Raw genomic sequence first — 57671 nt, 5'->3', positions numbered from 1 at the left:
CGCCGTGCCAGGCGCCGTCGACGCGTGGCTCCTGCTGCTGCGCGACCACGGCACGTGGACCGTGGCGGACGCCCTCGCCCCCGCCATCGGGTACGCCCGCGACGGCCACCCGGTGCTGGCCGCGGTGTGCCGCACGGTCGAGGGCGTCGCGGAGCTGTTCCGCACGTCCTGGCCCACGTCCGCGGAACGCTGGCTGCCGGGCGGGCGCGCGCCGGAGCCCGGCGAGCTCGTCACCAACCCCGAGCTGGCCGCGGTCCTCGAGCGCCTCGTGGCCGCGGAGACCGACGCCGCCGACCGCGGCGCCGACCGGGCCGGCGCGGTCGACGCTGCACGCGCCACGTGGAAGGCCGTCGTCGGCGAGGCGGTCGAGGAGTTCGTGCGCACGCCGCACCGGCACGCCGACGGCCGCGACCACGCGGGCGTGCTCACCGCGGCGGACGTCGCCGGGTTCGAGGCGTCGTTCGAGGACGCCGTGACGGTCGACTTCCGCGGGTACACGGTGGCCAAGACCGGCGCCTGGGGGCAGGGCCCCGCGCTGCTGGAGGCGCTGCGCATCCTCGACGGCTTCGACGACGCGCGCCTCGACCCGTCGACCGAGCTCGGCGCGCACACCGTGCTCGAGGCGCTGAAGCTCGCGCTCGCCGACCGCGACACCTGGTTCGGCGACCTGGACGCCGCCGAGGGCGACGCCGTGCCGCTCGACGTCCTGCTGTCCGCCGAGTACGCGGCCGCCCGCCGCGCGCTGATCGGCGACCGCGCGTCCCACGAGGTGCGTCCCGGCTCCGTGCCCGGCCGTGGCACCCCGGCGGCGCCGCCCCTGCGCACGTCGTACGCCACGGACGTCCCCGCGGCCGCCCTGCCCGGGGCCCCGGCCGGCGGCCCCGCCGCCGGCGTCGGCGAGCCGACCGTCGTGGTCGGGGCGACCGCGCCCCTGAACGGCGACGGCCTCGAGACCGATGCCACGGGCGCGACCCGCGGCGACACCTGCCACCTCGACGTCGTGGACCGATGGGGCAACATGATCAGCGCGACGCCGTCGGGCGGCTGGCTGCAGTCCTCCCCCGCGGTGCCGGGACTCGGGTTCGCCCTGGGCACCCGGCTCCAGATGACGTGGCTGGACGAGGCGTCGCCGTCCGCCCTGACGCCCGGCCGCCGGCCGCGCACCACCCTCACCCCGACGCTCGTGCTGCGCGACGGGTCGCCCGTGCTCGCGTGCGGGTCGCCGGGCGGCGACCAGCAGGACCAGTGGCAGCTCGCGTTCCTGCTGCGCGTCCTGGTGGGCGGGTACACGCCCCAGGAGGCGATCGACGCCCCCGCCCTGCACACGACGTCCGCGCCCGGCTCGTTCTGGCCGCGCACCTGGACGCCCGGCGGCGCCGTCGTCGAGGACAGGCTCGGCGCCACCGTCCTCGCCGGGCTGGTCGAGCGCGGCCACGAGCTCACGCTCGCCGGCGACTGGGCGCTCGGGCGGCTCAGCGCCGTCACGCGCGACCCCGCCACCGGCGTGCTCGGCGCGGCCGCCAACCCCCGCGGGGCGCAGGGCTACGCGGCAGGCCGCTGACCCGGGACAGGGACGAGGGCGCGGTCCGTGCAGCACGGACCGCGCCCTCGCCTGCGGACGGCGTCAGACGCCGTCGACCCACTGGATGTAGTCCTCATACCCTGACGAGTCGGTCAGGCGCCACGTGCCACCGCTGACCGCTCCGGACGGGACGAGGGCATAGGCCGTGAACGACGTGCAACCGCCGTTGTACAGCTCCGACGTCCCCCAGATGTCGTCGTCGAAGAACTCGTCGCCCTCGTCGTAGACGACGCCGTTGCTGCCCACGTACTCGATGCCGAGGTCGAGCCACGGCAGCGCGCTGCCGTCCCCGTAGTAGCAGACGGCCATCGGCGCCTGCACGAGCTTCGACGAGCCCGCCCATGTCGTCGAAGCGCTCGAACCGATGATCGCGGACCAGTCCAGCGTCGAGAACGCCACGTTCGGCCTGTACGGGTCGCTGCGCGTGGAGTCGACCCAGAGCCACGCCGACTTGCTCGTGGCCGTGCCGGCGACGTTCTTCACGACGGCCCGGACGCGCGACCCGTCGCGGAAGGATCGGGTCGAGAGCTTCAGGGTCGCCGAGGTCTTCCCCGACAGGTCGGTCCACTTCTTGCCGTCCGACGACGTCTGCCACTGGTACCTCAGACGGCCGCCGGTGGCCTTGACCGTGAACGTCGCGGTCTTCCCTGACGTCACCCACTGCTGCGCCGGGTTCCCGGTCACCCGGGGCTTGCTGACGCCCACGGGCCAGGCCACCTTGGCGGTGGCGGCGCTGGTCCGGGACGACGTCGCGTAGCCCCGGCGGACGCCGGAGACGGTCACGGTGATCGTCTTGCCGTGCTGGGCGGACGTGAGCGTGAACGACGACCTGGTGGCGCCCTTGATGGCGGTGCCGTCGGCCTTCCACTGGTATTTCCACGACGTCGGCGCGGGGCTCCAGGTGCCCTTGCTGCTCACCTTGAGCGTGGAGCCGACCCGGACGGTCCCGGAGACCTGGGGCGCGGAGGTCCTGGAGTAGACGCGCAGCACGCTCGCGCCGGAGCTCGTCACCGTGCGCGTGGCGTAGCCGCTGCGGCTGCCCGTGACGCTGACGGTGAGCGTCCTGCCGGCGTACCTCGACGGGATCGTGTACGTGGAGCGCGTGGCGCCCGGGATGGTCCGGCCGCTGATCTTCCACTGGTAGCGGTAGGTCGTCGCCCCGGGCTTCCACGTCCCGCGCGACACGGAGACGGTGCTGCCCACCTTGACGGTGCCCTTGATGGTCGGCCTCGGCGCCGACAGCACCCCCGGCGCGACCTTCATGCCGGCGCTCGTCCTCGTCACGGTGGTGTACCCGGACTTCTTGCCGGTCACCCTGACGGTGAGGGTCCTGCCCTTCAGCGAGGACGACGGCGTGTACGTCGACGCCGTCGCGCCCGAGATCCTCGTGCCGGACGCGTACCACTGGTAGCTCAGCGTGGTCTTCGAGGTCCAGGTGCCCGGCTTGGCCGTGACCTTCGAGCCCACCCGCACGGTGCCGCTGATCGTCGGGGTCCCCGTGGACAGGCCGGCCGCGACGACGGCGGCCGTCCGCTCCGACGTCAGCGTCCGGGACGCGTAGCCGTCCGCGGCGCCCGACACCGTGACCGCGATCGTCCTGCCCAGGTCGGCGGCGGTCAGGGTGTAGGTCGGCGTCGTGGCCCCGCTGACGGGGTCGTGCCCACGCCACCACTGGTACGTGAGGGTGGCCGCCGGCTCCCAGGCCCCGGCGTCCGCCGTGAGGGTCTGCCCGAACGCCGCCGTCCCGCTGATCGTCGGGGCCCGGGCCACGAGCTCGCCCTCGGCCACCGCGCCGTCTGCCGCGACCACGACCGAGGCCGACGCCGCGCCGTCGACGGCGCCCTCGGGGGCGGTGCCGGTCACCTCGACGCTGACCGGGTCGCCGACCGTCGCCGGCGCGAGCGTCAGCGTGGGCTCCACGCCCTGTGCGACCAGGTCGTCACCGGCGAACCAGCGGTAGGTGAACGCGAGCTCGACGCCGGCCGGCGCCCACAGGTCCGGCCGCGGGTCGATCGCGACGTCCTCGCCGACCTGCAGCGTGCCGTCGACGACGAGCTGGTCCGCCGCCGGGGCGACGACGTCCGTCAGGGCCGCCGGTGCGTCGGTGGCCTCCGTCGCGACGACGGCCGCCGAGGCCTGCGGTGCGACCAGGAGCGGCGCGACGATCAGCGACAGGGCCGTGACGAGCGCCGACGCGCGACCGCGACGTCGACGCGGCGCCGGGTGGAGACGTTCCACGGATCCTCCGAGGATCGGCGGCCGAGGCAACGGCCGCGAGACGAAGCACGGCCGTCGTGGCCACGACCGCTCGGGGCCGGTCGCCTCGTCGCGCGGGCGCGGTCCGGCGGTGCTGCACGCCAGTATGGGGACCCGCGGGGGCGCCGATCGCGTATCGGCCCAGGTCAGCGCATTTTTCACCCGGCCCCACCGGGTGAATCCCCCGGGCAACGGCCGAGGGCGGCCCGCAGCAGGCTGCGGGCCGCCCTCGGCTCCCTTCGTGTTCCGTCGTGATCCGTCGTGATCGATCAGCCGAGCGTCACGGCGTCGAGCGCGTCGACCATCCCGTCGCCGAAGAACGAGTTCTCCTGCGGCGTCCCGACGCACGCCGGCCCGACGGCCGTCGTCCCGCAGGGACGGTCGTCCGCCTGGTCGCGCACGGCCTGCTCGAGCTGGGCCGGCGTCCAGCCCGGGTGCGCGGACTTCATGAGCGCGAGCACGCCCGCGACGTGCGGCGACGCCATGGACGTGCCGCTCTTGGTGTCCCACGTGCCGTTCAGCTCGGTCGAGACGATGGCGCTGCCCGGCGCCGCGACGTCGATCTTGCCGAGGCCGCGGTTGGAGAAGGAGCTCAGCGCCCCCGTGCTGGTCACCGACGAGACCGTCACGACGCCGTCCGCCTCGGTGGGGATGTCCTCGCAGCCCGAGTTGATCGTGCGGGCCACGGGGGTGGAGTCGTTGGGGCTCGCGGTGTCGCGGGTGTTGTTCGCCAGGTCGGTGGACGAGTTGCCGGCCGCCGCGGCGTGCACGGCGCCCCGGTCGGTGGAGAAGTCGATCGCGCGGCGCACGGCCTCCTTCGCCGCCGCCTGGTCGGGCTGGTCGTCGCACCAGAACTCGAACGGGTCGATGTAGTAGGAGTTGTTGGTGACGTCCACGCCGTGCAGGCCCGCCCAGACGAAGCCGCAGACGGCGTACTCGGGGTAGATGAAGCCGTCGTCGTTGACGACCTTCACCGACGCCATCTTCACGCCCGGCGCGACGCCCACGATCCCGAGCCCGTTGTCGGCCGCCGCGATCGTCCCGGCCACGTGCGTGCCGTGGTCGGACGTCGTGGGCAGCCAGCCGGTGGCCGACGTGTCCGGGCGTCCCGCCGCCGTGCAGTTCACCGACGCCGCCGTGTCGACCTGCGTCGCGAGGTCGGGGTGCGTGACGTCGATGCCGGAGTCGAGGACACCCACCAGCACGTCCGGCGAGCCCGGGTTGATCTCGATCGCCTGGTCGGCCTTGATCATCGCCATGTCCCACTGGGTGGCCTCGCCCGGGTCCGGGACCGCCGTCGTGCCGGTGCCGTCCTCCGCGCCCGCGCCGGGCTTCTTGGTGACCTTCGACTTCCAGGGCCCGCCCTTGGCCCCCGGCACCTCGTCGGCGACGGCGGGCGTGCCCTCGCTCACCGGGACGGTACGGGTGACCCCGACGGACTCGACGGCGTGCCCGCGCGCGAGACGGACGACGTCGGCGCGGAAGCCCGCTCGCGCCGCGTGCGCGACCACGACGCCGATCTCCGGCCACGACTGGACGACGACGCCGCCCGCCGCCTCGACGGCCCGCTCCGCGAGACGCGTCTGGCCGGGGTTCGCGTGCTTGGCGTTGACGACGTAGGAGAAGGTCTGGCCGTCGGGGGTGGCCACCGGGACCGGGGTGGACGGCGGTTCGGCCGCGGTGCCGGCGGCGACGGCGGCGCTGCCGGCGCCCGCGATCAGGAGGGCCGTGGCGGCGCCGACGGCGACCAGACGCGCGCGATGGGTGGTGCGCAGGCTCATGGTGTCCCCTTCGAGAGGTGCGGTCGCCTCGTTGCGACCGTCACCAGGTGACGTTAGAGCGCCCGGGCCCGTGGAGCCCGCCGAACGTGCCCCGGGTCGGCGTCGCGGGAGTTTCCTGACCTCCGGGTAACGCCCGGATGAACACTTTCCGATCATCAGGAGACAACGTTCAATTCGGGCCTTTGACGGCCTCCGGTGGCCCTAATCTCGAATCTCGTGACCAGCCGGGCACGCGCCTGGTGGTCATGCTCCCGCCGTGGACGTTCACGGCACCGCTGTCGTTCTTCTTGAGGAGGTCGTCGCATGACGGACGTTGTCGTGGTGGGCTCGGGGTTCTTCGGCCTGACCGTCGCCGAGAGGCTCGCCGAGCAGTACGGCGCGAACGTTCTCGTCATCGACAGGCGCCACCACGTCGGGGGCAACGCGTACAGCGCGCCGGAGCCCGAGACCGGTATCGAGGTCCACCAGTACGGCGCGCACCTTTTCCACACCTCGAACGAACGGGTGTGGGAGTACGTGAACCGCTTTACGGCGTTCACCAGCTACGTGCACCGCGTGTACACCACGCACCGGGGCGAGGTGTTCCCGATGCCGATCAACCTGGGCACGATCAACCAGTTCTTCCGGTCGGCGCACGGCCCGGACGCGGCCCGGGAGCTCATCGCCGAGCAGGCGGGCGAGCTCTCCGGCAAGGACCCCGAGAACCTCGACGAGCAGGGCGTGTCGCTCATCGGCCGGCCCCTCTACGAGGCGTTCATCCGCGACTACACGGCCAAGCAGTGGCAGACCGACCCCACGGACCTCCCCGCGTCGATCATCAAGCGGCTCCCCGTGCGCTACACGTACGACAACCGCTACTTCAACGACACGTACGAGGGACTGCCGGTGGACGGCTACACCGCCTGGCTCGAGCGGCTGGCCGACCACCCGCGCATCGAGGTCCGGCTCGAGACCGACTTCTTCGACGAGGGGCAGCCGGTCAACAGGACCGCGACCGTCGGACAGCTGCCCGTCGTCTACACCGGCCCCGTCGACCGCTACTTCGAGTTCTCCGAGGGCGAGCTGTCGTGGCGCACCCTGGACTTCGAGCAGGAGGTGCTGCCCGTCGGCGACTTCCAGGGCGCCCCGGTCATGAACTACGCCGACCTGGACGTGCCGTACACGCGCATCCTCGAGTTCCGCCATTTCCACCCCGAACGTGACTATCAGCGCGAGAAGACCGTGATCGTGCGGGAATACTCCCGCTTCGCCGAACGCGGGGACGAGCCGTACTACCCGGTCAACACCTGGGCCGACCGCGATCGGCTGCAGTTGTACCGCAAGCTCATGGAAGGTGAGAAGGACGTGTTCTTCGGCGGTCGGCTGGGTACTTACCAATATCTCGACATGCACATGGCGATCGGTTCCGCCCTCTCCATGGTCGACAACAAGCTCGGCGCGGTGTTCGGGGGTGCGGCATGACTCTCGTGGAAGAGCTCGAGGCGGCCGCGGAGGCCGCGGTGTCACGCCGCGTCGTGCACCAGGTGGTGCTGCCGCCGGACGCCGATCCGGACACGCTCCCGCTGTACGTGGACTTCACGATGGCGCGTGCGGCCGAGGAGGCGCACCCGGACGTCGCCCCCGCCGAGGCAGGAGCCGAGGTCCAGGGTCGCCGGTCGCTGCGTCTCGACCACGGCCGCGAGGCGTCGTTCGGCACGTACTTCGGCGCGTTCCCCGCCGGGTACTGGCGGCGCTGGACCGACGTCGCCGAGGTGCGGCTCAGCATCCGGCTCTCGGGCGCCGCGAGCGTCGCGGTGTACAAGTCGAACGCGCGGGGGAACCCGCAGCGGGTGCGACTGATCCACAGCGTGGACGGCGTCGTCGACGTCGACCTGACGCTCGCGTCCTTCGGCGACGGCGGCTGGTACTGGTTCGACCTGTACGCCTCCGACGGCGCCGTGACCCTCGAGTCCGCGGAATGGAGCGTCGACGGGGCGCACGCGCGCAAGCACGGCACGGCCTCCATCGCGATCACCACGTTCAACCGCCCCGACTACTGCGTCGCGCAGCTGCACGCGCTCGGCGCGGACGACGTCCTCAAGGACGTGGTCGACCGGATCTACGTGGTCGACCAGGGGACGAGGCTCGTCCAGGACCAGCCCGACTTCGCCGAGGCCGCGGCCCGGCTCGGCGGACGCCTGTCGCTCGTGCGGCAGGGCAATCTGGGGGGCTCGGGCGGGTTCTCGCGCGGCATGGCGGAGACGCTGCAGGCCGGCGAGTCCGACTACGTGCTGCTGCTCGACGACGACGTCGTCTCGGAGCCCGAGGGCATCGCCCGCGCGGTCGCCTTCGGCGACTTCGCCCGGACGCCCACGATCGTCGGCGGTCACATGTTCTCGATGTACGAGAAGTCGTGCCTGCACACCTTCGGCGAGCGGGTCAACCGCTACACGTTCTGGTGGGGCAAGATCGAGAACACCTTCGACCGTCACGACTTCTCGCTGCACCCCCTGCGCACGACGCCGTGGCTGCACCAGCGTGTGGACGTCGACTACAACGGCTGGTGGATGTCGCTGATCCCGGTCGAGGCCCTGCGAACGGTGGGCCTGTCGCTGCCCGTGTTCATCAAGTGGGACGACGCCGAGTACAGCCTGCGCGCCACCGACAAGGGCATCCCGACGGTCTCCCTGCCCGGGGCGGCGGTGTGGCACGTGCCGTGGGTCGACAAGGACGACGCGATCGACTGGCAGGCCTACTACCACCAGCGCAACCGGTGGCTCGCGGCCATGCTGCACTCGCCGTACCGCGGCGGTGGCGAGCTGCCGCGGGCGAGCTTCGTCGGCGACGTCAAGCACCTGCTGCAGCTGCAGTACTCGGCCGTCGAGCTGCGCCTGCGGGCCCTGGAGGACCTGCTCCGCGGTCCCGAGCACCTGCACGCGACGATCGGCTCCACGCTGCCCGAGGTGCGGGCGCTGCGGGCGCAGTTCCCCGATGCCGTGGTGGAGAAGGACCCGGGCGCCTTCCCGCTCACCAGGCGCCACCGCCCCTCCCGCAGGGGCAGGGTGCCGTCGGCTCCCGCGGGGAGGCCGGTCGCGGTCGCCTCGGCACTGACCGGCATGGCCAAGCAGCTGCGCTCGGTGCGCCCGGAGGCGCTCGACGTGCCCGAGGAGAGGGTCTCGACCTCCGCCGCCCGGTGGTGGCGCCTGTCGCACCTCGACTCCGCGGTCGTCACGTCGGCCGACGGCACCGGCGCCTCGATGTACGTCCGTGACCCGAAGAAGTTCCGCGCCTACCTGGTCCGCAGCCTGCGGCTGCACCGGCAGCTGCGCAGCCAGTGGGCGCCGCTGAGCCGGCGGTACCGGCAGGCCATGCCGTCGTTCACCTCGGTCGACGAGTGGCGCGCGACGTTCGACACCCACGGTGTCGACGAGAACGAGTGAAGACACGATGCCGGCACCACGCGGGCGTCACGAGCAGGCAGGGACACAGCGCATGACGGATCCGGCGAAGACGTACGACGTCGCCATCCTCGGATGGTGGTACGGCAAGAACTACGGTTCGATCCTGACCTACTACGGGCTGAACCGTGCCGTCGAGAATCTCGGCCGCTCGGTCCTCATGGTCCACGAGCCGCTCGGCTACAACGGCTACCGGGTGCACTGGCCCACGGACATCGTCTCCATGGAGTTCGCCCGGCGCGTCGGCTACGAGCACACCGACCAGGAGCACTACTCCGCGCTGCCGCGCCTGAACGACGTCGCCCGCACCTTCGTCGTCGGCAGCGACCAGCTGTGGAACCCGCTGATCGGGCGGGTGAACGACGACCTCTTCCTGGACTTCGTCGCGCCGGAGAACCACCGGGTGGCGTACGGCACGTCGTTCGGCAACCGCGGGACCGACAAGTTCAAGGTGCCGTTCGTCGCGAAGCACGCCGCGAACCTGCAGCAGTTCACCGCGATCTCGGTGCGCGAGGAGTACGCGATCGACACCGCGCGGGACGTCTTCGGCGCGAAGGCGGCGCTCGTCGTCGACCCCGTGTTCCTGCTGCCGAAGGAGCACTACGACGGCCTCGCCGACAGGGCGACGGTGGCTCCCGAGGGCGAGTACCTCGCGGTCTTCTACCTCGACCCCAACCCGGAGAAGGTGTCCGTCGCCCGGGCGATCGCCGACAAGCTGGGCTTCGACAAGATCCTGGTGATCCCCAACCCCGACGAGGGGCGCGAGAAGGTGACGTCCCTGTTCGCGGACGAGCCGCGGGTCGAGGTCCTGGCCGAGGACGCCCCGGAGAACTTCCTGCGCGCCTACCGCGACGCCGGCTATGTCGTCACCGACAGCTACCACGGCTCGGCCTTCGCGGCGATCTTCGAGAAGCCCTTCTCGTCGATCTACAACACCAAGCGGGGCGCCGACCGGTTCAAGAACCTCATGGCGGCGATGGGATTCGACGACCAGCGTCGCGTCCTGGAGACCGACACCGCCGCGACGATCGCCGAGAACGAGTACGTCACCCGGGAGATCGACTTCACGAAGGCCCGCGAGTACATCGGGTCCGGCCGGGCCTCGTCGCTGGACTGGCTGAGCACCGCGCTGGACCCCGAGACCGGGGGCTCCGCCGCAATCCGCCCCTTCCAGCGGTTCGCCCTCGACAAGCCCGCGTTCGCGGCCAACAGCAAGGCCTGGCGCGTCTCGCACCGGGCGCGCGGCACTCGGCTGAAGATCGCTCGGGACGGCGCGGCGGTCGGCCATCATGCCTGGACCGCCCTGCCGGAGCCGCTGACGCCGGGATCGGCGTACCAGCTGACGATCGACTGGACCCCTCGGACCGACGCGCCGGCCGTCAACCTCCACCTCCGCAACCCCGAGACCGGGCAGTTCCGCGCCGTCGGCAAGGTGAACGTCGAGCAGGGCTCGGGCACGGCGCGCCGAGACGCGGTCACGTTCACCGTCTCCGACCCGGGCTTCTCCGAGATCATGCTGGGCGGGCTGCACTTCACCGGCCGCAACGCGGGCGCGGAGGTGCGCGGTATCGAGGTGGTCGAGGTGCCCGCAGCGGTCGCCTCCGCGTCACGACGCACGTCCTCGGGCAGGCCGCCGGCCAAGGGGTTCGCGGGGCAGGCCAGGGCGCTGGCGCTGGCGGACTACGAACGCCAGGTGCGTTCGTACGATCGCGCCCGTTCGGCCGACAGGATTTCCGGCGCCCGGGCGCGGATGATCTTCCACGCGCACGCGATCGAGAAGGGTCTGAGCCGGAGCAACTTCCGCGCGGGCTTCGGCAAGATCGCCGTCCCGGGGCTCGCCAAGGAGATGAACTCCTGGCTGGCGTCCGGGTTCAGCATCGACGATCCCTACCTGCAGAGCTCCGCGGCCGTGATGAAGACCTACTTCGGGCGGCACGCGGAGCTGAAGACCGACGTCTCGGCCTTCCGCCAGCTCTTCTCCGGCGCGGCGCAGGACCTCATCGACGCGACGCGGCACCAGGAGGGCGGCGTGCTGCCCGCCGAGCAGACCCGCGAGATCCGCCTCGAGGCGGACGACCGGCGCGGCTTCCTCGACGTCGTCTACGGGCGGCGCAGCGTGCGCGAGTTCACCGACGAGCCCGTCGCCGACGGGGACGTCACCCGGGCCGTGCAGATCGCGATGCAGTCGCCCTCGGTGTGCAACCGCCAGGCCGCCCGCGTGCACCAGTTCCAGGACCCGGACGTCATCAGGTCGGTGCTGGACATCCAAGGGGGGTTCAACGGCTACGAGATGCCGCCCCGCCTGCTGCTGGTCACGGCGGACCTCGACGCCTTCCTCTTCGCCCCGGAGCGCAACCAGCCGTTCGTCGACGGCGGGTTGTTCATGATGTCGCTGCTCCTCGGCCTGACCGAGGTGGGCCTCGGCTCCTGCTCGCTCAACACCGCGATGGGGAGCGCGAAGGACGCCGCGATCCGCAAGATCATCGACGTCCCCGACAACGAGGTGTTCATCTCGTTCGTCGCGGTCGGCCACTACGACCAGCAGGTTCTGGTGCCGCGGTCGAAGCGGACCCACGTCCAGGACGTCCTCGTCCGGCACACCGACAGCTGAGCGGCCGCCCGCGTCGTGGCGCCGACCGGGCGAGGGGTGCCGGGATTGCCTCCCGTCGGCAGCCTGTGGCATAACTCCGCCATGCCCTCCCCTCGTGCTGCTGTGGCCCGCGCGTTCGCCGGCCTGCCCCCGGTCGCGCGCCGCGACGCCGAGATCCGCCGCCTCTCCGGCGTGGTACGGAAGCGTGCGCGAGCGCTCCGCAAGCAGCGCGAGCGCGTCGCCGACCTCCAGGCGGAGGTCGCCGGCCTGCGGGCTCAGGTCCGGCGTGAGCGCGAGAAGGCGGTGGCCCACGACACGACGTCGCGGGAGCGTCTCGCCGCGCTGAGGTCGGCGAAGCGCCGGATCTCGCGCGGCGCCGAGCCGACGTTCAGCGCGCTGCTGGCGCAGCAGCGGTCGCTGTACGGTCGGCTCCGGGACACCGGTGGCCACGCCCACCACCCGATGGCACGCACCGAGTACAAGCTGCACAACGTCGCGTTCGCCCGGAGCCACGGGGTCCCGACCGCCCCGGTCTTCCAGGCGTGGGGCACCATCGACGAGATCGACCTCGGCTCCCTTCCGGACGAGTTCGTCCTGAAGGCGGACGGTGGTGCCAGCGCGCGCGGCGTCTTCCCGATCCGCCGCACGGGAGGCTCCCTCGTCAGGATCGACACCGGCGAACGGGTCTCGTGCGACGACATCAAGGACCGGCTGCGCGCCTTCGGCGACCGCATTCGCGGACCGTACTTCGCCGAGGCGCTCCTGCCGTCCTCCGGCGGGTCGCCCGTCCCCGACGACATCAAGGTCTACACGTTCTACGGGCAGCCCGCGCAGGTCCTGCTCATGCGTCCTGCCGGTCCCCGCCGTCGTGACGCCGGACGCCGCTACCTCGACCCGGTCACCGGCGCCGACCTCGGTGAGGTCCTCCCCGGGGTGACGTACCGACCGGACATCCCCGTCCCCGACCGCCTGCCGGAGATCCTCGCGGCGGCACGGCACCTCTCCCTGGCCACCGGGGCGGACTTCGGCCGGTTCGACTTCTACGACACTCCCGACGGCATCCGCTTCGGCGAGATCACGCCGGCCCCGGGCGACCCGCAGCAGTACCACCTCGACCACGACCTCGCACTGGGGTCCGCGTGGCTCGACGCCCGCGTGCGGGTCCTCCAGGACGAGGCGGCCGGTCGGCCGCGCGGGCTCGTCTGGGGAGCGCATCCCTCCGCGTGGCTCTACCCCGCGGGCTCGGAGCCCGACGGCATGGAGAGCTGGCCGCGCACCGTCCCGGGCTGCGACCGGTGGTGCGTGCCGTCGTCGCCACGGGCGGTCGCGAGCCCGGTCTGAGGGGCTCCCCTCACGAGGAGGGCTTGGCCCGCAGGGCGGCCCGCAGGCCGTCGGTGACCTCGGGGGCGAGCGTGCGCGCGAACGTCGCGGTGAGGTGCCCGTGGTCGAAGTACGCGACGACGCCGCCGACCACGGGGTGGCAGACCTCGTCGTCGCACATGAGGTCGGTGACCTCGCGGACCGTGACCAGCCCGGAGCCGTCGGCGCGCCCTGCCGCGGCGAGGGGGTCCGGCTCGAGCGCCTGCGACGGCGGCGCCCCGCAGTCGTCCCAGGAGACGGGCCCGGTGGCGAGGCAGTCGGGGACGCTGTCCGGCATCGCGGGGGTGTCCCGCAGCACGAGCACCGGGATGCCGGCGTCGGTGAACGTGGCCAGCGTCGCGGCGTAGGCGTCCTGGGCGGCGTCCGCCTGCTCGCCCTCCGGGACGTCCGCCAGGAGCTGGTTGGTCCGCGCCGACATGACCACCAGGTCGTAGCCGCCCGAGACGACGGAGTCGACCGCCCACCGCGTCGTGTCGAGGCAGCCCTGCGCGTCCGCGGCGGCGTCGTACTCCAGGAGCTGCTCGACCGGGTAGCACGACGACTGCAGGTACGTGTCGACCTGCCAGTCCCCCGCGTCCTCCCCCGCCTCCAGGGCGGGGGCCCAGTGGCCCGCGTGCGAGTTGCCGAGCAGCGCGACCCGCACGGGGGCGTCGTCGAAGCCGTACGTGCAGCTGTGGCGGGTCGTGAACGGCGGGTCGTTCCAGCAGCCGTCGGCATAGACGGCCGGCTTGTCCTGCGCGGCCGCCTCCGGCGGCGTGAGCAGGCCCCGGACGTCGCAGGACGGGTCGCGCACGGCGCCCGCCCCCGCGCACGCACCGGCGTCCGCGACCCGCGCCGGGGCGGAGGCGACCGCCTCACGGGTGCGCTCGTCGGCGGCCGACGCCGCCGAGACGCCCCAGACCGCGGAGACGCCGACGCACACCGCGAGCAGCCCGAACGTCGCGGCGCGCCGACGCACCAGCACCGGCTGACGGCGCAGCGGGTCCTCGACCCACCGCTTGGTCAGGGCGGCCAGCACGAGCGACGCCACGACGACGGCCACCAGCTCGACACCGCCCAGCGCGCGGCCGAGCGCGTAGGGCACGACGACGATCAGCGGCCAGTGCCACAGGTACACGCTGTACGAGACGTCGCCCAGCCACTGCACCGGACGCAGCGCGAGCAGGCCGCCGGGCCCGCCGCGGGCGCCGTCGGCCGCCGCCGCGATCACGAGGGCCGTGCCCACCGTCGGCAGGGCGGCCGCGACGCCGGGGAACGGCGTCGTCCCGTCGAAGAGGACCACCGCCGCCACGACGGCGGCCAGCCCTGTCCACGCGGTCGCCGCCCGGACCGGTGCCGACCACCGCCACGGCCGCACGGTCACCGCCGCCGCGACGAGCCCGCCCAGCGCGAGCTCCCACAGCCGAGTCGTCGTGACGAAGTACGCCGCGGCCGGGTCGGTCGCCGTCAGGTGCACCGACCAGGCGAGCGACACGACGACGACCAGCCCGACGACCGCCGTCGGCAGCCACGCCGCGAGCCCCCCGCCGCGCCGGCGCAGGCGTACCGCGAGCCACGCCGTCAGCCCCACCAGGACCGGCCACAGCACGTAGAACTGCTCCTCCACGGACAGCGACCAGTAGTGCTGCACCGGGGACGCCAGCTCCTCGGCGGCCAGGTAGTCCGTCGCCGACCGCGCCAGCGCCCAGTTCTCCACGTACAGCGCCGCGGCCGCGACCTCCCGCGCCACGCGGGCGTGCACCGTCGAGGGCAGCCACAGCAGCGTCGCCGCCAGCGTGGCCACCAGCACCACGGTCGCCGCGGGGATGAGGCGGCGCACCCGCCGCGCCCAGAACTCCAGCAGGTCACCCACCCCGCGCACCGGGCGGCGCAGCAGGTGCGACGTGATGAGGAAGCCCGAGATGACGAAGAAGACGTCCACCCCCACGTAGCCGCCCGTCACCGTGCCCGGCAACAGGTGGTAGACCAGCACCGCGCTCACCGCCAGCGCGCGCAGCCCCTGCACGTCGGTGCGGACCTCGGTGCGCGTCGACGTGCCCGCCGTCGAGCCGGCGGGAACGGGCGGGGACAGGGTGGTCACGCAGCGCTCCAGGGTCGGGTCGGTCCCGACGTGGCAGCTCGAGACGTGGCGGCTCGACGGGCCGGCGCACGGTCTCGCGGGGACCGCCTCGGAGGATAGCCCGACGACCGGTGACAGGCGCGGTCGGGCCCGTCCGCGGGCGCGGCGGGGCCGGGCCTTCACGACACGTCCCGGACGTCTCCACGCCACGTCCCGTCCATGGTCTCGCCGACCACGAGCAGTTCGTCCGCTTGGCGATGTTTCCGGGCGGACCGGGCCGGACGGGTGGTACACGGCGCCCCCTCGAAGGCGGGTATCCTCTCCTTCGACCTTCAGCCGTTCAGACGGCGTTCACCGGAGCTCCGCTCTGCGGTCCCCCGGCTGACCCACACATCGCCGTGGCCTGGTCCCGTTCGAGGATGCTTCCTCCCGGGCTCGACCACAGATCGAAAGGACCTGGGCCCCATGCCTCTCGACCTTGCCGTGATCGGCCTTGGTTATGTCGGACTGCCGTTGGCGCGCGAGGCCGTGCGCGCCGGCCTGCAGGTGCGTGGTTTCGATGTGACGACGCCGGTCGTGGATGCCCTCAACGAGGGTCGTTCCCACGTGGACGACATCTCGGACGCGGACGTGGCCTCGATGGTCGAGGCGGGTTTCCGTGCGACTGCCGACGTGGAGGACATCCGTGGTGCGGCCGCCGTGGTGATCTGCGTGCCGACGCCGCTGGGCCAGGACGGTGGGCCCGACCTGGGTGCGGTGATCGCGGCGACCCGCACGGTGGCGGGTGTGCTCGAGCCGGGCATGGTCGTGGTGCTGGAGTCGACGACGTACCCGGGCACCACCGAGGAGGTCCTCAAGCCGATCCTCGAGGAGGGTGGCCTGCGGTGCGGTGAGGACTTCCACCTGGCGTTCTCGCCCGAGCGGATCGACCCGGGCAACCCGACGTACGGGATGAAGAACACGCCGAAGGTCGTGGGCGGGCTCACCCCGGAGGCGACCGAGCGTGCTGCGGCGTTGTACTCGCGGTTCGTGGACACGGTCGTGGTCGCCAAGGGCGCGCGCGAGGCCGAGACGGCGAAGCTGCTGGAGAACACCTACCGGCACATCAACATCGCGCTGGTGAACGAGATGGCGCGGTTCTGCCACGAGCTGGGCATCGACCTGTGGGACGTGATCCGGCTGGCCAAGACCAAGCCGTTCGGGTTCCAGGCGTTCTACCCGGGTCCCGGGGTGGGCGGGCACTGCATCCCGATCGACCCGAACTACCTGAGCCACAACGTGCGCTCGCGTCTGGGCTACCCGTTCCGGTTCGTCGAGCTGGCGCAGGAGATCAACGCGACCATGCCGTCCTACGTGGTGCGGCGTGCGCAGGACATCCTCAACGAGGACGCGAAGGCGATGCGTGGCTCGCGGGTGCTGGTGCTGGGCGTGACGTACAAGCCGGACATCGCCGACCAGCGTGAGTCGCCCGCGGTCGCGGTCGCCCGGGCGCTGGTGGCCCAGGGCGCGGAGCTGGTGTTCCACGACCCGCACGTGGCCCGGTGGCACGTCAACGGTGAGGTCCTGGACCGGGTCGAGGACCTCGACACGGCGATCCTCGAGGCCGACCTGGTCATCCTGGTGCAGAACCACAGCGCCTACGATGTCGATGTACTGGCAGAGAAGTCGGTGCGCTTCTTCGACACGAAGGGCGCGACGACGCACCCCGACGCCATCCGGCTCTGACCGGCGAGGGCCGGTCCGGACCGGCGCCGCACACCTGACGTCGAAGGAGCTCCATGCGCCCCCGAAGCCTCGCGGCCCTCTCGGCGATCGCCGTGGCAGCCGTGGTGGGCGTCGTCGCCGCCCTCCTGGGCAGCCTCGACGTCGCCCTGGCGGTCCTCGTCGTGCTGGCCGGCGGGGTCGCGGTGCTCGGTGTGCTGACCTACCGACGGGCCGGCGCGGCGGCCGCTCGCGCGCACGCCGCCGACCGCGTGCTTCGGGAGCTCCTCGACGACCTGGCGCGCCAGCACCAGGCCACGTCGACGGCGACCGAGCAGATCCGTCGGCAGGTCGCCCGCACCGACAGGTCGGTCGCGCGGTGGCAGTCCGACCTCGAGGCGACGGTGCACGCCGGTGTCGCGCCACCGCTGGACAAGGTCTCGGCCAGGCTCGACGGCCTGGACTCCGACCTCCGGCACCTGCGGAGACGCGTCGAGACCGTCCGGAACCTCGTCAACGCCGCGCGGCCCGGGCCCCTGCTCACCCAGATGCAGGCGCTCGGGCAGCTCCGGGCCAAGTTCGACGTCTCCGGTCCCCTGCCGGACGTCGGGGGGTGGGCCCTCGATCCCACCGCGCTCCTCTGGCTCGTCGACGAGATCGAGCGTCGGCGTCCGGAGCACGTCGTCGAGTGCGGGAGCGGCACCTCCACCTTCTGGATCGCCATGGCCCTGCGCCAGAACGGCCGAGGGCGGGTCACCGCGCTCGACCACCTGGACGAGTTCGCCGGGCGGACCCGATCCACCCTGGAGCGGCACGGCCTGTCCGAGGTGGCCGAGGTCCGTCATGCACCGCTGGTCACGACGCCGACCCCTCGCGGCGAGTTCCCGTGGTACGACGTCGACCCCGCGACCCTCGGGCCGATCGACCTGCTCGTCGTCGACGGGCCGCCCGAGGCGACCGGTCCGCTCGCCCGGTACCCCGCGCTCCCCGTCCTGCACGGGGCGCTGCTCCCCGACTCTCACGTCCTGGTCGACGACGTGCACCGCGAGGACGAGAGGCAGGCGATCGAGCACTGGCTCGACGAGCTGCCGCGCCTCCGCCGCGCCGGCTACAAGAACGATGTCTCCGAGGTGCTGACCTATGAGTAACCTCGACTGCCCGCCCGTCCCCTGCACGAAAGCCTCCGTATGACCGTCGACTCGCGCGCCGTCCCGGACGTCGCGGCCTCCGCCGCGACCTCCGCTGCTCCGCGCGCCACGCGCTTCCGCCCCGACGTGGAAGGACTCCGCGCGATCGCGATCGGCAGCGTGCTGCTCTATCACGCCGGGATCGTCTTCATCCCCGGCGGCTTCATCGGCGTGGACGTCTTCTTCGTCATCTCCGGGTTCCTCATCACCGGCCAGCTCGTGCGCGAGCTGGAGCGGAGCGGGCGCGTGTCCATGATCCGCTTCTACGCCCGTCGAGCACGACGCCTCCTGCCGGCCGCCGCGCTCGTCCTGGCCGTCACCGCCGCCCTGGTGTTCTTCGTGGGCAGCATCGTCGACCGTCGGGTCTTCGGCGGCGACATCGTCGCCGCGGCCGCCTACGTGGAGAACTGGCGCCTCGCCGGTCGCGCCGTCGACTACCTGGCGGAGGGTGTCAGCGTCTCGCCGGTGCAGCACTTCTGGTCGCTGTCCGTCGAAGAGCAGTTCTACATCGTCTGGCCGCTGCTGCTCGTCGTCGTCGCCTTCCTGGCGCGACGGTTCCACTGGCCCGCGCGGATCGTGATGGCCGCCGGCCTGTGCCTGATCGTGGTCCCGTCGTTCGTCTGGTCGATCGTGATGTCCACCGCGAGCCCGGCGAACGCGTTCTTCGTGACCACGACCCGACTGTGGGAGCTCGGGATCGGCGGCCTCGTGGCCGTCGGCGTCGCGATCTGGCCCCGCGTGCCGCGCGTGGTCGCGCTGATCCTCGGCTGGGGCGGCATCGCCGCCATCCTCGCCGGTGCGCTGCTCCTCGACGAGACCGCCGTCTGGCCGGGCTCCCTGGCCCTCGTCCCGGTCCTCGGCACCGCGGCCGTGATCATCGCGGGGGCGAGCAGCTCGGCCCCCGGGTTCCTCGGCAACAAGCTCATGGTGTGGCTCGGCGGGCTCTCGTACTCGCTGTACCTGTGGCACTGGCCGCTGCTCATCGCCGCGACCTGGGTGTGGGGCGAGCTCGGCCAGAAGCGCGGGCTGCTCATCGTGGTGCTCGCCGTCATCCCCGCGTGGCTGTCGTACAAGCTCGTCGAGAACCCCATGCGGCGGATCGCCCAGGAGCGCTGGTCCCCCCGGATGACGCTCTCCGTGGGTCTCAACCTCACCGCCCTCACCGTGATCGCCGGGCTCCTCCTCACGAGCAGCACCCCCTCGAGCGCCCCCGCGAACGCCAGCGTCGAGGGCAAGGGCGCGCAGAGCCTCGAGATGAAGGACGGCGAGGCCACGGGGATCCCCAACCCCGACTCGGTCGAGAGCTTCACCCCGCTCCCCCAGGACGCCGCGGCCGACAAGCCGGACGCGTACGACCGCGGCTGCCAGGTGGACCAGAAGGTGGCGGTGCCGAAGCCCTGCGCCTACGGCGACCGGGAGGGCGACACGCACCTCATGCTCCTCGGCGACTCCAAGGCCCTCCAGTGGATCGACGCGCTCGACCCGATCGCCAAGGACCACGGGTGGAAGCTCGACGTCGCCACCAAGAGCGCCTGCGGCTTCTCGAGCGCGCAGATCAACGACGGGCAGGGCGACCCCTACGTGAGCTGCACGCAGTACAACGAGGCGCTGCTCCAGATGGTGCTCGACGAGAAGCCCGACGCCATCATGGTCTCGCAGACCACGAGCTACTCCTACGACAGCTCGGGCGAGCGGACGCAGGAGGCGATGGTCGACTCGCTCGAGTCCACCTGGAAGACGATCGAGGACGCCGGGATCGACGTGATCGCCATCGCGGACAACCCCGATCCGGTCGACCTCCCCGCGGGCGACGGCGAGGTCTACAAGTGCGTCGCCGAGTACATGGACTCCCTGTCCAGCTGTGCCTTCTCCAAGGAGGCCGGGCTCGACAAGAGCGGCACCCCGGCGATGCTCGCGGCGGCCGACCTCCTGCCGTCGGTCGACGTCGTCAGCATGAACGACCTGGTCTGCACCGACGTCTGCCCTCCGGTGATCGGTGACGTCCTCGCCTACCGCCAGGGTTCGCACCTCTCCCGCACGTACGTGAAGTCCGCGACCCCGATCCTGGACAGCCGCCTGACCCCCGTGATCGAGGAGGCCCGCGCGTCGTGAGCGCCACGGCGTTCGTCACCCACCCCGACGTCGCGCTCGCCGCCGCGCGGCACGCCGAGGGCCTCGGCGGCACAGGTGGTCGGGTCACGTCCTTGGCGCTCGACATGCAGGCCGTCACCGCACGCGAGATCGTCGCGCGGATGATCGCCCCGGACGCCGACTACGCCACGGTCGTCGCGGCGGCCCTCGAGCCCTCGTCGTCCGACCTCCTCGACGCGAGGACCACGCGGACCGCAGAGCTGCTCTGCTCGCTCGCCCGGATGGTCGGGCACCAGCAGGGGGCCGAGGACGACGTGCCGCACGCGCTCGCGCTCTTCGCCGCCGCGCGGCGGTGCGCCCCCGTCGGCCGCTGGTCCGTCCCCGACCGCCGTGCGTTCGCCCAGCTCCTGTGGGCCCACGGCGACCGCGACCGCCTCCGGCGCGACGCCGCCCTGCTGAGGTCGCTCGAGCCCGGGACGCGAGCGTTCCTCAAGCTCGACCTCGAGGGGATGGACCACGGCGTCGGGTCGGACTCGTGGCTCGACACCCTCAACGCGTGCCTGCGGACCTACGGGGTCGCCCCCGTGGGACTGGCGCCACGGGGCGCCACCCCCTTCGACCGCCTGCAGCCCGGAACGACCCGGACCGCGGGCCCTGGCCCGCTGATCACCGTGGTGATGCCGGCCTACCGGCCCGGACCGGAGTCCGTCACGGCGGTGCGGTCCGTCGTGCAGCAGACGTGGCAGGACTGGGAGCTGCTCGTCGTCGACGACGCCTCCGGAGACGAGTTCGAGGACGTCTTCGCGCAGCTCGAGGGTCTCGACCCGCGGGTGCGGGTGCTGCGTCAACCCGTCAACAGGGGCACCTACGCGGCACGCAACCGCGCGCTGGAGGAGGCGCGCGGGGACTTCGTCACCTTCCAGGACACCGACGACTGGTCGCATCCCGAACGGCTCGAGCGGCAGGTCCGCCCCCTTCTCGAGGACCCGACCCTCGTGCGGACGCTCAGCCTCTCGCTGCGGTGCGGCGACGACCTCGTCTTCCAGCACCTGGGCAACAGCCCGGTCCACGCCAACGCGTCGTCCCACCTGTTCCGCCGGTCGGTCCTCGACACGGTCGGCCGTTTCGACTGGGTCCGCAAGAGTGCCGACACCGAGTTCGACCGGCGGCTGGAGGCCGTGTTCCCCGGCCGCCGGCTGGAGCTGCGCGAGCCGCTGGCCGTCGTGCGCCTCCAGGCGGACTCGCTCTCCCGCAACGACGTCCGGCCCGGCTGGATGCATCCGTCCCGCATGGAGTACCGCGCCGCGATGATCCACTGGCACCGGCAGATCGAGGCCGGTGCCAGCCCTCGGATCCCCGCTGACGTGACGCAGCGCCCGTTGACCGCCCCTCGACCGTTCCTGCGCGACATCGGGCTCCCCGAGCAGCCGATCGACGTCGCCTTCGTCGCCGACTGGACGATGGACGGCGCCACCCAGCGGTCCGCGGTCGCCGAGATGGAGGCGCTCGCGCGCACCGGGCTGCGTGTCGGTCTCCTCCACGTGCGCAGCGCGTTCAGCGACGCGCCGCGCCGAGCCCCGCTGTCCCTGACCGTGCGCGGTGCGCTCGCCGACCGCACGCTCACGTTCGCGTCGCTCGAGGAGTCCGACCACATCCCCACGATCGTCGTGCGTCAGCCCGACGTGCTCGAGTTCCCCACGTCTCGCCCCGTGTCGCTGACCACGGACCGTGTCGTGATCGTCTCGGACGCGGGAGGCGGCGCCCGCGAGGGCTCCGGCGTGCGCTGGGTCGCCGAGGACTGCGACCGGAACGCCGAGGCGCTGTTCCAGGTCGCCCCGGAGTGGATCACCCCGGACGACCTCCCGCGCGTCCTCGACGTGCCGTCGGGACCCGGTAGGCAGCCACGGCGCTTCCGGAGCGACCGGCCCGTCGTCGGCTGGGTCTTCGGCGGCGAGGAGCCGACGACGACCGACGGGGCCGAGCGTCTGCGGCGTGTCTTCCCGGTCGACGGCTCGGTCGACGTCCGGCTCGTCGGCTGTCGCCGCGTCCTGGACGGCGCCCTCGGCGGGATCCCCACCGACTGGCTCGTCTACGAGACGGGCGAGGTCGCCGCCCGCCAGTTCCTGCACCAGCTCGACGTCGTCGTCGCCTTCCCCCGGTCGGCGACGACCGGAGCGGTGCGCACGGTGGAGGAGGCGCTGGCCGAAGGGTGCGTGGCCGTCGTCGCGCCGGAGCTCGCGCCGTTCTTCGGCGACGCCGTGCTGACCTGCGCACCGGACGAGGTGGCCGGCCTCGTCGGTCGGCTGCGGGCGGACGAGGCCGCCTTCCGCGACCGGTCACGGCGCGGATGGCAGTGGGCGCACGACCGGTTCGACGGTTCCGGGCAGCGGTTCGTCGAGGCCCTGGGCGCCGCGGCCCCCTCCTCCGGCCTGACCGCCCCCTCGTAGGTCAGCGGACGCCGTCGTGCCCTCGCTCGGCGGCCTCCAGGCGGGCGGCGCCGACGTCGGCGACGATGCGCCGCGCCATCGCGTCGGCGTGCTCGGCGTGCGCGGCAGCGGCCCGGTCGCTCTTCTTCTGCCCCGCCAGGACGAGGTCGGCCTTGGCCGTCAGCCCGTCGGTGCCCTCGTCGATCCGGGTGGCCAGGGTGCGGCCGACACTGTGCACCAGCCCCGCCAGGAGGACGACGGCCACGCCGAGCGCGGCACCGCCCACCTCCGTGCTGGAGATCGCGAAACCGACGGCGGCGACCACCCCGGCGAGCGCGGTGAGGGACGTGAGGACGTTCGTCCTCGAGAGCTGGGGCACGATTGCTCCTCGAACTCGGTCGACAGGGACTTCTGATGGTGGTGCTGAGCGGACACGGGGGCCACGCACCCGACGGGGGCGCGGCCCCTCGTGGTCATCGCGGCCGCGCGGGGATGCGTTCCTCGATCGCCGCCACGGTCCGCGCGCAGTTCCGCTGGTCCCGTACCGGGAACGCCGCGTCGATGCGCTTCTGGTAGAAGGGGTCGGGCCGGCAGTCGCGCTCGAGCAGGTCCTGCACGGCGTCGAGCGTCTCGTCGAGGGTGTGCACGACCGGGCCGAACCCGTCCCGCTCGTAGTCGAACCACGTCGGCGACGAATGCTTGCTCTCGAACTCGTCCTCGTCGAAGCGCGCGTACACGATCGGAGTCCCCAGGTACGCCACGTCGAACTGCACCGAGGAATAGTCCGTGACGAACGCGTCGCACCCTCGGATCAGGTCCTGGAACGAGACGGCGTTCGTGTCGGCGATCTCGATGCGGTCTCCCGCCACGGTCGCCCCCTCGAACCGGGACGCCATGTTGTAGTGGGGCAGGAAGGTCAGCCTGTAGTCGTACCTCTCGAGCATCTCGTGCAGGCGCCGGCTCTCCAGGAGACCCGACATGAACCGCTGGTAGGTCGACCCCTCGTAGGGGACCTCGCCGTCCTGCGACCCCTTGAGCGCGGTCGTCGCGAGATAGTTCCGCCAGGTCGGCATGAAGAGAATGGTCCGGCTGGGCGGGGTCGGCGTCAGGGCGTCGTACCGAGGCATCCCGGCCTCGACGAGCTGCCGGTCGTACCCCGACGCGACACGCAACGCCTCGGTCTCCCGTGGCGTCACCGTCAGGCAGATGTCGTAACCCGTCGTGCCACGCTTCACGGCGTAGGGGCTGAGGTGGACGCCGTGCTTGAGATACACGCGCAGCGCCCCGACCCGCCAGACGATGTGCCGCGTGTAGTCCCGTACGTCCCACCCGTCCGGCACCAGGTAGCCGATCATGTAGGCGTTGGCCAGGACGGTGGCGTGCAGCAGGAGCAGCTGATGCCGCCACGACGAGTGGGCGACGACGTGTCCGTACGGGGCCACCCGGTCGTACTGGGGACTCGAACGATCGATGACGTAGTAGGCCCGGCGCCGAGGATCCGACTCACGGATGTGCCGGAACAGGTGGATGCCGTTGTCCTGCGCGGTGTCCTTCCGCTCGCCGATCAACCAGATCTCGCGACCGGCGAAGAACGGTCGGGTCACGAGCCTGAGCAGGCGGAGCAGCCGCATCCGACGGGCTCCGGGCCCCCTGGCGATGAATCCCGCGTCCTTCTTGAGCAGCGTGCCGGCCCACCGCAGGCGCGCCCCGAGCCCCGCGCCCTCCTGGGTGGTGAGGAAGGCCGCGGTTCCGTCGCCGACCGTGTGCAGGAGGTACCTGACGGTGGTCTGCCGCGACCTTCCGGCGGTCTCGTCCGCCTCGACATGCATCCCGACCGTCCGCGCGCTGATCAGCGCGCCCACCCGCGGCCGCAGGTTGCGGCGCAGCCGCAGCTCCGGCACCTCGGTGTCGAGCTCGAGGACGAAGCGCCGGTGCCCGCTCCCCGTGCCGACGAGCGGGAGGCGGGTCCCCAGGCCCGCCCACTGGGCCTCGCCGCGGTTGCCGACCCGCGGGGTCAGCGGCACCGGGCCCGAACGGGCGACGTCGCCCGACGGGCCGGTCAGCGCGAGGCGATACCGCCACGGCGGCTCGGACATCTCCGGGACGAACGCGACGGAGAGGAATGCCAGGATCTCGATGTCCCCGCCTGCCGGGTCCACCGCCTCGAGCCACGGTGTCGCTGCGGACAGCGCGAGGCGCCCCAGGAAGTCGGCGAGCAGCGACCCTCGCTCCACGTCGTGCTCGGCGAGCATCCGGTGGACGTAGCGGGCCACGCTCAGCTTCGTCCCGTGATCCGTCCAGAGCAGGAGGGGCATCGGGCTGGTGAGCGGGAGCTTGTCCAGCCGTTTGACCTCGTGCCACAGGTGTCGGGTCCACTCGTCGAGCCTGGCGGGCCGCAGAAGGGTCGCGATGGTGCCGTAGCGGGCGCCGGAGGCCAGCAACCAGTCGCACGCGGCGTCGTTCCGGTCCTTGCTCAGGTTCGACGCCGCCTCCACCCCGGAGACCTTGTGGCGAGCGAGCACCGCCCCGACGTCCATGCCGGGGTCGTGCACGACCGCGATCGGGGCGCGGCGGAAGCGGGGCAGCTTCCGGAGCTGGGCCAGTGCAGGCCCGAGGCTCCCTGCCCGGCCCTCGCCGACGACGAAGACGATGGCGAGGTCCGGCCGCGGCGCATCCACGTCGCTCACATGCACGTCGTTCACCAGCCGCTCACTAGGATTCGTGGTCCGGAGAAGGGGAGGTCCGGCCCTTTTCTACCAGAGCCGGAGGGCGTCGGGGCGTCCTCCGGTCCGGATCGTCTCACGACGCTCCCCCGTTCCCCGGGGCCTTCCGGTCGGACCGTCGCCGGTCCGTCCACCGCCACCACAGGACCCTGGGGCCGCCCGCCGTGCGCACGGACTCGGCCGCCCGCTCGCAGTTGTGGCGGTCGTGGTATCGAACCGACCGCTGCGCGCGGGCCCAGTGCTCCTCCGGCATCGTGAAACCGTCGGCAGCCCTCGTCTCGACCTCCTCGACCAGCCGGTCGACGTCGGTGACGATCGTCCCCGGGAGGTCCGCGTCCAGGTCGAGGAACGACCCCTGGTCCCCGAAGAACCGCGCCTGGTCGAACTGGAAGTAGAGGACCGGTCGCCGCTGCAGCGCGAAGTCGAAGGCCACGGACGAGTAGTCGGTGACGAGGCCGGCGTGCTCCCGCAGGAGCGTCTGCACGTCGACCTCCCCCTGCTGGAGCACGCGGACCCCCTCCACGTCGAACAGGTCGACGTAGTGCCGCATGTTCGGGTGGAGGATGAACGTCACGCGGAGGCCGTCGCGCATCGCCCGCGCGAGGCGCGGGTGGCCGAGGAACTCCTGCCACCGCGCGCGGTACTCGCTGTCCAGGAACCGGTCGCGGTTGCCCAGCCACTCTCGCCAGGTCGGGATGACGAGCAGGCCCTCCGGGACCCGGTCGAGCGGTGCGAGCAGGTGGTCGAACCGCGGCAGCCCCGTCACCCGCACCTGCGCGGGCCGGTACCCGAACGCGTCGACGGCGACGCGTCGCTCCCGGTCCGAGCTGACGTGGAACCGGTCGGTGGCGAAGCCCGGGGCGAAGCGCCCGTAGTTGGCCGTCATGTTCTTCGTGCCGGAGATCCCGTGGCGCAGGAAGACGCGCACGGCCCGCACCCGGGCGACGACGGCCGGGTGCCGCGACGGCAGGAGGTACTCGGCGTGGTGCGTCCCGGCGATCCGCGAGGCCAGGAACGCCACGCGGACGTGCTCGCGCGAGCCGTGGAGCACGACGTTGCCGAGGCCGTCGAGCCTGGCACGGTCGGGCGCGTCCTCGGCGACGACGTAGTAGGCGCGTCGCCGCGGCTCGTGCTCCCGGAGCCACCGGAAGAGGTGGTAGCCGTTGTCCTGCGCCTTGTACGGCAGCTCCCCGATGAGCCAGATCCCGAGGAACGGGCGGACCAGCGGAAGGATCCAGGCGAGGCGGGTCCATCGCCGCAGGTACGCGTCGGCCTCCGGCGACGTGCGCTCGACCCGCACGGACACGTTGGACCCGCGGAAGGTCTCGTAGGGAAGCAGCTGCGTGACGACGCCCCCGACGAGGGCTCGGCCTGGCCGGAGCACGACCGGGTGCCCCCTGGTCCCGATGCGGCGGGCCTGGACACGGCCCTCCGGGTCCTCGACCTCGACGCTGAGGTCCAGCGTCTCGTCCCGCGCGTCGAGACGGGTCACGAGCGCGGACACCGGCAGCGCGAGGGCCCCACGGTGGACGAACCGCCCTCGGTCACGACGGGACTCGTCGGGCATCTCCTCGAGGGGCACGTCGAAGTCGTACCGTCGTCCCGTCTCGCGGGACGCCGCCACCAGCCGGGCGGCACGGGCACCACGATCGGCGCCGCGGACCCGCAGCCGCAGGGCCACGCCGTCGGCGCCCAGGCGCAGCCCGTCCACGTCGATGAGGAACTTGCGCGCCGGGGCGCCTCCCAGGAGCACGCTGAGGTTGCCGTTCTGTGTCACCGCCAGGCGGTCGTCGGCCGCGCCGGCTCCGGACGACCGCGCGACGTCGACCCGCGTCGTCGACCGGAAGTTGCCGAGCCGGACGGGGGCGGTCGCCTCGGCGGCGCCCCGGCGCGAGGCCGCGCCACCCGCGGTCGGCACCGGGTGCAACCACAGGTCGGCGACGTCGTCCCCGGGCACGGAGCGGCGCCGCAGCTCGTCCAGCGACAGCCGCGCCGAGAACGTCTCGAGACCGCTCGCCGGGACCCGGACCTCGACCCCGCTGCCGCGGAAGACCGCCGACAGCTCGCCGACCTTCCAGCCGGGACGCACCGCGGTCCCCTCGACGACGACGTCACCGTCGCGGAGGCCCACCTCGAGGCGCTGCATGCCCGACCCCGCGACCGATGCCGGGCGCAGAGCACGTGCCGTTCGACGGGCCCATCGACGGAGCCCTCCTCGCCTCACCGCGGCCGCGCCGCGCGGACGACGAGCGCAGGCCTGCACGCGTCGGGGCGCGACGGCGTGTCGCACCCGCGCTCCAGTCGAGCCATCGATACTCCCCACGACTACCCGCGGACACACCGCGGCGGCCACGACAGTCTAGGTCGTCCCCGGCCCGCGTCGGGCGCCCCGGCACCGCTAGTCGCCCGAGCGCGTCACCATGCGCTTCGCCCTGGAGGCGACGCGCCTCAGCGGCGTCCGCGTCGCCTGCGCGAGGCTGTGCTCCAGGTCCCTGTTGGCGCGGACCAGCCCGGCCCGCTCCTGCTTCAGGTCCTTGATCTCGTCGCGCTCGTCCTTCGCGATCCCGTACAGGGTGGCGATCCGCTCCCCGAGGCTGCGGCGCGCGGCGATGTCGCGGAAGTCCGACGCCGACCACCGCGCCGGCTCCTGCATCACGGGGTCGAAGTCCCACCGGTCGCCGAAGCGGTCGACGTCGGCGGCGTAGATCTCCTCGAGCGCCTCGCGCACGCCGCCCTCGAACACCTCGGACGCCGCCTTGAGCGGGGTGTCGTTCTCCCGGCCGAGGGACACCTCGTGCGGGCGCCCGACCTCGTCGAGATGGGCGCTCAGGTCACCGAGCAGCGTGGGGATCTCGCTGATGTCGTAGAGACGCGAGTACGGGATCGTGTCCTCGTGCAGCCGCGTCGACTGGGGCGCGAAGTGCGTGTCGCGGACCGGGCCGCGGGGGTCGCGCAGCACCTCGACGAACCGCGCGAAGTCGCGGACCACGTCCTCGACGGAGCCCGGCGCGTCCGGCAGCCACTCGGCCCCGGCGAACTTCCGCCCCGTGTACACGGGGTCGCCCACGAGGAACTTGGACTGCCACGCCGAGAACGCCCGCAGGCGCGGGTCGCGCACGACCGCGAAGACGAACCAGCCGTTCGCGGGGGAGATCTCCGCCCGCTCGGCCGGCTCGAGCTGCTTGAGCGACCGCACGCCGCGCCAGAGCCGACGGTGGTGGATCATCATGCGCGGCGTCGCCTCGCAGCTCAGCACGCTGGTGAACTGCTCCGGGTCCTGTCCGCTGAGCTCCGCGACGAGCCACTTCAGGCTCGTGCACGCGTTCTTCGCCAGGTGCGTGAACAGGACCTTGTGCTCCGGCAGCACCCAGGTGTTGGGCGCGGTCGCGTGCTCCGCCGTCAGCGGAGCGGTCGCGGTCACGGCCATGTCGATCACCTCGTCCTCAGGCGGTGTGCGGAAGGGTCCCGACCATCCCCGCCGCCACGGTCTTGTTCGTGGCCTCGTCGACCAGGATGAACGCGCCCGTGCGCCGGTTCTGGCGATAGGGGTCGACGAACAGGGGCTGCGTGACGCGCAGCTGGATGCGGCCGATCTCGTTGAGGCGGATCTCGGTCGCGTCCTCGTCGCGGTGCAGCGTGTTGACGTCGACGCGGTACTTGACGTCCTTCACCACGGCGCGCGCCCACCGGGTGGTGTGCTTGATCGCGTACTTCTTGCCCTGCACCAGCGGCGCCGACTCGTCCATCCAGCAGATCTGGGCGTCGATGTCCTGGAGCGCCGCGGGCGAGTTGTTCGGGCGGCAGATCATGTCGCCCCGCGAGATGTCGATCTCGTCCGCCAGCCGCACCGTCACGGACATCGGCGGGAACGCCTCGTCGACCGGGCCGTCGGCGGTGTCGATCCCCTCGATCGTGGTCTCGAGCCCGGACGGCAGCACCCGGACCTTGTCGCCCTTCTTCAGCACCCCGCCGGCCACGGTGCCCGCGTACCCGCGGTAGTCGCGTGCGTCGTGCGACTGCGGCCGGATGACGTACTGCACCGGGAACCGCACGTCCTGCAGGTTGCGGTCGCTCGCCACGTGCAGGGACTCCAGGTGGCTGAGCAGCGGGCGCCCGTCGAACCAGGGCATGTTCTCGCTGCGGTTCACCACGTTGTCGCCGACGAGCGCCGAGATCGGGATGAACGTGAGGTCCGGCACGCGCAGACGCGAGGCGAAGTCCGTGAAGTCGCGGCGGATGTTCTCGAAGGCCTCCTCGGCGTAGTCCACGAGGTCCATCTTGTTCACGCAGACCACGATGTGCGGCACGCCCAGGAGCGTCGCGAGGAACGTGTGCCTCCGGCTCTGCTCGATGACGCCCTTGCGCGCGTCCACGAGGATGAGCGCGACGTCCGCCGTCGACGCCCCGGTGACCATGTTCCGCGTGTACTGGATGTGGCCGGGGGTGTCCGCGATGATGAACTTGCGCCGGGGCGTGGCGAAGTAGCGGTACGCGACGTCGATCGTGATGCCCTGCTCCCGCTCGGCCCGCAGGCCGTCGGTGAGCAGCGCCAGGTCGGTGTAGTCGTTGCCGCGGTCCTTGCTGACCTGCTCCACCGACTCGAGCTGGTCCTCGAAGATCGTCTTGGAGTCGAACAGCAGGCGGCCGATGAGGGTGCTCTTGCCGTCGTCGACGGAGCCCGCGGTCGCGAAGCGCAGCAGGTCGGCCGAGGTGTCGATCGCCGGGGAGGCGGTCTCGGTAAAGGTCTCGGTGCTCATGGCTTAGAAATAGCCCTCTCGCTTGCGGTCCTCCATCGCGGCCTCGCTCACCTTGTCGTCGCCACGGGTGGCGCCACGCTCGGTGAGGCGCACGGCGGCGACCTCCTCGACGATCTCGGCACGGGTCGCCGCCGTCGACGCGACGGCGGCGGTGAGGTTCGCGTCCCCCACCGTGCGGTAGCGGACGGACCGCACCTCGGCGGTCTCGCCGTCCTTGAGCGGCGTGAACTCGTTGACCGCGAACAGCATGCCGCCCCGGTCCACGACCTCGCGCTCGGCCGCGAAGTACAGGTCGGGGAGATCGATGCCCTCGGCCTCGATGTAGGCCCAGATGTCCAGCTCGGTCCAGTTGGACAGCGGGAACACGCGGATCGACTCGCCCTGGTGGACGCGCCCGTTGTAGAGGTCCCAGACCTCGGGGCGCTGGTTCTTGGGGTCCCACTGGCCGAAGTCGTCGCGGAAGGAGAACACGCGCTCCTTGGCGCGCGCCTTCTCCTCGTCCCGGCGTCCGCCGCCGAAGAGCGCGTCGAAGCCGTTCTTCTCGGCGGCCTCCAGCAGCACGGGGGTCTGGATGCGGTTGCGGGAGCCGTTCGGCTCCTCCTGCACCAGCCCGCGCTCGATGGCCTCCGGCACGGAGGCGACGACGAGCTGGACGCCGAGCCGCTCGACCCAGCGGTCGCGCGTGTCCAGCACCGACGGGAAGTTCAGGCCCGTGTCCACGTGCATGATCGGGAACGGGATCCGCGCCGGCGCGAAGGCCTTGGCGGCCAGGTGGAGCATGACGATCGAGTCCTTGCCGCCCGAGAACAGCAGACAGGGGCGCTGCATCTCCGCGACCACCTCGCGGAAAATGTGGATGCTCTCCGCTTCGAGGCTGCGGAGCTGGCTCAGGACGTGAGACGTCACGGCTGGGCACCTTCCTTGATGTCGACCCCGACCTCCGTCAGCGCCGCACGCAGGTGCGCCGCCACGGCCGGGTGGCTGACGAAGAGATCGGGGAGCCAGGGGTCCTGGCGGTTGTACTCGAGCGGGGTGCCGTCCAGGCGGGTGCACTCGAGGCCCGCGGCGAGGGCGACCGCGACCGGTGCCGCCGAGTCCCACTCGTACTGGCCGCCGGCGTGCACGTACGCGTCCGCGGTGCCGTCCACGACGGACACGACCTTCACGCCTGCCGACCCCATGGGCACGAGCTCGACGTCGGCACGGGCGGCGAGGTCCTGCACGAACTGCGGCGGGCGGCTGCGGCTCGCGGCGAGGCGCAGCGGGCGGCGGCCGGCCAGGACAGCGTCCGTGTCCGTGTCCGTGTCCGTGTCCGTGTCCGTGTCGCCGGCCCGCCGCGGCCCGGCGTCGGTCGTGACGGTGCTGTGGACGGCGTCGCGGGCGGGCAGCCCGACCGCCCCGGCGGCCAGCCGGTCGGAGCGGGCGACGCCGCGGTCCCAGAGGGCGACGTGCACCGCGAAGTCGTCCCGCCAGCGGGCGCCGTCGCCGGCGCGCTCGGCGAACTCGCGGGTGCCGTCGAGCGGATCGATGATCCACACGCGGTCCGCCGTCAGGCGAGCGGCGGAGTCGGCGGCCTCCTCGGAGAGGACGGCGTCGGCCGGGCGTGCGTGCGCGAGCGCGGCGGCGAGCCACGACTGGCTGGCCGCGTCGCCCGCGTCCCTGAGCTCGCCCGCCACGAACGCTCCGCCGGCGGCGTCGACCTCTGCCCGCAGGCCGCGGAGCACCTCACCGGCCCCCTGCGCGAGCGCGACGGCGAGCTCGCCGTCGGGCAGGCCCGGGTCCGGGAAGGACGGGGCGGACGCGGACATGGGACTCCTCGGCTTGAGGCTCTGGACGGGGGCCCGGGCGGGCCGCGGCCGACGCTACCATTCCGAATTGGACGATTCCCCGAGAGTTCACATTGTTGAATTCTGTTTTTCCGATAGGAATGGTGCACTTTTGAGCCTCGACCTCCCGCTGATCGTCGGCGGACTCGTCGTGGGCTTCGTCGTGGGCCTCACGGGCATGGGGGGCGGCGCCCTGATGACGCCGATGCTCATCTTCGTCTTTCGCGTCGACCCGCTCACCGCCGTCTCCTCCGACGTCGTGGCCAGCCTGTTCATGAAGCCCGCCGGCGCCGTCGTGCACCTGCGCCGGCGCACCGTGAACCTGCAGCTCGTGCTGTGGCTGTGCATCGGTTCGGTGCCCGCCGCGTTCTCCGGTGCCCTGCTCATCCGCTACCTGCCGTTCGGCGACGGGTTCGACGAGGTGCTCAAGCAGATCCTCGGGGTCGCGCTGCTCATCGCCTCGGCGGGGCTGGTCGTGCGGGCGGTGCTCGGCATGCTCCAGCGCCGCACCGCGCTCGGCGAAGGACCCGCCGCGCCCAGCAGCCCGGACGTCGTCGTGCGCAAGGTGCCCACGCTGATCCTCGGCGCCGTCGCCGGGCTCATGGTCGGCCTCACGTCCGTGGGCGCCGGCTCGATCATCATCGTGGTGCTGCTCCTGCTCTACCCGGCCCTCAAGGCCTCCCAGCTGGTGGGTACCGACCTGGTGCAGGCCGTCCCGCTGGTCGCGGCCGCGTCGCTGGGCCACATCCTCTACGGGGACTTCGAGCTCGGACTGACGACGTCGCTGCTGGTCGGCGCCGTCCCGGGCGCCTGGTTCGGCGCCCACGTGTCCAGCCGCGCCCCGGGCGGCATCATCCGCCGTGCCCTCGCGATCCTCCTGCTGGCCTCCGGCCTGAAGCTGCTGGGCGCCTCGCTCGGCGTCGTCGTCGCGGCCGCGGTCGGCGCCCTCGTGGTCGGCAACGTGCTGTGGATCGTGGTCCGGGAGCGCATCAAGCGGCTCCCGCCCAGGCCGACGGCGCCCGGCACCGTCCCGGCTCCCGCACCGAACCCCGAGAAGAAGGACACGACGACGCGATCATGACCGAGCCCACGCCCGTGCCCTCCGACCTGCCCGCCGACCTGCCTTCCGTGACCCGCGTCCTGTCCCCCGACGAGCTGGACCTCCTCGAGCTCGCCCTCGCCGGCGGCCCCTGGGTCCCGCCCGCCGGGCTGCCCGCCGGCCCGGCGACGCTCACGGACGCCGAGAACACGCCGCTCGCCGTCGTCGGCGTCCCCGGCGACGAGGCCCCGCGCGCCGTGCGCCCGTTCGCCCGGGCCGCCGGGCCGCACTGGGACCCCGCCCTGCGTCGCACGGCCCGCGCGGTGCGTGACGACGTGCCCGACGGCGTCGCACCCGTCGCCCTGGTCGTGTCCGAGCCGCCCACGCGCTCGGAGGTGGACGCCCTGCCCGCGCTCGTCGGCGACGCCGGGGCCGTGCTGCTGCTCGTCCCCGCCGCGCGCCGGTCCCCCGCCGCCGGGCAGGTGGGAGCCCCCGGGCTGGTGCGCGTCGCCCGGGACCTCGCCGACCGGCTCGCCGACGGCTCGCGCCACGCGAGCGTCGTCGTCGTGCCCTGGCCCGCCGACGCCCCGGACGCGCTGCGCTGGACGGACGTCGGCACGCGCTACGGCGCCGTGCGGACGGAGGTGCTCGTCGCGCACCGCTCCCCCGCCGCGCGCGACGCCGTCGCGGGGCTCGGCACACTCTGGTCCGACGCGGTCGCCGGGCTCTACCCGGAGGTACCGGCGGCCGAGGTGGTGCGCGCCGCCGGCACGGCCCGGCCGCGGGGTGCGGTGGTCTTCTTCACGGGCCTGTCCGGGTCCGGGAAGTCGACCGTGGCCCGCGCGCTGGCCGCCGAGCTGGACGACGAGGGCCTGCACACCACCCTGCTCGACGGCGACGAGGTGCGCCACCACCTGTCCAAGGGCCTCGGCTTCGACAAGGCCTCCCGCGAGCTCAACGTGGAGCGCATCGGCTACGTCGCGTCGCTCGTCTCCTCGCACGGGGGTGTCGCCGTGGCGGCGCCCATCGCGCCGTTCGCGTCGGGCCGCACCCGGGTGCGCGAGCTCGCCGAGGCCGCCGGCACCTTCCTGCTGGTGCACGTCAGCACGCCGCTGGAGGTGTGCGAGGCCCGCGACCGCAAGGGCCTCTACGCCAGGGCCCGGCGCGGCGAGATCCCCGACTTCACCGGGATCTCCTCGCCGTACGAGGCGCCGACCGACGCCGACCTGGTCATCGACACCGCACGGGTGAGCGTCGAGGACGCCGTGGCGCGGGTCCGCGCGGCGCTGGACGCGGCCGGCGGCGACCGGTCCGGCCCGCCCCGCTGACCGCGGAGGCCCGTCGCCTGGGCCTCAGCCGCGCAGCGCCGCGAGGATCCGGTCGCGCGCCTTGCCGTCCCGGTAGGCGAACGCGCGGTCGATGCGCTCCGCGTACAGGTCGGGCAGGGCCCCGAGGACGTCGGCGACGGCCCGCTGGGCCTCCTCGGGGCTCGTGACGACCGGGCCGAACCCGGACGTCTCGAACCCCGCCGCCCGGGAGCGGGCGCTGTCGGGGGCGCCGAGCACGGCCTCCCGGTCGACCTGGAGATAGACCGTCGGCCGCCCGAGGTAGGCGAGGTCGAGCGCACGGGCGGAGGAGTAGTCGGTGACGAGGACCGCCGCCGAAGCCAGGGCCGCCAGCAGGTCGTCCTGAGGGACGACCTCCACCCCGGGCGGGGGTGAGAAGACCTCGGGGCCGACCCCCGACGGGAGGACCAACCGGACGCGGCGCCCCTCCCGGGTGGCGAGAGCGGCGAGCTCGGCGGACTCGAGGAGCTGGCGCCAGGCGGCGACGAACGGCAGGGCGCGGAACTCGTCGACCGCCCGCCCGGCCGAGGCCGGGTCCGACGGCCGCAACGTGTCCGCCCGCCAGCCGGGCAGGACGACGATGTGCTCGGCCGGCGCCCGCAGCTCCTCGAGCCGGTCGTGCGAGGGCAGCCCCGTCAGCGCGACCTCGCTCGGGAGGTAGGCCTGGTTCCCGTAGGGGCCGCCTGCTCGGACGAGCTCGATCGCCGACGAGACGGTGATGAGGTCGGCCTGCGACGCCCAGGAGTCCCGGTGGAGCAGCCTGCCGACCCCGCCGGCGGGCAGCAGCGCCACGCGCCACTCGCGCGGGATCCCCTGCCCCGGCAGCGGGGTGTGGGCGCGCCGTGACATGCGGGACGTGACCAGGAGGTCCGCCCGGCGCAGGAGAGCCGCGTGCTCGGGCGAGCCGGCGGTCACGCACCCGACGTCCGCCCGGCGCAGCCGCGACTCGGCCTCCGACCCCGCCTCGGTCACGAACCGCACCTCGACGTCGGACACCTGCTCCCGCACGTACTCGTAGAGCAGCTCGCTCTGCGACGGCGAGGCGTCGGCGTCGTCGCCCGTGACGAACACCCAGGTCTCGCCGCGCGTGGCCGCCGGCCCGGCAGGCACGCCGGCCTGCGGCGGCACCGCGGTCCGCACGGATCCCGTCACGGCCCGTGCGAGGCGCCGCCACCGCGCGGCGGCGGGCCTGGGGGCCGAGCCCGGCGCGGGGGTCGGGGCCGGCGACGCGGCCGTGGTCGTGGTCGTGGTCGGACCGGCCTTCGGCGCCGCGGGCTTGACGTCGATGGGCGGCCGCCTCCCGGCACGCTCGTCGACGGCGCCGGCCTTCAGGATCGTGCCGTCGAGATCGAGCGTGAAGCGCGGGTCGGTCGAGGCCAGGCCGACCTCGTCCCCCCGCTCCATCCGCACGAGCAGCACCAGCTGGTACAGCCAGGTCTTCCCGAGGAACTCGATCCCGCGGCTCCTGGTCTCGAGGACCTCGGCGTCGCCGACGACGACCTGCAGCTCCGGAAAGTCGCTGGCGCTGCCGTAGACGGCCGCGCGCCACGCGCCCCTCTCGGGGTGCCAGCGCAGCCGCTCCACGGGCGAGGACGTGACCTCCTCGACGGCGGCGAGCCACGCGAGCCGCATCTCCAGCGGCACGGCGAAGATGTCGAAGCCCTGGATGTTGGCCGCGCCGATCTGCCGCAGGTTCTCGGTCAGACGCTCACGGATGAGGGCCAGCTGCTCCTCGGAGGCGAGGTCGACGGGGGTGTTCACGCGTCGGTTCCGCCGGAACAGCATGAACACGAAGTACAGCAGCAGGTTCGCCAGCCACGGCGGGCACTCGTCGCCGGCACGGTCGAGCATGCCGCGGTGCGAGATCCCGAACAGCGACGCGTAGCGGGACATGTTGCCGCTGTGCTTGGACACGATCGAGGACGCGTCGGCACGGCGGAGGTAGAAGTACTCCGCCCCCGGGACCAGCACGTACCGCGCGCCGTTGCACAGCAGGAAGTGCCCGATCATGTCGGTGTCGGAGGACTGCAGGATCTGCTCGTCGAAACGGAGGCCGTGGCGAACGATCACGTCGTGGCGGAAGAACGCGACCCCACCGAGCGTGTGGATCTTGCGCGGCTCCCGGTGCAGGTCGACGACCGAGCTGGGGGCGCCGACGTACCGGGCGTCCAGCGTGTGCCCGATCGTGGAACCGTCGGGCGAGGTGAGGATCGCCCGGCCCACGTACATCGTCTCGTCCGGGAACCGCTCCCGTGCCTGCTCGATCTCGAGCAGGTACCGGGGGTCCAGCCGGTCGTCGGGGTCCGGGTGCGAGACCCAGGTGCCGCGGGCCCAGGCGAGGCCCGTGTTCCGCGCCGAGGCCACGCCCCCGTTCTCCTTCGTGACGACCCGGACCGCGTAGTCGGTGGTGGGCATCCACGCCCGCACCACCTCCTCCGAGTCCTCGGGGCAGCCGTCGATGACGAAGATCAGCTCGTAGCCCGCGTGCGCCGCGACCTGCTCCTCGAGCGACCGGAGGAACGCGGGAAGGTACGGGCCGACGCGGTAGCAGGCGATGACGAGGCTCGTGTGGGGTGCCAGGCCGTCCCACTCGCCGTCGGGGCGATTGATGTCCGTCCTGTCGATGTCTGTCCTGTCGATGTCAGTCATCGCGGCCCTTCCGCTCCTTCAGGCCTTCGATCTCCAGCCCGACCTCGTAGATCCGCCTCGAGTTCTCGTGGTCGAAGTAGGAGAAGAACGTCTCGACCCGCTGCTCGAACTCCGGCTCCGGCGCGCAGCCCCGCTCCAGGTAGCGCTCCAGCAGGTCGAGCAGGTCCGACTCCTCCTTCGCGACCTCGCCGAACGCGTCGGTCGCGTAGTCGAACGACGCGGCGGGGTAGTGGGGCGGGATCGAGTCGGGCTGGTAGTACAGCACCGGCTTGTGCATCTGCGCGAAGTCGAACTGGACCCCGGAGTAGTCGGTGATCATGAGGTCCGACCCGGTGAGGAGCTGCTCGTAGCTGACGTCCTCCGTGGCGGCACGCACCTCGACGAGCTCGCTCTGCGAGACGAAGTCCGTCAGCTGCGTCCCGGTGTTGGGGTGGAGGAGGAAGAGGAAGCGGTAGCCGTGCTTCTCCAGGGCCGCGTGCAGCCTCGGGCTGTTGATGAGCGAGTGGAAGACCTGGAAGTAGTCGGTCTTCCGGAAGGCGCGGTGGCTGAGGGTCTGCTCGACGCCCCGTTGCGGGCTGTGCAGGTACGTCCGCCAGGTCGGCGCGAGGAGGATCGTCCGCTCCGCCCGGGAACGGAGCCCGTCGTAGCGCGCGAACCCCGTGACCTCGACCTGGTCGGCCTCGTAGCCGTAGTTCGGCTGGAGCAGGTTCCGGCGCTCGAGCTCGGAGACCACCAGGACCCGCTCGAAGTTCGAGTACCCGATGTTCAGCAGGTTGTCGAGCTTGTCCACGACGAGCCCGTGATTGATGTAGACGACGCGCGCGTCGAACAGGTCGCGGAAGTACGTCTGGTCGAGCTGGAACCCGAAGGTGTTGCTCGTCCCGATGCGCGTGGCGAAGACGATCGACGCGTGGAGGTAGTGCAGCCGCTGCCGGTCCGTCCCGAAGGCGAGGTACTCCACGCCGTCGGCGTCGAGCTGCGCCGCGAGGGCCGTGCCCGGCTGGGCCACGTAGTGCGTCTCGGCCCCGTCGCGCTGTGCCTGCGCGTAGCGGTACGCGTACTCGCCGTTGTCGCCGCCCTTGACGATGCGGTCCGCGTACATCCAGATCCTGCGGCCGCGGTAGGCGGGCAGGGTCGTGAAGTACTCGCCGCGGAGCCGTGCGGCCTCGATCCGCACCGGGTCGCCGGACTCCCGCAGCGACCGCTGCAGGTTCTGCTCGGCCGCGTCCCGGGCCGACTCCGAGTAGGGCGCGATGTCGATCCCGCGGCGACCCACCGTCAGGATCCCGAGTCCGGGCACGGCCCAGTACGCCGCGGGCTCGCCGCTGAGCTTGGCGGTCGCCCGCGTGAAGCGCAGGCGCAGCGGGGTGTACCACGCGTCCGACGACGCGTACCGGAACTCCAGCCGCTCCGTGGCCTCGGCGAACGGGACCGACGCCGTGAAGGTGAAGGCGCGGTGGAGCGCGACCCCGTGCAGCGAGGTGTCGGCGTAGCGCTGCCGGTCGACGAGCGGGATCGAGCGCCCGCCCACGTGCACCTCCAGCCGGTGCCCCGGGTGGTTGAAGGCCAGCGGGATCCGGCCCCTGACCGTCAGGACGCCGTCGCGGGCGGCCATCGAGTCGATCGAGACGGTCACGTCGTCCGGACGCTCCAGCTCCAGCCCTCGGAACTCCGCGAACGGGCCCTGCACGTCGTGGCCCAGGGCCGGCTCGAAGGCCGCCCCGTGCTTGAGCCGCAGCAGGTGCATGCGCACGATCGGGGACGGGATCCGGGTGGGGCGTCGGGGGGACCAGATCAGCTCGTCGGCCGTGTGCCGCAGCGCACGCGAGAGGACGCGCTCGTAGGCGGCGAGGTCCTCCTCGGCGAAGATGCGCTTCGGCGTGCCGCCGGTGTTGTGCCGGACCCGCCCGGCGAGCAGGTGCACGAACAGGCGCTGGAGGTAGGTGTGGCTCGCGCCGAGAGCGTCCGTCGCCTCGAGGAGGTCCGCCCAGTCCCGCGCGAAGTCGAGGTACCAGTCCCGGGTCAGCACCTCGGCGGACTGCTCGGCGCCGTCGTCGAGCACGCCGTGGGAGCGCACCTCGCCGAGCACGCCGAACCCGCCGCTGATCGACAGCGCGGCGGCGAAGGCGAGGCCGCGCGTGCGCGCGGCCGGGTGCTTCCGGACGGCGGCCCAGAGGATGTCCGCGCGGACGAGCACCGGGCTGGAGCCCACCCACAGCGGGGCGTGCTCGGTGAGGGGCACCCGTCCGCCGAGGTCGACCTTCGCGTGGAGCGTGTGGCCCGCGGTCGCGTCGGTGAAGACGTGCAGGTCCTCGGCCGCCTCGGCGTCCAGGCGGTCGAACGAGTCCGCCTCGAACTCCACCCCGGCGTCGACGAGGCACAGCCTGTCGCCCGGAGCCAGGCCGGCGAAGACCCCTGCCTCCACGAGCGCGTCGAAGGAGCGGTCCTGCACCGTGCGGAGATCCGCGTCCCGCTCGACCTGCGCGACGGAGAGCCGGGTCCGCAGGTGCGCCAGCGTCCCGTCCTCGCCGACGACGACGTAGCGGATCTTGGTCGTATGGCGCGGTCCCTGGTTCGTCGTGGGGCCGGCCGTCCCCGTCGTGGGGCCCTCGACGCGCGCGTCGGTCGCCCCCGCGCCCGGGAGACGCCGGGCGAGGTCGGGATCGGCGGCCAGGGCCGTGACCACCTCCCCCGCACCGAACTCGGAGTACCGCAGCACCGGGACCTGCTGCACCGTCTCGAGCCCGTCCGGCAGCAGCGGCACCACGTCGTGCTCGCGCGCGAGCCACAACCAGGACTCGGCGGCATAGAGCCGCTGGCCGAACATGTCGGGCACGAGGACGTCGACGCTGTCCAGGAACTCCGCACGGTCGAGCTGGTCGCTCGGCACCACCGTGATCCCCGCGGCGTCGGCCCGCTCCGCGGTCAGCCGCCGTCCCTCGTCGTAGAACACGACCTGGGAGGCGCCGGAGCCGACGAACACGGACCGCAGGACGTCGAGGTTCCAGTCCGCGAGGTCGACGTGCCTGGGCAGGACCACACCGATCCTCGGGTGGTCCCCAAGGGCGCTCCGCGCGGCCGCTCGTCCCTGGACGAGCGCGACGTCGACCCCCTTGCCCTGGAGGTACCGGAACAGCTCGGGCGACGAGACCATCCAGCTGACGCGCGCGCCGAAGACGGTCCGGACCTGCTCCTCGCACCAGGCGACCGGCGGGAGCAGGGACTCGTCCGCGCGCCGCACGGTCTCGTCGAGCACGACGTGCACCCGGTCGACGACGATCCCGACCTCGGGCTCGGCGGGGAGCGCGAGGAGGTACTCCGGGTTGTCGACGATCAGGGTGTCGACGTGGGTCGTGTCGCGCCAGCTCATCCACCGGAGCTCGCCCTGCTCGACCGCGTCGGTGATCCGGCGTCGCGACTGGACGGTGCGGAGGCTGCGGCTGGACCGGGGACGGAACCCGCTCAGCAGGCCGACGGGGCCGTCCGTCCCGGGCAGGAGGGCCCGGATCCGGCGCAGGCCGTCCCGCGAGCCTTCGAGGGCGGAGCTCCAGTCGGCCAGCACCGCGTGCGACAGGCGCTGCGGCGGCTGCTCTCCCCGGACCCCCGGCGGCGCCCAGCAGATCGACGGACGCGAGTCGTCGAGCTTCCAGTGCTCGGAGCCCGCGGCCTTGATGCGGCTGTGGGCGGCGCCGAACTGCTTGCTGTAGGCGAACCGCGCCCCCGCCATCCAGTTCGGCCGGAAGTCGGAGCGCGAGAGCGAGCCGGCCTTGAGCTGGACCAGACAGAGCGGCTCGCGCACGTTCACCACGGAGGACTTCCCGAAGGCCCGCTTCAGGCGCTCGGAGAACTCGCTGTCCCCGGCCTTCCGCACGTCGTCGAACCGGCCGAGCCGGTCGAGCACGGCCTCCCGGCGGAACAGGAGCGACGACTCGTTGGCCCGCTCCGGCAGATAGCCGAGATAGGTGACGCCGCCCGTGCCCAGCACCCGCTGGCTCTTCGACGCGGACGCCATCTTGCGCGGGTCCGCGAGCAGCGGGAGGAGCTGCCGCTCGATGCGCTGCGTGTGCGAGACGTCGTCCGCGTCCTGGAAGGTCACGTACTCGCCCCGCGCCTCCCGGAGCCCCGAGTTCCGCGCCTGGTAGGTACCGCCGTTGTGCTCGCGCGCGACGACCCGCACCCGGGGGTCCGTCGCGGCGGCGGCGTCCAGGTGCTCCCGACCGTCCGTGGAGCAGTCGTCGACCACCAGGATCTCGAGGTTCGACCACGACTGGCGGACCAGCGAGTCGATCGTGTGGCGGAAGCCGCGGTCCGGGTTGTAGGTCGGCACGACGACCGACACCAGGGGCTGCTCGTCGCGCGGCACGCTGCACGGCGCGGCCTCGGGGGCCTCGATGCTCGCGAAGACCTCGCCGGCTCCGCCCAGGTCGTCGACGGCGAGCACGAACGGGGCGAGACCGCGGTCCGTGAACGGCTTGTTGAACTGGGCCCACCAGCGCTCGAGCCGGTCGCCGTCGACCGGGGCCGGACCAGCGCCCGTGCGGTCCGCCAGACCGGGCGGCCGCAGCAGGTCGGTACGGCCCGCCCACGCGATCCTCTCCTCGGCGGTGGGGAGCGAGGCCAGCTCCTCGAACAGCGCCTCGGCACGAGTGATCACCGCGACCTGGGTGGCGAGCCGCAGCGCCGCCGACGCGTCGGGCTCCCACAGCTGCGAACGGTCGAGCGCCGTGAGCAGGACCTTCGTGGCGGCCTGGAGGTGAGCCTCCTCGGGCTCGAGCACGCAGGCGAGCAGCGCCGCGCAGAGCACCCGGGGGACGTCCCAGCGCAGCATCTGCTCCCGGGAGACCCCGGACTCGATGGCCTGGCGCAGCGCCTCCCAGCGATGGGTGGCGCCGGTGGCGTCCAGCGCGAGGAGGTCCAGGTAGGCGGCGGAGCGCATCCGGCTGCCGACGGCGAGCGCACGCCACGGCGACTGCCGGTTCCGCACGAGGAACTCCTCGGGCGTGAGCTCCTGGAACGCCGGTGCGGGAACGTCGGGGTGCGCGTGCGCGAACGACTGAGGCGCTGCGGGGAGGGACATGTCGGTGCCGCGTCCTAGAGGTCGGCCGAGCCGGACGCCCGGAGGCCGGACGAGTCCCGCTCAGACTGCGTGAGCTCGAACGCGATCCGTGCCGCCAGCCGCTCGGGGAGGTGCTGCTCGATCCGCTCGAGACGCTCGTTCACCAGGGCGAGCTCGCGCTCCGTCGCCCGGGCCGTCGAGCGCGACGCCTCGGACTCCTTCCGTGCGCCGTTCTGCCCGAGCCGGTAGACGGCCGAGAGCACCTTGCGCAGGAACAGCAGGACGATCGCCGTGCAGACCCCGATCGTGACCAGCACGGCGACGAGGCCCACCCGTACCGGGGCGAGCAGGCACACGAGCACGGCGACGACCATGCACACCGCCATCAGAGCGACAGCGGCGATCTGGCGAGGCGAAAAAGACATAGTGGAAGACACCTAGCATGCGGTGGACGGTTGACGGACGCTGGCGCGCCATCCCTGTCGAACGGCTCTGACCCTGATCGGCCGACACCGACCGCGGCAGGGGCCGCTCGCGGGCCCATGGTAACCGGTGGGTCCGCCGGCCTCAGCGACCGGGCGACCTCCCCGAGATCACGGCCCGGCCTGCTTCTTGGCACGCTGCTTGGTGCGGGCGCGCGGACCGACCCCGCCGGCGCGTGCGGACGAACGGGCCAGGCGGTGCGCGCGGACGAACTTGCGGTACTCGGCGAGCACGTCCTCCGTGCCGCCGTCCATGACGAGCTCCCCCTGGTGCACCCAGAGGACGCGGGTACACATCGCCTCGATCGTGCTGATCGAGTGGCTGACGAGGAAGATCGTGCCCGCGTTCTTGCGCACCTCGTCGATGCGGGCCTTGGAGCGGGCCTTGAACGCCGCGTCACCGGTGGCCAGCGCCTCGTCGATCATGAGGATGTCCGGCGTCGCGGCCGAGGAGATCGCGAACCGCAGCCGGGCGCCCATGCCGGAGGAGTACGTCTTCATGGGCATGTAGACGAAGTCGCCGATGTCCGCGAACTCCACGACCTCGTCGAAGCGCTCCTCGACCTGCTTGGGGGTGAGGCCGAGAGCCAGGCCGCCGATCCAGATGTTCCGCTCGCCCGTGAGCTGCGGCATCAGCGCGGCGTTGACGCCGAGCAGTGCCGGCTCCCCCGCCACGTACACGCCGCCGGACCGCGGCGGGATGAGGCCGGTGATGGCGCGCAGCAACGTGCTCTTGCCGGAGCCGTTGATGCCGACGATGCCGATGGACTCCCCGTGCCGGGCGACGAAGGAGATGCCGCGCACGGCGTGCACCTCGCTCACCGCGCCCACGTGCTGCGACGTCGAGCTCACCAGGCGGCGCAGGAGGGAACGCTTCGGCGCCTTGGCCTCGCGCACGTTGTCGGCGCCCTTGGCGGCGACCTGCTTCGCCTTGCCGCCGAAGACGCGGTAGACGATGTGCAGGTCGTCGACGACGAGCACCGGGTCGCCGACGGTCGCGACGGGCTTCGGGCCCTCGAGATCCTCGGGCTCGAAGTCCTCGTCGAGGTCGACGTCGAGATGAAGGTCGGACTCAGTCACGGCCGTACCGCTCCTCTCCGCGCCAGAAAACGATGAACCCGACCACGAAGGTCACGATCGCCCAGCCGGCCGCCCACAACCACATCCACGGGTCCTGCGGCATGGACGGCTCCTGCGTGAGGATCGAGCGGGCCACGTAGAGGAACACGCCGATCGGCTGGTACTCGAGGATCGGTCCGACGATGGCCGCCGCCTGGGCGGGCAGGTCCTTGACGTAGTGCATCACCGGGAAGATCACGCCGGAGGCGTACATCACGAGGCGCAGCACGAAGCCGATGATGTTGTCCAGGTCGGGAGTGATCGCCACGGCGCGGGCCACGATGAAGGCGATGCCCGTGTTGAAGATCCACATCAGCGCCACGATGGCCGGCAGCAGGAGCCAGCTCCACGTGACGTGCACCGTCGGGTACGCCGGGAGCAGCCCGCTGAGCAGCACGATCGCGCACATGACCACCAGGGCCGGCACGAGGGTGGTGAGCAGCGAGACCACCTGGGCGATGGGCAGCACGGCGCGCGGGAAGTGCAGCGACCGGATGAGGTTGGTCTTCTGCGCGATCGACCGCGACCCGGCGTGCACCGACTGCTCGAAGAACCGGTACAGGAACGTCCCGATGGTGATGAACGCGATGGTGTTCTCCACACCGCGGTTCGCCCCGAGCAGGATGCCGAAGATCAGCACATAGACGGTCGCGTTGAGGATCGGGTTGAGGACGGCCCACAGCTGGCCCAGATAGTTGTTCTGGTTCTTGGAGTAGGCCGTCGCGGTGCCGAGGACGCGGATGAACGCCCAGCGGGAGGCGACGTCGCGGATGTACTTGCCGAGCGGCGGGCGCACGCCCATCTGCTGCAGCCCGAACTGCTCCGCGATCGCCCGTCGCTCCTGCGACGTCGTGGCCGGCACGAGCGGCTCCGGCGGGCGGAGCGGGTCACGACCGGGCTCCGGCTTCCCGCGGTCACCCGAGGTGGCGTCCGTGGTGGTGTCGGTGGTCACGTAACTTGCATACCCGTCTTTCGAGGTACGGCCAGCGGCTGCCGGGCCCTGTCGATAGTACAGCGGCGAGGTGTGCGCTCCTCTCGCCGACGCCCCCTGGGGAAGGCCCCAGGACGCCGTGGAATACTCGTCGCGCCACGGGACCCCGCCACCAGGAAGGCACGGATGTCGCACGTCACCCCACCGCAGCAGCCCACGATCACGGACCGCGTGCGCAAGCTTGCCGCACAGATCTTGCTGAGCGCGGGTTCGCGCGTCAAGCGGGTCGTGACCAGCACGATCGCCGGTGAGGAGCCCGAGCACTCCCCCGAGCTGGACGGCCTGCCCCGGTTCCCCGTGGTGGCGTACTTCGCGGACACCCCGAACCAGGCGTACCAGCTGCAGCAGTGGCTGCCCGTGCTCGAACGCGTCGCCGCGGAGCACCCGGTGGCGATCGTCACCCGCCACTGGGAGCTCACCGAGCAGCTCCGCGAGACCACCGACCTGCCCGTCCTCTTCGTCCGGCGCCTGGACGGTCTGCGCCGGCTCTACGAGCAGATCGACGTGAAGACGGTCGTCTACGTCAACAACGGCTGGCGCAACTTCCAGTCGCTCATCTACCAGCGGGCCCTGCACGTGCACGTCAACCACGGCGAGTCCGACAAGGTCTCGATGGTCTCCAACCAGGCCAAGGCCTACGACCACGTGGTCGTCGCCGGCCAGGCCGCGGTCGAGCGCCACCGGCGCGCCCTCATCAACTTCGACCTCGACAAGCTGGTCGTGTGCGGTCGCCCGCAGCTCGACCTCGACGTGGCCTCGGCGCTCGCGCCGGCCGAGGGCCGCCGGACCGTGCTCTACGCCCCCACCTGGTCCGGCGAGGACGAGGCCAACAACTACACGTCCCTCGACCTGTACGGCACCGCCGTCGTGCGCGCGCTCCTGGACCGCCCGGACGTCCGGCTCGTCTACAAGCCGCACCCCCGCGTGCTCACCGCGGAGGACCCGGCGGTCGCCGCGGCCCACGCCGAGATCGTGCGGCTCGTCACCGCCGCGCGGGAGGCGGGCGCGCCGCACGAGCTGCCGCTGGAGGCCGACATCCTCGGCCTGTTCGAGGACACCGACCTGCTCGTCACCGACATCTCGTCGGTCGGCCTCGACTTCCTCTACCTGCGTCCGGGCGTCCCGATCGTCCTCACCGACCGCCGCACCGACCGGGCCCGGATCGTCGCCGAGGCCCCCGTCGCGAGCGCCGTCGACATCGTGGACGGCGACACGGTGGGCGACGTCGGCACGCTCCTGGCCGCCAACCTCGCCCAGGATCCCCACCACGACGCCCGCGAGCGCGTGCGCGACCACTACTTCGGGTTCGCGCGCGGCGACAGCAGCCGCCGGTTCCTGGAGTTCGTCGCGGACTGCGTCGCACGCCGCGACGCCATGGTCGACCAGGCCGGCTGAGCCCGTCGGACCCCCGACGGGGGGACGACGGAGGGGCGACGACCTGCCGGTCGTCGCCCCTGCACAGAACCGGGCCCGTCGAGCCAGGCCCGTCGAGCCAGGCCCGTCGAGCCAGGCCCGTCGAGCCAGGTGCTCAGAGCTCCTGGTTCGCCCGCTCCAGGTCCTCGGCGAAGTCCACCTCGACCGCGTACAGGTCGGAGATGTCCACCGGCAGCACCTTCACGCCGTCGTGCGCGATGGCGAGCTCGAGGCCGCCCTCGAAGTACTCCTGGTCGTCCACCTCGTCGAGGCGCTGCAGCAGCTTCGCCTTGTCCTGGGCGGCGACGTAGTTGATCCCCACGGCCTCGCCGAGCGCACCGTCGCCGACCTTCTTCGACAGCTCGTTGATGTAGCCGTCGTCGTCGACCGTGTACTTGACCTCCTCGTCACCGACGGAGGACGTGTTGACGCACACGAACGACCGGCCCTCGTCGATGAGGGGCTGCACGCGGCGCAGCACGTCCGGGTGGAAGACGACGTCGCCGTTCAGCCAGAGCACGCCGCGGTCCCCGGTGACCCGCAGGGCGCGCAGGAGGCTCTTCGACGTGTTCGTCTGGTCGTACACCTCGTTGTACGTGAAGGCGACGTTCGGCGCGGCCTCGAGGATCATCTCGAGCTTGAAGCCGACGACGATCAGCACCTCGGCCTCGCGGCCGTAGACGGAGCGGAGGTTGCCGAGCTGCTGGGCGAGGATCGTGCGACCGTCCCGCAGCTCCGTCAGCGGCTTGGGGTGCGGCCGGCCCAGGCGGGTCCCCATGCCCGCCGCCAGGATCACTGTCTGGATGCTCATCGCGTTCCTCTCTCGTTACCTGTCGGTGCGGCGCTCGGCGCGCCGTGGGCCTCGACCCGGGCGACCTCGCGGTCGCGGATCTGCATGAGGCGCTCGCACGCGGCGACGAACCGCCGCGTGGAGGCGCCGGGAGTCGTGTCGCCGAGGTAGTGCTCGCGCAGCGCGTGGCGCCGGTCGCGCGTCGGGTCCTCGGTGAGCTCGCGGTCCACGGTGGCCAGCACGTCGCCGAGGGCGGCGACAGGCAGCGACGGCGCGAGCTCCAGCAGCGGGCTCGCCGCGATGATCACGTCGCCGACCGGCCGGGTCACGACGATCGGCTCGCCGGTGGCGAGCCAGTCCATCGCCACGCCGGACACGTCGCAGACCAGGAGGTCGGCCGCCGCGAACGCCGGGGCGACGTCCCCGTGGGTGTCGGTGCCGTGGGCGGGGCCCTCGGCGGGGGCGGGCGCGCCGGCCAGGTACGCCCTGATCGCCTTGTCGGCCTCGCCGTACGCCGCGACCCGGACCCCGGTGAGCGGGTGCGGGCGGTAGAGCACCCGGTACCGGCCCGACTCCACGAGGGCGCGCACGATCGCGAGCCCGTGCGTGGCCACCGTGCCGTACTCCGCGGACGGCTGGCCGCCCTCCCACGTGGGGGCGTACAGGACCGTGGGCAGGGGCCCGCGCGGAGTCCTCGCGCGCAGGCGCAGCTGGTCGTCGAGCTGCGGGCGGCCCACCGGCACGCACCGCTCGTGCGCGTCGTACAGGGTGCTGAACCGCGCCATGCGCTCGACCGCGGCCTGCCCGGCGACGAACGAGAAGTCGTACGCCTTGGTCTGGTTCGACACCGTGACGAGCTTGTCGCTGTCGCCGTGCATCAGCGACGCGTGCACGAGCTGCCCGAAGCGCAGGCAGGTGAAGTTCTGCGGGTTGTGGTTGACGTAGAGCGCGAGCTTCGTCGGCGAGCGGCCGAGGACGTCGTCGAGCGTCGTGTAGTGCGCCACGGTGCGTACGTCGAGCCCGCTGTCGCGGCGGATCGCGCGCGCCGTGCGGGAGTCCTGGGTCACGACGACCACGGGGTGCTCGGCGTGCAGCGCGCGGAACGTCTCGTACCACTGCTCGATCTGGTAGAGCGCGTCGGGCGTGTCGGCGAAGTACACGAGCACCTCGTACGGCCACGACGTGCCGAGGAGCTCCTGGTCCTCGCCCAGCCCGTCCGGCATGCCGCCGGGCAGCAGCCCCAGCCGCCGGATGGCCTTGCCCCCCAGGGACCGGATCCGTCGGCGCCACGTGGCGCCGCGGGGTGTGGCGGTCAAGGCCCCTCCTCAGGGTGTAGGTGTGCGGTCCGGTGTGGTCGGCGACCGGCGCGTCGCAGCATACCGGCCACCTTCCGCGCGGCCCGGGACAGCGCGGAGCGCCGGTACCGCGGCGGGCCGGCAGGCCGGCCTGCGGTCCGCGGAGACACCGGCCGACGACGGGCGACGTCCTCGAAGACCTCCGCCCAGCGTCCGACGACCGCGACGTCGGAGTACCGCTGCGCGGTCGCGACCGCGGCCTCGCGCATGCGGCGCACGACGTCGTCGTCGAGCGACACGAACCGCACGATCGCCGCGGCGAGCGCGTCGACGTCGCCGTCCGGGACGAGGAAGCCGTCGACGCCGTCGGTGATGATGTCGGCGGGGCCGTAGCGGACGTCGAACGCGATCGGCACGCAGCCGCGCGCCATCGCCTCGGCGAACACCAGCGGCAGCCCTTCCGCCCTGCTGGTGAGGAGCAGGAACGAGGCGTCGGCGAGGCGGTCCGCCGCGCCCGTGACGTACCCGTGCAGCGTCACGCCGGGAACCTTCGCCGCGCGGGGCTCGAGACGCTCCCGCTCCGGTCCCTCGCCGTAGACGTCGAGGGTGAGCGGCAGGCCGCTGCCGGCCTTCGCGCGGCGCAGCCCCGCGATGGCGTGGCCGACGCGCTTGCGGCGGCTGAGGCTGGCGAGCATCACCCCGCGGTAGCGGTCGGCGTGCGCGGGCAGCGCGCCGTCGGGCAGGTCGGTGCTGTTCGGCACCACGTACGTGTTGTCCCGTGCGCCCACCCGGTCGTGGACGTCGCGCCGCTGCCCCTCGGTGAGGAACACCACCGCGTCGTAGTCCCCCACGTGCTCGATCATCGGGGCACGCGTCCCGGCGAGCGGCCCGTGCGCGTCAGTGGCCGCAGCGGTCAGGTGCGCCCCGTGCACCAGGTGCAGCGTGTAGATCCCCTTGATCTCGAGGTTGGCGAAGAACTTGGTCAGCGCCTTCGAGTCGACGACGACGTACGTCGGACGCTCGGGCAGGACGGTGCCGACCCAGTGCCGGTACAGGGCCCACACGGTGGACCACCGGTGCCCCGGGCGCCCGTCGCCGGTGTAGAACCTGACCTCGCGACCGGTCGGGGTGCTCTCGTCCACCGCCGCGACGGAGCCGTCCGGCCGGAAGTGCAGGTGCCGCGTGGTCTCCCCGCTCCTCTCCAGCCGCGCCCGCTCCCCCGGCGCTCCGCGCGGGAGGTCGGGGCGCGCGGCGGCGCCGGCGCGCGCCCCGACCTCCTCGTCCGACATCGCGCGGACGTCGGCCCACAGGTTGTGGAGCGTCACGCCCGGCACGAGCTGGCCATGCTCCTCGAGGCGGGCACGAGCCGCGTCGAGGTCGAGCGCCGGGTCGAAGGTGAGCACCCGCACCGGCGCCCCGCCCTGCTCCACGAACGCCCGGGAGCGCCGGAGCAGGGCCGACGTCATCCCTCCGAAGTCCGCGGGGATCGACCAGGTCGCGGCGGCATGCCCGCCGTCGGGCAGGCGGGTCGTCGTCGGTCCGTGGCTGTGGGGCACCGGCCCATCGTAGGGTCTGAGGTTCGCTCGGTCCTTCTTCCGCGGCGCCCCTCCGGACACGGGGCCGCCCGCGGTGGACGGACGAGACGAGGCCGCTGTAATCCGAGTCGTCCGATGTAGTATCGGCCGGCCCGTCGTCCCGGAACCGGAAGATCTGATGCCCTCTCGCCCGCTGCACCCTGCCACCCTGCTGCGCGGCGCCCGCCGCGCTCTGCGCGCCGCGCTCGGACGGCCGGAACCCTCCGCCCGGGAAGTCTTCGCCCGGACGCACCCGGTGGTGCACGAGGTCCGCGGCCTCCTGCACGCCAAGGACCTCAAGGGCGCGCAGTCGCGCGTCGACGAGGCCCTGGCCGCGCCGTCCCCCGGCCCCGACGCGCTCGTCGCGGGCGGCCTGGTGGCGCACCGCCGCCACCTGCACGAGCGGGCGCTCGACCTCTTCGACCGCGCGGGCGACGCACTGGCCGTGGCGCCCGTGCCCTACGTCGAGTCGCTCTTCCGCGTCGACCCGCAGCGCGGGCTCGCCCTCGTGCGCACCTGGCTCGACGGCGCCGGCGCGGCCCCGGGCGCGCGGACCTGGCACGCGGCGCTGCGCTACGTCTTCGCGCACGGCGACGACGCCCTGCGGCACGCGGTGCACGACCGGTTCGTCGCGGCGTACCGCGGGAACGAGGAGCAGTGGCCCGGCGGCGCCGCCGAGGTCGCGTGGCTCGAGCGCTGGCGCGGGGCCGACCGGCACACCACCGCACCGGCTCCCGGCACCCGCGTGCCCTTCGCGGTGATGGACTACGTGCAGCCGGGCAAGGGGAAGTCGTCGCAGAACATCGGCGACCACGTGCAGACGCTGTCGTCCCTCGGGCACGTCGTGCGCCGCCAGAACCTGCGCTTCCACGGCCGGGACGACCTCGTCGGCCTCGCCCAGGACATGCAGGAGCGGGTGCGCCCGGAGCTGCGGCTCGACGGCGAGGCGACCGACGTCGAGCTCTACCGGGTGGACCGCGACGGGTCGTCGTTCCAGTCGTTCCCGGAGGGCACCTGGCTGCTCGAGTTCGGCTGGCACTCCCACGACCTGGCGGGCACCGGCGTCTGGGACTTCCCGATGCACGAGAACCTGCGGCCGATCTTCGTCTCCTTCCACTGCAACAAGCGCGGGCTGCTGACCCCCGAGGTGCTCGACTACCTGCGCGCCCACGGCCCGGTCGGCTGCCGCGACTGGACCACGGTCGACCTGCTGCTGTCGCTCGACGTGCCGGCCTTCTTCTCCGGCTGCCTCACGACCACCGTCAGCACGGTCTTCCCCGAGCTCGACCAGCGCCCGGCGCCCGCCACCGTGTACGTCGACGCCGTGCGCGAGCCCGTGCCGGACGGGCACGACAACATCAAGCAGAGCTACCGCGAGGTGAAGGACCGCACGTTCGTGGAGAACATGCGCGAGGCGGTGCGGCTGCTCGAGTGGTACCGCACGTCGTTCACGCACGTGGTGACGAAGCGGCTGCACTGCTACCTGCCCACGACGTCGTTGGGCCTGGACGTCGACTTCCAGCCCGCGAACTTCGCCGACGTGCGCTTCAACGGTCTGCACCCGCTGGACCACGACGGCTTCGAGGCCATCCGCACCGGCATGATCGCGCGGCTCGAGCCCGTCCTCACGGCGGTCTTCGAGGGCCGCGACGCCGAGCACGTCTACGCCCTGTGGCGGGAGACCGTCGCACCCGAGGTCGAGGCGGCCCGGGCCCGGCACGCCGCGGCGACACCGCTGCCGGCGCTCCCCGCCGCTCCGGCGACGGCGGCCGCCCCCGCCGCGGTCACGGCCCCTGCCGTGGACGGCGCCGTCGACGTCGTCCTCCTGCCCCGGCGCCCCCAGATCCCCCACGTCGCGGAGGCCGTGCGGGCGCTCGACTCGTCCGCGTCCGTGCCGCTGCGCGTCTGGCTCGTGGGGCCGGGCGTCGCCACGCTCAGCCTGCCGGAGCTCTCCGAGCGCACCTCCGTGCACCGGGTGCCCACCACGGCCCTGGACGTCGGCTCGCTCGGCCTGGACTCGTCGCAGCGGGCGCACCACGTGCTGCTGCCGCACCTGCTCCCCGGCGTGGACCGCGCGGTGGTGCTGCCCGTCGACGCCGTCGTGCTGGACGACGTCGCGGAGCTCGCGGCGGTCGACCTGGGCTCCACGGCCGTCGCGGCCCGGCACACGTCGCACGCCGACCCGAGCGGCTTCGGCCTGCTGTACCGGGCGGCCCGCCGCCTGGACGACGCACCGGCGACGGCGTACGACTTCTACCGCCGCATCCACGCCCGGCACGTCTTCGACTTCAACGCGTTCGACGCCGACGTGCTGGTGCTCGACCTCGCGCGGCTGCGGGCCGACGGGTACGCGGCGGAGTCGCTCGTCGCGATGCGGGAGTTCCGGATCGACGCGCGCGAGGCCCTGCACCTGTACGTCGGGCCGCACCGCACCGAGCTCGACGCGGCCTGGGACCACGTGCCGACGCGGGACCTGCCGGACGCCCCGGCACGGCTCGTGCACTGGGCCGACCCGACCAAGCCGTGGGACGACGCCTACGTCGCGCGTCAGGAGCTGTGGCACGAGCGGGTGACAGGGTCCGTGCACCCTGCCGCTCGGTAACCGCGCCGCACCACCTCTCGTCCGAGCTCTCCTCCCGGGATGGTCGCCCAGGTCACCGGACCAGGTATCGTCGCCGCCCATGTTCTCCCTGCCGACCACGTCCGTACCGTCCGCCGGGAGCTCCGCCCCAGCACGGGTGGGGTCCCGTCCGCGCCTCCGCGGACTGGACGGGCTGCGATTCCTGGCCGCGCTCCTCGTGCTCGGCTACCACTACACGGGGATCGGCATGCCGCACTGGGGCGCGGCACCGTCCGACGTCTTCCCCGGGCTCAACCAGGTCACCCGCTACGGGTTCCTCGGCGTCCAGCTGTTCTTCATGATCAGCGGGTTCGTCATCCTCATGACGGCGTACGGCCGCCCGGTCAGCGCCTTCGCCGCGTCGCGCGTCGCCCGGCTGTTCCCGGCCTACTGGGCCGCCGTCGTCCTGACGGTGATGCTGCATCTCGTGTGGCACGACGGGCGGGACGCCTCGGCGGTGGACTCGCTGCTCAACCTCACGATGATCCAGAACGCCTGGGACGCCACCGACGTGCAGGGCCCGTTCTGGACCCTCTGGTTCGAGATGCTCTTCTACCTGATCGTGGGGGCGTTCATCCTCGTGGGGATCACCCGCCGCCGGGTCATCGCCCTCGCGGTCCTGTGGCCGCTCGTCGCGCAGCTCGCCAGGGCGAACGACGCCGACCTGCTGAGCGCGGTGCTGATCCCCTCCTACGCGCCCTACTTCGCCGTCGGCATGCTGCTCTTCCTCGTCTACCGCGACGGCGGCGACCTCGCGGTGTGGCTGGCCGTCGCCCTGACGAGCGTGCTGTGCGTGCGCCAGGCGTACCTCTATGCCGGCCGGGCCTCCGAGCTGGTGGGCGCGCCCGTCTCCGCGGTCGTCTGCGCTGCCGCGGTGGTCGCGATGGTGGCGCTCCTCTGGGCGCTCAGCGCAGGGCCGCTGCGGCACCTCGACTGGCGGGTGCTGTCGACGCTCGGCGCCCTCACCTACCCGCTGTACCTGGTGCACGGCCAGTTCGGGTTCGCGGTGATCGACGTGCTGCACGACGACGCGCCCCGCTGGGTGGTGCTGGGGCTCGCCACCGCGCTCTCCCTGGCCCTCGCGGTCGTGCTGCACCACCTCGTGGAGAACCGCGTGCACGACCGCCTGCGCCAGGGCGTCCGGTCCGGGCTCGAGAGAGGCCTCGACACCGCCGGGCGCTGACTCAGCCGGCGCGCACCAGGTGGAGGCGCGCGTGCATCTCGCGCACCAGGCCGTACCTCGCGCCGTCGCGCGCGAGGAACTCGTCGACCGCCCTGCGGCAGCCCGACCAGGCGAAGTAGTCGTCGACGACGACCCGGCCCGAGGGGACGAGGCGCGGCACCACGCGCTCCAGGCAGGTGCGGGTCGACGCGTACCAGTCGCCGTCCAGGTGCGCGACGGCGACCGGGTCGTCGCCCGTCAGGGTGTCCTCGAACAACCCCCGGACGAGCGTCACGCCGGAGCTGTCGACCGGCAGACCGTGCCGGGCGAACGAGTCCCGCACCTCGCCGTACAGGTCGTCGCGGTAGCCGTAGTAGGTCTCCCCGCCACGACCCTTCGCACGCCCCTCGACGATCGTGGCGTACCGGGCGTGGACGTCCGCACCGTCCTCCTGCGTGGGCGGCGGGATGAGGCCGAAGACGTCGTGGACGAAGAGCCGGCGCCCGGGCGCCTTGGCCGCCGCCATCACGACGGCCGAGCCACCGCGGGCCGTGCCGCACTCCATCAGCACGCCGGGCAGGGCCCGCGCCTCGGCGTCGAGCACGGCGTGCGCGAGGTCGTGCAGCGGGCGGGCGCCGAGCAGCGTCAGGTGCTCGGCGCGCACCGCGCGCGCGACGGCGCCGACCTGCTCGGGCAGGTCGTCGAGCAGGCCCGCCTCCAGCTCGCGGACCCGGCGGCGCAGCCGGCGCACCTCGGCGCTGCGCGCGTCCAGCTCCGCGCGGAGCGCGGCGGCGTCCTCGTCACGGCCCGCCCGGTCCGACGCGGACCGCCCGCGCAGCGCGGCCACGAACCGGTCTCGCACGCTCCGTCCGGACATGTACCCATCGAACCTCAGGAACTGCCGGGCAGCCACGGGTGCGCCCCCGGACGAGCACCGAGCGTTCATCCCCCGGCCACGCCGACGTCCCCTGCTCGTCGCCCGACGCGGTGACAGTGGAGAGGTGACCGCGTTCGTCGAGTCCCCGCTCCAGCTGCTGTGCGCCGTCGAGGCGCACGCCGCCGGGCACGCCGGTCCCCGCACCCGGGTGCTGGCGCGCGCCGACGTCCCCGCTCTCACCGCCGGGGTGGACGCCGTGCGCGCCCTCGGCCTGCCCGGCGACCTCGACGTGGACCTGGCACCCGTGCCGCGGCACCTGCCGCACGACGTCGTGGTGGTCGGGGACCCCTTCTCCGGAGCCTTCCAGTCCGCGCTGGTCCGGACGCTGCGGCCGCCGACGCGGATCGTCGTGGTGGACGACGGGCTCGCCACCCTCGACCTCGCCCACCGCCTGACGTCCGGCAGCTCGCTGGTGCGGATCGGCGCCCCGCCCGGGTCGCTGCGCTTCGGGCTCGGCGCGCTGGCGGCGCTCCGGATGCGACGCGTGGCCGAGGCGGGCGGGCTGAGCCTGTGCACCGCCCTCCCGCTCGACCCGGACCTGCGCGCCTGGCTCCGCCTGCTGGGCATCGACGTGCTCGAGCACGGGTTCGAGTGGCTGCAGGGCAGGCCCCCGGCCGAGGCGCCTGCGGAGCAGACGGTGCTAGTCGGGTCGGCGCTGGCGGCCGACGGCCTGCTGCACCCCGACCGGTACCTGGCGTGGGTGCGCGGCGTCGCCGCCGACGGACCGGTGCGCTACGTGCCGCACCGCCGCCACGACCCCCGTGTCACGGCGCTCCTCGAGCAGGTTCCGGGGATCGAGGTGGACGCACCCGGCGCGCCGGTGGAGATCCGGCTGCGCGGGCTGCGGCCCGGCCAGCGCGTGGTCACGCTGCCGTCGGCCGCCGCCCTCACGCTCTCGCGGCTGCTCGTGCCGCGCGGCGTCACCGTCACCCCGCACGCCGTCCCCGAGGCCTGGTGGACCGACCGCGCGACGCCGGGGCAGCGTCACCGCCTCCGTGCCGCGCACGAGCTCGCGGTGCACGCCGCGGCCGCCCCCGTCGCCGGCCCGCCCCCGCGCGTCGTCCTGCCCGCCGCCTCGTGACCCGCGGGGCCCACGTCGGTCCGCGCCCGGCGTCTCCCGAGGCCCCCGTGCGCGAGCCGGCTTGCCCTCGGCATCGGGTTCGTGGTTAGCCTTTCCGGCCCTCCGCCCCCGATCTCCACGGTGACCCCTGCGCATGACGACGCTCGTCCGCGACCATCCGTCCGGCCCGCCCGCCGCGGCGGACGGCGACACCCGCCGCCCGCCGCGACGCTTCCGCCCGGAGATCCAGGCGCTGCGGGCGCTGGCCGTGGGGCTGGTCGTCCTCTACCACTTCTGGCCCGGCCGCCTGCCGGGCGGCTACGTGGGCGTCGACGTCTTCTTCGTCATCTCCGGCTTCCTCATCACGGGCCACCTGCTGCGGGAGGCGGAGTCGACGGGCCGGATCCGGCTGGCGCGGTTCTGGGCGCGCCGGGCACGCCGCCTGCTGCCCGCCGCGTACCTCGTCCTCGCGGCGACCCTCGTCGCGACGGTGCTGTTCGCCCCGCAGTCGCTGTGGCAGCAGTGGTTCCGCGAGACCCTCGGCGCCACCCTGTACGTCGAGAACTGGGTGCTCGCCGGCGACGCCGTCGACTACCTCGCCTCGGACGGCGACCCGTCGCCGGTCCAGCACTACTGGTCGCTGTCGACCGAGGAGCAGTTCTACCTCGTTTGGCCCCTGCTCGTGGTGCTCGGCACCGTCGTCGCCGCCCGGCGGGGGGCGACCGTGCGCCGCACGACATCGCTGCTGCTCGTCGCCGCGACCGTCGCGTCGTTCGCGTACTCGCTGTGGCTGACGTCGGCGAACCCGGCGCCCGCCTACTTCGCCACGACCACCCGCGCCTGGCAGTTCGGCGCCGGCGCGCTGCTCGCCCTCTGGCTCTCGCGGCCGGCACGGCGCCCGACGGGCGACGGTGCCCGCACCGTGCTCAGCTGGGCCGGCCTGGCCGTCCTCGTCTCGTGCGCCCTCGCCTTCGACGACTCCACGCCGTTCCCCGGCACGGCGGCGCTCGTGCCGGTGCTGGGCACCGTCGCCGTCATCGCCGCCGGCGCACCGTCCGGGCGGCTCGCCCCGACATCCCTGTTCGCCTGGCGGCCCGTGCAGCAGACCGGCGAGATCTCCTACGCGCTGTACCTGTGGCACTGGCCCGCGATCGTCCTGGCCCCCTTCGTGCTGGGGCACGAGGCCGGCCTGCTCGAACGGGTCGTCCTGCTCGCCGGCGTCGTGCTGCTGGCGGCGGCGACCAAGCGCTGGGTGGAGGACCCGGCGCGCTTCACGGAACGCTGGAGCCTGCACGTCCCCCGACGTGCCCTCGGCGTCACCGCCGCCGGGACCGCCGCGCTCGCCCTCGTCGCCGGGGGCGGGCTCGCCCTGGCACAGCACCACGCGCAGGAGCAGGAGGCGATCGCCGACCGGATCGTCGCGGACCCGCCGTCCTGCTTCGGCGCCGAGGAGATGGACACCGAGCAGCCCTGCGACAACCCCGCCCTCGACGACGTCGTCGTCCCCGCGCCCGTCGCGGTCGCGGACGACGTCGCCGGGCCCCGGGACTGCTTCGTCGACGTCGACGGGACCGCGCTGGCGGACTGCTCCTTCGGCCCGGTCGACGACCCCGACGTGCCGCACGTCGTGCTCGTGGGCGACTCGCACGCCCGCGCCCTGCTCCCCGCGTTCCGGCAGCTCGCCGCCGAGGGGCGGCTCAGCGTCACCGCTCACCTGAAGAACTCGTGCGCCTGGACGACCGGGCCGGTCGACGCCGACGGGAAGCGCGCCCGCACCTGCGAGGAGTGGCGGGACAGGCTCGAGCCGTGGCTGGAGCGGAACGCCGGGTCCACGGACGCCGTCGTCACCACGGGGTACCTCGACTTCCTCTCGGGCAGCCCGGACCGGCAGGCGTCCGACCTCGCCGCCGCGTGGCGGCCCGTCGCCGAGCGGGGGGTCCCCGTCGTCGCGCTCTCGGACAACCCGCAGCACGACGAGGAGCCGTCGCAGTGCCTCGACGGCGGCCTGGCCGCCGACCCCACCCGGTGCGACCTGCCCGAGGACCGGGCGTTCCCCGACCCGCAGGTGTACGAGGAGGCCGCCGACGAGGTGCCCGGCGCCTCGTTCGTCGACCTCACGTCGCTCTACTGCGACGACGGCACCTGCCCCGCCGTCATCGGCGGCGTCAACGTGTACCGGGACACGCACCACCTCACCGCCACGTACGCGCGCACCATGACGCCCTACCTCGAGCGCGAGCTGCGCGACGTCGGCCTCCCGGTCTGACCGGCCTCCTCCCCCAGCGCCGAACAGGCGGTTGACACCGTGATGGACGCTCCTCGGCGCCCATCACGGTGTCAAC

35 protein-coding genes (1 of these 35 running past the window's edge) are annotated in these 57671 nt (G+C 72.9%); 16 read left to right on the top strand and 19 right to left on the bottom strand.

The annotated features are described in order from the left end of the window. Nucleotides 1-1561, top strand: partial view of a gamma-glutamyltransferase family protein gene (locus ACFQ8Y_RS16485; RefSeq protein WP_430586173.1) — the 3' portion only. It extends 347 nt beyond the left edge of the window; the window shows 1561 of its 1908 coding nt (coding positions 348-1908); its start codon lies off the left edge, out of view; the stop codon is at nt 1559-1561. A gap of 63 nt (nt 1562-1624) precedes the next feature. Here the strand turns inward: ACFQ8Y_RS16485 and ACFQ8Y_RS16480 are convergent, their stop codons facing one another. After that, a complete protein-coding gene (locus ACFQ8Y_RS16480) occupies nt 1625-3820 on the bottom strand; it encodes a hypothetical protein (RefSeq protein WP_430586172.1) in 2196 nt (731 codons plus the stop codon). 287 nt (nt 3821-4107) lie between these two features. After that, nucleotides 4108-5619, bottom strand: a complete 1512-nt coding sequence (locus tag ACFQ8Y_RS16475) for a S8 family serine peptidase (protein ID WP_430548971.1) — start codon at nt 5617-5619, stop codon at nt 4108-4110. A gap of 303 nt (nt 5620-5922) precedes the next feature. On the opposite strand from ACFQ8Y_RS16475, the gene glf reads away from it, so the two are divergent. From glf to ACFQ8Y_RS16455, 4 genes are all read left to right on the top strand, one after another. Then, a complete protein-coding gene (gene glf / locus ACFQ8Y_RS16470; RefSeq protein ID WP_430548970.1) occupies nt 5923-7080 on the top strand; it encodes a UDP-galactopyranose mutase in 1158 nt (385 codons plus the stop codon). Further along, a complete protein-coding gene (locus ACFQ8Y_RS16465; protein ID WP_430586171.1) occupies nt 7077-9038 on the top strand; it encodes a glycosyltransferase in 1962 nt (653 codons plus the stop codon). The genes glf and ACFQ8Y_RS16465 overlap by 4 nt, the downstream gene beginning before the upstream one ends. A gap of 52 nt (nt 9039-9090) precedes the next feature. Then, nucleotides 9091-11667: a polysaccharide pyruvyl transferase family protein gene (locus ACFQ8Y_RS16460; protein WP_430586170.1), complete on the top strand. Its 2577-nt coding sequence runs from the start codon at nt 9091-9093 to the stop codon at nt 11665-11667. 81 nt (nt 11668-11748) lie between these two features. Beyond that, entirely contained in the window at nt 11749-12987 is a 1239-nt protein-coding gene (locus tag ACFQ8Y_RS16455; protein ID WP_430564072.1) for an ATP-grasp fold amidoligase family protein, read from the top strand. Between the two features lie 10 nt (nt 12988-12997). On the opposite strand, the gene ACFQ8Y_RS16450 is transcribed toward ACFQ8Y_RS16455, so the two are convergent. Further along, entirely contained in the window at nt 12998-15106 is a 2109-nt protein-coding gene (locus ACFQ8Y_RS16450) for an acyltransferase family protein (protein WP_430586169.1), read from the bottom strand. 444 nt (nt 15107-15550) lie between these two features. On the opposite strand from ACFQ8Y_RS16450, the gene ACFQ8Y_RS16445 reads away from it, so the two are divergent. Genes ACFQ8Y_RS16445 through ACFQ8Y_RS16430 form a run of 4 tightly spaced genes read left to right on the top strand, consistent with a single transcriptional unit; the run spans nt 15551 to nt 22511 of the window. Beyond that, nucleotides 15551-16810, top strand: coding sequence for a nucleotide sugar dehydrogenase (locus tag ACFQ8Y_RS16445; RefSeq protein ID WP_430548965.1), 1260 nt, complete (start codon nt 15551-15553; stop codon nt 16808-16810). 53 nt (nt 16811-16863) lie between these two features. Continuing rightward, nucleotides 16864-17934, top strand: coding sequence for a class I SAM-dependent methyltransferase (locus tag ACFQ8Y_RS16440; protein ID WP_430586168.1), 1071 nt, complete (start codon nt 16864-16866; stop codon nt 17932-17934). 39 nt (nt 17935-17973) lie between these two features. Further along, nucleotides 17974-20085, top strand: coding sequence for an acyltransferase family protein (locus tag ACFQ8Y_RS16435; protein ID WP_430548963.1), 2112 nt, complete (start codon nt 17974-17976; stop codon nt 20083-20085). Further along, nucleotides 20082-22511, top strand: coding sequence for a glycosyltransferase family 2 protein (locus ACFQ8Y_RS16430; protein ID WP_430586167.1), 2430 nt, complete (start codon nt 20082-20084; stop codon nt 22509-22511). The genes ACFQ8Y_RS16435 and ACFQ8Y_RS16430 overlap by 4 nt, the downstream gene beginning before the upstream one ends. Before the next feature lies 1 nt (nt 22512). Here the strand turns inward: ACFQ8Y_RS16430 and ACFQ8Y_RS16425 are convergent, their stop codons facing one another. The 7 genes from ACFQ8Y_RS16425 to ACFQ8Y_RS16395 all read right to left on the bottom strand — a co-directional run bounded on the left by ACFQ8Y_RS16425 (nt 22513) and on the right by ACFQ8Y_RS16395 (nt 31778). After that, a complete protein-coding gene (locus tag ACFQ8Y_RS16425) occupies nt 22513-22869 on the bottom strand; it encodes a hypothetical protein (RefSeq protein WP_430586166.1) in 357 nt (118 codons plus the stop codon). Between the two features lie 94 nt (nt 22870-22963). Next, a complete protein-coding gene (locus tag ACFQ8Y_RS16420; RefSeq protein WP_430586165.1) occupies nt 22964-25177 on the bottom strand; it encodes a CDP-glycerol glycerophosphotransferase family protein in 2214 nt (737 codons plus the stop codon). Nucleotides 25178-25289: 112 nt separating this feature from the next. Continuing rightward, on the bottom strand, nt 25290-27359 hold the full coding sequence (locus ACFQ8Y_RS16415; RefSeq protein ID WP_430586164.1) for a CDP-glycerol glycerophosphotransferase family protein: 2070 nt from the start codon (nt 27357-27359) through the stop codon (nt 25290-25292). Nucleotides 27360-27611: 252 nt separating this feature from the next. Continuing rightward, nucleotides 27612-28640 (bottom strand): sulfotransferase family 2 domain-containing protein, encoded by a 1029-nt coding sequence (locus tag ACFQ8Y_RS16410; protein ID WP_430586163.1) that lies wholly within the window; start codon nt 28638-28640, stop codon nt 27612-27614. A gap of 16 nt (nt 28641-28656) precedes the next feature. After that, complete coding sequence (cysN, locus tag ACFQ8Y_RS16405; RefSeq protein WP_430586162.1) at nt 28657-29970, bottom strand: sulfate adenylyltransferase subunit CysN; 1314 nt, start codon at nt 29968-29970, stop codon at nt 28657-28659. 3 nt (nt 29971-29973) lie between these two features. Further along, on the bottom strand, nt 29974-30876 hold the full coding sequence (gene cysD, locus ACFQ8Y_RS16400) for a sulfate adenylyltransferase subunit CysD (protein WP_430586161.1): 903 nt from the start codon (nt 30874-30876) through the stop codon (nt 29974-29976). Further along, complete coding sequence (locus ACFQ8Y_RS16395; RefSeq protein WP_430586160.1) at nt 30873-31778, bottom strand: inositol monophosphatase family protein; 906 nt, start codon at nt 31776-31778, stop codon at nt 30873-30875. The genes cysD and ACFQ8Y_RS16395 overlap by 4 nt, the downstream gene beginning before the upstream one ends. Before the next feature lie 130 nt (nt 31779-31908). Between ACFQ8Y_RS16395 and ACFQ8Y_RS16390 the strand changes: the two genes are divergently transcribed. Next, on the top strand, nt 31909-32877 hold the full coding sequence (locus ACFQ8Y_RS16390; RefSeq protein WP_430586159.1) for a sulfite exporter TauE/SafE family protein: 969 nt from the start codon (nt 31909-31911) through the stop codon (nt 32875-32877). Next, nucleotides 32874-34163 carry an adenylyl-sulfate kinase gene (cysC, locus tag ACFQ8Y_RS16385; protein ID WP_430586158.1) on the top strand — a complete coding sequence of 430 codons (1290 nt, stop codon included), beginning with the start codon at nt 32874-32876 and terminating at the stop codon, nt 34161-34163. The genes ACFQ8Y_RS16390 and cysC overlap by 4 nt, the downstream gene beginning before the upstream one ends. Nucleotides 34164-34187: 24 nt before the next feature. Here cysC and ACFQ8Y_RS16380 read toward each other — a convergent pair whose 3' ends face one another. From ACFQ8Y_RS16380 to ACFQ8Y_RS16360, 5 genes are all read right to left on the bottom strand, one after another. Beyond that, entirely contained in the window at nt 34188-36830 is a 2643-nt protein-coding gene (locus tag ACFQ8Y_RS16380) for a glycosyltransferase (RefSeq protein WP_430586157.1), read from the bottom strand. Beyond that, nucleotides 36823-41907, bottom strand: coding sequence for a CDP-glycerol glycerophosphotransferase family protein (locus ACFQ8Y_RS16375; protein WP_430586156.1), 5085 nt, complete (start codon nt 41905-41907; stop codon nt 36823-36825). The genes ACFQ8Y_RS16380 and ACFQ8Y_RS16375 overlap by 8 nt, the downstream gene beginning before the upstream one ends. 14 nt (nt 41908-41921) lie before the next feature. After that, nucleotides 41922-42260, bottom strand: coding sequence for a hypothetical protein (locus ACFQ8Y_RS16370; RefSeq protein WP_430564056.1), 339 nt, complete (start codon nt 42258-42260; stop codon nt 41922-41924). Nucleotides 42261-42479: 219 nt separating this feature from the next. Next, nucleotides 42480-43448 (bottom strand): ABC transporter ATP-binding protein, encoded by a 969-nt coding sequence (locus ACFQ8Y_RS16365; RefSeq protein ID WP_430548949.1) that lies wholly within the window; start codon nt 43446-43448, stop codon nt 42480-42482. Then, nucleotides 43441-44439 (bottom strand): ABC transporter permease, encoded by a 999-nt coding sequence (locus tag ACFQ8Y_RS16360; RefSeq protein WP_430548948.1) that lies wholly within the window; start codon nt 44437-44439, stop codon nt 43441-43443. Before ACFQ8Y_RS16360 ends, ACFQ8Y_RS16365 begins: the two co-directional genes overlap by 8 nt. A 165-nt stretch (nt 44440-44604) precedes the next feature. On the opposite strand from ACFQ8Y_RS16360, the gene ACFQ8Y_RS16355 reads away from it, so the two are divergent. Further along, entirely contained in the window at nt 44605-45873 is a 1269-nt protein-coding gene (locus ACFQ8Y_RS16355; protein ID WP_430564055.1) for a CDP-glycerol glycerophosphotransferase family protein, read from the top strand. Between the two features lie 133 nt (nt 45874-46006). Here the strand turns inward: ACFQ8Y_RS16355 and ACFQ8Y_RS16350 are convergent, their stop codons facing one another. Genes ACFQ8Y_RS16350 through ACFQ8Y_RS16340 form a run of 3 tightly spaced genes read right to left on the bottom strand, consistent with a single transcriptional unit; the run spans nt 46007 to nt 49532 of the window. After that, a complete protein-coding gene (locus ACFQ8Y_RS16350; protein ID WP_430548946.1) occupies nt 46007-46702 on the bottom strand; it encodes an NTP transferase domain-containing protein in 696 nt (231 codons plus the stop codon). Beyond that, on the bottom strand, nt 46699-47997 hold the full coding sequence (locus ACFQ8Y_RS16345) for a CDP-glycerol glycerophosphotransferase family protein (protein ID WP_430564054.1): 1299 nt from the start codon (nt 47995-47997) through the stop codon (nt 46699-46701). The genes ACFQ8Y_RS16350 and ACFQ8Y_RS16345 overlap by 4 nt, the downstream gene beginning before the upstream one ends. Further along, the gene (locus ACFQ8Y_RS16340) at nt 47994-49532 is read right to left on the bottom strand and encodes a glycosyltransferase (protein WP_430564053.1); all 1539 of its coding nucleotides are present in this window, start codon (nt 49530-49532) and stop codon (nt 47994-47996) included. The genes ACFQ8Y_RS16345 and ACFQ8Y_RS16340 overlap by 4 nt, the downstream gene beginning before the upstream one ends. 157 nt (nt 49533-49689) lie before the next feature. On the opposite strand from ACFQ8Y_RS16340, the gene ACFQ8Y_RS16335 reads away from it, so the two are divergent. Next, nucleotides 49690-52152 (top strand): hypothetical protein, encoded by a 2463-nt coding sequence (locus ACFQ8Y_RS16335; RefSeq protein WP_430586155.1) that lies wholly within the window; start codon nt 49690-49692, stop codon nt 52150-52152. A 79-nt stretch (nt 52153-52231) separates the two neighbouring features. Continuing rightward, the gene (locus ACFQ8Y_RS16330; RefSeq protein ID WP_430586154.1) at nt 52232-53353 is read left to right on the top strand and encodes an acyltransferase family protein; all 1122 of its coding nucleotides are present in this window, start codon (nt 52232-52234) and stop codon (nt 53351-53353) included. 1 nt (nt 53354) lies between these two features. Here the strand turns inward: ACFQ8Y_RS16330 and ACFQ8Y_RS16325 are convergent, their stop codons facing one another. Beyond that, nucleotides 53355-54209 carry a TylF/MycF/NovP-related O-methyltransferase gene (locus ACFQ8Y_RS16325; RefSeq protein ID WP_430548941.1) on the bottom strand — a complete coding sequence of 285 codons (855 nt, stop codon included), beginning with the start codon at nt 54207-54209 and terminating at the stop codon, nt 53355-53357. 124 nt (nt 54210-54333) lie between these two features. Here ACFQ8Y_RS16325 and ACFQ8Y_RS16320 point away from each other — a divergent pair, with 124 nt between their 5' ends. Then, complete coding sequence (locus tag ACFQ8Y_RS16320; RefSeq protein WP_430586153.1) at nt 54334-55350, top strand: hypothetical protein; 1017 nt, start codon at nt 54334-54336, stop codon at nt 55348-55350. A gap of 133 nt (nt 55351-55483) precedes the next feature. Continuing rightward, nucleotides 55484-57595: an acyltransferase family protein gene (locus ACFQ8Y_RS16315; RefSeq protein WP_430586152.1), complete on the top strand. Its 2112-nt coding sequence runs from the start codon at nt 55484-55486 to the stop codon at nt 57593-57595. Nucleotides 57596-57671: the final 76 nt, after the last annotated feature.

This window comes from Isoptericola sp. NPDC056605 (assembly GCF_042792795.1).
GTDB lineage: Bacteria > Actinomycetota > Actinomycetes > Actinomycetales > Cellulomonadaceae > Isoptericola.
This window is presented reverse-complemented; position numbering and strand designations above follow the sequence as displayed.

Bases quoted from the DNA above. Each gene is read 5' to 3' on its own strand.
- ACFQ8Y_RS16455 (WP_430564072.1), top strand. From the start codon at position 11,749: ATGCCCTCCCCTCGTGCTGCTGTGGCCCGCGCGTTCGCCGGCCTGCCC.
- ACFQ8Y_RS16395 (WP_430586160.1), bottom strand. From the start codon at position 31,778: ATGTCCGCGTCCGCCCCGTCCTTCCCGGACCCGGGCCTGCCCGACGGC.
- ACFQ8Y_RS16460 (WP_430586170.1), top strand. From the start codon at position 9,091: ATGACGGATCCGGCGAAGACGTACGACGTCGCCATCCTCGGATGGTGG.
- ACFQ8Y_RS16435 (WP_430548963.1), top strand. From the start codon at position 17,974: ATGACCGTCGACTCGCGCGCCGTCCCGGACGTCGCGGCCTCCGCCGCG.
- cysC (WP_430586158.1), top strand. From the start codon at position 32,874: ATGACCGAGCCCACGCCCGTGCCCTCCGACCTGCCCGCCGACCTGCCT.
- ACFQ8Y_RS16440 (WP_430586168.1), top strand. From the start codon at position 16,864: ATGCGCCCCCGAAGCCTCGCGGCCCTCTCGGCGATCGCCGTGGCAGCC.
- ACFQ8Y_RS16315 (WP_430586152.1), top strand. From the start codon at position 55,484: ATGACGACGCTCGTCCGCGACCATCCGTCCGGCCCGCCCGCCGCGGCG.
- glf (WP_430548970.1), top strand. From the start codon at position 5,923: ATGACGGACGTTGTCGTGGTGGGCTCGGGGTTCTTCGGCCTGACCGTC.
- ACFQ8Y_RS16355 (WP_430564055.1), top strand. From the start codon at position 44,605: ATGTCGCACGTCACCCCACCGCAGCAGCCCACGATCACGGACCGCGTG.
- ACFQ8Y_RS16325 (WP_430548941.1), bottom strand. From the start codon at position 54,209: ATGTCCGGACGGAGCGTGCGAGACCGGTTCGTGGCCGCGCTGCGCGGG.
- ACFQ8Y_RS16370 (WP_430564056.1), bottom strand. From the start codon at position 42,260: ATGGTCGTCGCCGTGCTCGTGTGCCTGCTCGCCCCGGTACGGGTGGGC.
- ACFQ8Y_RS16410 (WP_430586163.1), bottom strand. From the start codon at position 28,640: ATGGCCGTGACCGCGACCGCTCCGCTGACGGCGGAGCACGCGACCGCG.
- cysN (WP_430586162.1), bottom strand. From the start codon at position 29,970: ATGAGCACCGAGACCTTTACCGAGACCGCCTCCCCGGCGATCGACACC.
- ACFQ8Y_RS16445 (WP_430548965.1), top strand. From the start codon at position 15,551: ATGCCTCTCGACCTTGCCGTGATCGGCCTTGGTTATGTCGGACTGCCG.
- ACFQ8Y_RS16475 (WP_430548971.1), bottom strand. From the start codon at position 5,619: ATGAGCCTGCGCACCACCCATCGCGCGCGTCTGGTCGCCGTCGGCGCC.
- ACFQ8Y_RS16330 (WP_430586154.1), top strand. From the start codon at position 52,232: ATGTTCTCCCTGCCGACCACGTCCGTACCGTCCGCCGGGAGCTCCGCC.
- ACFQ8Y_RS16415 (WP_430586164.1), bottom strand. From the start codon at position 27,359: ATGCAGCGCCTCGAGGTGGGCCTCCGCGACGGTGACGTCGTCGTCGAG.
- ACFQ8Y_RS16335 (WP_430586155.1), top strand. From the start codon at position 49,690: ATGCCCTCTCGCCCGCTGCACCCTGCCACCCTGCTGCGCGGCGCCCGC.
- ACFQ8Y_RS16350 (WP_430548946.1), bottom strand. From the start codon at position 46,702: ATGAGCATCCAGACAGTGATCCTGGCGGCGGGCATGGGGACCCGCCTG.
- ACFQ8Y_RS16375 (WP_430586156.1), bottom strand. From the start codon at position 41,907: ATGTCCCTCCCCGCAGCGCCTCAGTCGTTCGCGCACGCGCACCCCGAC.
- ACFQ8Y_RS16465 (WP_430586171.1), top strand. From the start codon at position 7,077: ATGACTCTCGTGGAAGAGCTCGAGGCGGCCGCGGAGGCCGCGGTGTCA.
- ACFQ8Y_RS16380 (WP_430586157.1), bottom strand. From the start codon at position 36,830: ATGACTGACATCGACAGGACAGACATCGACAGGACGGACATCAATCGC.